This is a genomic window from Nostoc sp. DedQUE09, assembly GCF_034530915.1.
In the GTDB taxonomy this organism is placed as follows: Bacteria; Cyanobacteriota; Cyanobacteriia; order Cyanobacteriales; family Nostocaceae; genus Nostoc.
In genome coordinates this window covers 1-55,544 of sequence record NZ_JAVRCE010000052.1, presented here as the reverse complement: position 1 = coordinate 55,544, position 55,544 = coordinate 1, and the positions used below count along the sequence as shown (strand labels likewise).

The 55,544-nt window shown below is 41.6% G+C and carries 46 protein-coding genes, 2 tRNA genes and 2 pseudogenes; 27 read left to right on the top strand and 23 right to left on the bottom strand.

What is annotated here, in order from left to right; translation table 11 throughout:
* The first annotated feature begins 621 nt into the window (after positions 1-621).
* The 4 genes from RMY27_RS26065 to RMY27_RS26050 all read left to right on the top strand — a co-directional run bounded on the left by RMY27_RS26065 (position 622) and on the right by RMY27_RS26050 (position 7,183).
* Complete coding sequence (locus tag RMY27_RS26065) at positions 622-1,914, top strand: ATP-binding protein (RefSeq protein WP_322667766.1); 1,293 nt, start codon at positions 622-624, stop codon at positions 1,912-1,914.
* Entirely contained in the window at positions 1,904-3,667 is a 1,764-nt protein-coding gene (locus tag RMY27_RS26060; protein WP_322667765.1) for a tetratricopeptide repeat protein, read from the top strand. Before RMY27_RS26065 ends, RMY27_RS26060 begins: the two co-directional genes overlap by 11 nt.
* Before the next feature lie 151 nt (positions 3,668-3,818).
* Complete coding sequence (locus RMY27_RS26055; protein ID WP_322667764.1) at positions 3,819-6,488, top strand: GUN4 domain-containing protein; 2,670 nt, start codon at positions 3,819-3,821, stop codon at positions 6,486-6,488.
* A gap of 74 nt (positions 6,489-6,562) precedes the next feature.
* Positions 6,563-7,183 carry a Uma2 family endonuclease gene (locus RMY27_RS26050; protein ID WP_322667763.1) on the top strand — a complete coding sequence of 207 codons (621 nt, stop codon included), beginning with the start codon at positions 6,563-6,565 and terminating at the stop codon, positions 7,181-7,183.
* A 94-nt stretch (positions 7,184-7,277) separates the two neighbouring features.
* Here the strand turns inward: RMY27_RS26050 and RMY27_RS26045 are convergent, their stop codons facing one another.
* Together RMY27_RS26045 and RMY27_RS26040 are read right to left on the bottom strand one after the other, a co-directional pair.
* A complete protein-coding gene (locus tag RMY27_RS26045) occupies positions 7,278-8,354 on the bottom strand; it encodes a PstS family phosphate ABC transporter substrate-binding protein (protein WP_322667762.1) in 1,077 nt (358 codons plus the stop codon).
* A gap of 192 nt (positions 8,355-8,546) precedes the next feature.
* Entirely contained in the window at positions 8,547-9,761 is a 1,215-nt protein-coding gene (locus RMY27_RS26040; protein WP_322667761.1) for a serine/threonine-protein kinase, read from the bottom strand.
* Here RMY27_RS26040 and RMY27_RS26035 point away from each other — a divergent pair.
* Positions 9,760-9,900, top strand: coding sequence for a hypothetical protein (locus RMY27_RS26035; RefSeq protein ID WP_322667760.1), 141 nt, complete (start codon positions 9,760-9,762; stop codon positions 9,898-9,900). The genes RMY27_RS26040 and RMY27_RS26035 overlap by 2 nt on opposite strands.
* Positions 9,901-11,722: 1,822 nt before the next feature.
* On the opposite strand, the gene RMY27_RS26030 is transcribed toward RMY27_RS26035, so the two are convergent.
* The 3 genes from RMY27_RS26030 to RMY27_RS26020 form a co-directional block, all read right to left on the bottom strand.
* On the bottom strand, positions 11,723-12,349 hold the full coding sequence (locus RMY27_RS26030; RefSeq protein ID WP_322667759.1) for a heme-copper oxidase subunit III: 627 nt from the start codon (positions 12,347-12,349) through the stop codon (positions 11,723-11,725).
* A gap of 233 nt (positions 12,350-12,582) precedes the next feature.
* Complete coding sequence (gene ctaD / locus RMY27_RS26025) at positions 12,583-14,319, bottom strand: cytochrome c oxidase subunit I (protein ID WP_322667758.1); 1,737 nt, start codon at positions 14,317-14,319, stop codon at positions 12,583-12,585.
* A 116-nt stretch (positions 14,320-14,435) separates the two neighbouring features.
* Positions 14,436-15,524, bottom strand: a complete 1,089-nt coding sequence (locus tag RMY27_RS26020; RefSeq protein WP_322667757.1) for a cytochrome c oxidase subunit II — start codon at positions 15,522-15,524, stop codon at positions 14,436-14,438.
* Positions 15,525-15,929: 405 nt separating this feature from the next.
* Between RMY27_RS26020 and RMY27_RS26015 the strand changes: the two genes are divergently transcribed.
* Positions 15,930-16,865, top strand: a complete 936-nt coding sequence (locus RMY27_RS26015) for a heme A synthase (RefSeq protein WP_322667756.1) — start codon at positions 15,930-15,932, stop codon at positions 16,863-16,865.
* 285 nt (positions 16,866-17,150) lie between these two features.
* Complete coding sequence (locus tag RMY27_RS26010; RefSeq protein ID WP_322667755.1) at positions 17,151-18,104, top strand: heme o synthase; 954 nt, start codon at positions 17,151-17,153, stop codon at positions 18,102-18,104.
* A 238-nt stretch (positions 18,105-18,342) separates the two neighbouring features.
* Here the strand turns inward: RMY27_RS26010 and RMY27_RS26005 are convergent, their stop codons facing one another.
* The 6 genes and pseudogenes from RMY27_RS26005 to RMY27_RS25980 form a co-directional block, all read right to left on the bottom strand.
* Entirely contained in the window at positions 18,343-19,383 is a 1,041-nt protein-coding gene (locus RMY27_RS26005) for a translation initiation factor IF-2 N-terminal domain-containing protein (RefSeq protein WP_322667768.1), read from the bottom strand.
* Positions 19,360-19,773 (bottom strand): annotated as a pseudogene (locus RMY27_RS26000) (response regulator); the annotation flags it as partial. The gene RMY27_RS26005 and the pseudogene RMY27_RS26000, both read right to left, overlap by 24 nt.
* A 785-nt stretch (positions 19,774-20,558) precedes the next feature.
* Positions 20,559-21,692 (bottom strand): hypothetical protein, encoded by a 1,134-nt coding sequence (locus RMY27_RS25995; protein ID WP_322667754.1) that lies wholly within the window; start codon positions 21,690-21,692, stop codon positions 20,559-20,561.
* The gene (locus RMY27_RS25990) at positions 21,689-22,645 is read right to left on the bottom strand and encodes a MoxR family ATPase (protein ID WP_322667753.1); all 957 of its coding nucleotides are present in this window, start codon (positions 22,643-22,645) and stop codon (positions 21,689-21,691) included. Before RMY27_RS25990 ends, RMY27_RS25995 begins: the two co-directional genes overlap by 4 nt.
* Positions 22,630-23,610, bottom strand: coding sequence for a hypothetical protein (locus RMY27_RS25985; protein ID WP_322667752.1), 981 nt, complete (start codon positions 23,608-23,610; stop codon positions 22,630-22,632). Before RMY27_RS25985 ends, RMY27_RS25990 begins: the two co-directional genes overlap by 16 nt.
* Before the next feature lie 43 nt (positions 23,611-23,653).
* A complete protein-coding gene (locus RMY27_RS25980; protein ID WP_322667751.1) occupies positions 23,654-24,520 on the bottom strand; it encodes a CHAT domain-containing protein in 867 nt (288 codons plus the stop codon).
* A gap of 418 nt (positions 24,521-24,938) precedes the next feature.
* On the opposite strand from RMY27_RS25980, the gene RMY27_RS25975 reads away from it, so the two are divergent.
* The 3 genes from RMY27_RS25975 (at position 24,939) to dhaL (ending at position 27,759) form a co-directional block, all read left to right on the top strand.
* Positions 24,939-25,814, top strand: coding sequence for an MBL fold metallo-hydrolase (locus RMY27_RS25975; RefSeq protein ID WP_322667750.1), 876 nt, complete (start codon positions 24,939-24,941; stop codon positions 25,812-25,814).
* Between the two features lie 200 nt (positions 25,815-26,014).
* Positions 26,015-27,088 (top strand): dihydroxyacetone kinase subunit DhaK, encoded by a 1,074-nt coding sequence (gene dhaK, locus RMY27_RS25970; protein WP_322667749.1) that lies wholly within the window; start codon positions 26,015-26,017, stop codon positions 27,086-27,088.
* A gap of 41 nt (positions 27,089-27,129) precedes the next feature.
* Entirely contained in the window at positions 27,130-27,759 is a 630-nt protein-coding gene (gene dhaL, locus RMY27_RS25965) for a dihydroxyacetone kinase subunit DhaL (RefSeq protein ID WP_322667767.1), read from the top strand.
* A gap of 10 nt (positions 27,760-27,769) precedes the next feature.
* Here the strand turns inward: dhaL and RMY27_RS25960 are convergent, their stop codons facing one another.
* Entirely contained in the window at positions 27,770-30,061 is a 2,292-nt protein-coding gene (locus tag RMY27_RS25960; RefSeq protein WP_322667748.1) for an IMS domain-containing protein, read from the bottom strand.
* Positions 30,062-30,966: 905 nt separating this feature from the next.
* On the opposite strand from RMY27_RS25960, the gene pdhA reads away from it, so the two are divergent.
* The 5 genes from pdhA (at position 30,967) to fba (ending at position 35,289) form a co-directional block, all read left to right on the top strand.
* Positions 30,967-32,001 (top strand): pyruvate dehydrogenase (acetyl-transferring) E1 component subunit alpha, encoded by a 1,035-nt coding sequence (pdhA, locus tag RMY27_RS25955; protein ID WP_322667747.1) that lies wholly within the window; start codon positions 30,967-30,969, stop codon positions 31,999-32,001.
* Between the two features lie 101 nt (positions 32,002-32,102).
* Entirely contained in the window at positions 32,103-32,972 is an 870-nt protein-coding gene (locus RMY27_RS25950; RefSeq protein WP_322667746.1) for an aldose epimerase, read from the top strand.
* Positions 32,973-33,033: 61 nt separating this feature from the next.
* Positions 33,034-33,105, top strand: a tRNA-Lys gene (locus RMY27_RS25945).
* Between the two features lie 106 nt (positions 33,106-33,211).
* On the top strand, positions 33,212-33,904 hold the full coding sequence (locus tag RMY27_RS25940; protein WP_322667745.1) for a Uma2 family endonuclease: 693 nt from the start codon (positions 33,212-33,214) through the stop codon (positions 33,902-33,904).
* 305 nt (positions 33,905-34,209) lie between these two features.
* Positions 34,210-35,289, top strand: coding sequence for a class II fructose-bisphosphate aldolase (fba, locus tag RMY27_RS25935; protein WP_012411833.1), 1,080 nt, complete (start codon positions 34,210-34,212; stop codon positions 35,287-35,289).
* A gap of 210 nt (positions 35,290-35,499) precedes the next feature.
* On the opposite strand, the gene RMY27_RS25930 is transcribed toward fba, so the two are convergent.
* Positions 35,500-36,312 carry a carbon-nitrogen hydrolase family protein gene (locus RMY27_RS25930; protein ID WP_322667744.1) on the bottom strand — a complete coding sequence of 271 codons (813 nt, stop codon included), beginning with the start codon at positions 36,310-36,312 and terminating at the stop codon, positions 35,500-35,502.
* 210 nt (positions 36,313-36,522) lie between these two features.
* Between RMY27_RS25930 and RMY27_RS25925 the strand changes: the two genes are divergently transcribed.
* Positions 36,523-37,116, top strand: coding sequence for a MarC family protein (locus tag RMY27_RS25925; RefSeq protein ID WP_322667743.1), 594 nt, complete (start codon positions 36,523-36,525; stop codon positions 37,114-37,116).
* Positions 37,117-37,264: 148 nt separating this feature from the next.
* Here the strand turns inward: RMY27_RS25925 and trxA are convergent, their stop codons facing one another.
* From trxA to RMY27_RS25900, 5 genes are all read right to left on the bottom strand, one after another.
* Positions 37,265-37,588, bottom strand: a complete 324-nt coding sequence (trxA, locus tag RMY27_RS25920) for a thioredoxin (RefSeq protein WP_104909616.1) — start codon at positions 37,586-37,588, stop codon at positions 37,265-37,267.
* A gap of 312 nt (positions 37,589-37,900) precedes the next feature.
* A complete protein-coding gene (locus tag RMY27_RS25915) occupies positions 37,901-39,064 on the bottom strand; it encodes a GuaB3 family IMP dehydrogenase-related protein (RefSeq protein WP_322667742.1) in 1,164 nt (387 codons plus the stop codon).
* Positions 39,065-39,213: 149 nt separating this feature from the next.
* Positions 39,214-39,744: a YdcF family protein gene (locus RMY27_RS25910; RefSeq protein WP_099101842.1), complete on the bottom strand. Its 531-nt coding sequence runs from the start codon at positions 39,742-39,744 to the stop codon at positions 39,214-39,216.
* A 411-nt stretch (positions 39,745-40,155) separates the two neighbouring features.
* Positions 40,156-40,229, bottom strand: a tRNA-Arg gene (locus RMY27_RS25905).
* Between the two features lie 33 nt (positions 40,230-40,262).
* The gene (locus RMY27_RS25900; protein ID WP_322667741.1) at positions 40,263-41,360 is read right to left on the bottom strand and encodes a tocopherol cyclase family protein; all 1,098 of its coding nucleotides are present in this window, start codon (positions 41,358-41,360) and stop codon (positions 40,263-40,265) included.
* Positions 41,361-41,389: 29 nt separating this feature from the next.
* Between RMY27_RS25900 and RMY27_RS25895 the strand changes: the two genes are divergently transcribed.
* The 3 genes and pseudogenes from RMY27_RS25895 to RMY27_RS25885 all read left to right on the top strand — a co-directional run bounded on the left by RMY27_RS25895 (position 41,390) and on the right by RMY27_RS25885 (position 43,276).
* A complete protein-coding gene (locus RMY27_RS25895; protein ID WP_322667740.1) occupies positions 41,390-42,001 on the top strand; it encodes a J domain-containing protein in 612 nt (203 codons plus the stop codon).
* 126 nt (positions 42,002-42,127) lie between these two features.
* Positions 42,128-42,211: pseudogene (locus RMY27_RS25890) on the top strand (hypothetical protein); the annotation flags it as partial.
* Positions 42,212-42,526: 315 nt separating this feature from the next.
* Positions 42,527-43,276, top strand: a complete 750-nt coding sequence (locus tag RMY27_RS25885; RefSeq protein WP_322667739.1) for a hypothetical protein — start codon at positions 42,527-42,529, stop codon at positions 43,274-43,276.
* Between the two features lie 677 nt (positions 43,277-43,953).
* Here the strand turns inward: RMY27_RS25885 and RMY27_RS25880 are convergent.
* Together RMY27_RS25880 and RMY27_RS25875 are read right to left on the bottom strand one after the other, a co-directional pair.
* On the bottom strand, positions 43,954-44,787 hold the full coding sequence (locus RMY27_RS25880; protein WP_322667738.1) for a metallophosphoesterase: 834 nt from the start codon (positions 44,785-44,787) through the stop codon (positions 43,954-43,956).
* Between the two features lie 218 nt (positions 44,788-45,005).
* Positions 45,006-45,833: a metallophosphoesterase gene (locus tag RMY27_RS25875; protein ID WP_322667737.1), complete on the bottom strand. Its 828-nt coding sequence runs from the start codon at positions 45,831-45,833 to the stop codon at positions 45,006-45,008.
* A gap of 304 nt (positions 45,834-46,137) precedes the next feature.
* Here RMY27_RS25875 and RMY27_RS25870 point away from each other — a divergent pair, with 304 nt between their 5' ends.
* Positions 46,138-47,283: an AAA family ATPase gene (locus RMY27_RS25870; RefSeq protein WP_322667736.1), complete on the top strand. Its 1,146-nt coding sequence runs from the start codon at positions 46,138-46,140 to the stop codon at positions 47,281-47,283.
* 322 nt (positions 47,284-47,605) lie between these two features.
* Here the strand turns inward: RMY27_RS25870 and RMY27_RS25865 are convergent, their stop codons facing one another.
* Positions 47,606-47,878, bottom strand: coding sequence for a GlsB/YeaQ/YmgE family stress response membrane protein (locus RMY27_RS25865; protein ID WP_185584679.1), 273 nt, complete (start codon positions 47,876-47,878; stop codon positions 47,606-47,608).
* 472 nt (positions 47,879-48,350) lie between these two features.
* Complete coding sequence (locus RMY27_RS25860) at positions 48,351-48,620, bottom strand: hypothetical protein (protein WP_322667735.1); 270 nt, start codon at positions 48,618-48,620, stop codon at positions 48,351-48,353.
* A 266-nt stretch (positions 48,621-48,886) separates the two neighbouring features.
* On the opposite strand from RMY27_RS25860, the gene RMY27_RS25855 reads away from it, so the two are divergent.
* The 7 genes from RMY27_RS25855 to RMY27_RS25825 all read left to right on the top strand — a co-directional run bounded on the left by RMY27_RS25855 (position 48,887) and on the right by RMY27_RS25825 (position 53,734).
* On the top strand, positions 48,887-49,519 hold the full coding sequence (locus tag RMY27_RS25855; RefSeq protein ID WP_322667734.1) for a bifunctional 4-hydroxy-2-oxoglutarate aldolase/2-dehydro-3-deoxy-phosphogluconate aldolase: 633 nt from the start codon (positions 48,887-48,889) through the stop codon (positions 49,517-49,519).
* Positions 49,520-49,631: 112 nt separating this feature from the next.
* Complete coding sequence (locus tag RMY27_RS25850; protein WP_322667733.1) at positions 49,632-50,147, top strand: L,D-transpeptidase; 516 nt, start codon at positions 49,632-49,634, stop codon at positions 50,145-50,147.
* 510 nt (positions 50,148-50,657) lie between these two features.
* Positions 50,658-51,197 carry a L,D-transpeptidase gene (locus RMY27_RS25845; protein ID WP_322667732.1) on the top strand — a complete coding sequence of 180 codons (540 nt, stop codon included), beginning with the start codon at positions 50,658-50,660 and terminating at the stop codon, positions 51,195-51,197.
* A 180-nt stretch (positions 51,198-51,377) separates the two neighbouring features.
* Complete coding sequence (locus RMY27_RS25840) at positions 51,378-51,944, top strand: Uma2 family endonuclease (RefSeq protein ID WP_322667731.1); 567 nt, start codon at positions 51,378-51,380, stop codon at positions 51,942-51,944.
* Positions 51,945-52,025: 81 nt separating this feature from the next.
* Positions 52,026-52,589 (top strand): Uma2 family endonuclease, encoded by a 564-nt coding sequence (locus tag RMY27_RS25835; protein WP_322667730.1) that lies wholly within the window; start codon positions 52,026-52,028, stop codon positions 52,587-52,589.
* A gap of 119 nt (positions 52,590-52,708) precedes the next feature.
* Positions 52,709-52,999, top strand: a complete 291-nt coding sequence (locus RMY27_RS25830) for a type II toxin-antitoxin system prevent-host-death family antitoxin (protein WP_322667729.1) — start codon at positions 52,709-52,711, stop codon at positions 52,997-52,999.
* A 474-nt stretch (positions 53,000-53,473) separates the two neighbouring features.
* Positions 53,474-53,734, top strand: coding sequence for a PIN domain-containing protein (locus RMY27_RS25825; RefSeq protein ID WP_322667728.1), 261 nt, complete (start codon positions 53,474-53,476; stop codon positions 53,732-53,734).
* On the opposite strand, the gene RMY27_RS25820 is transcribed toward RMY27_RS25825, so the two are convergent.
* Positions 53,735-55,333 carry an Hsp70 family protein gene (locus RMY27_RS25820; protein ID WP_322667727.1) on the bottom strand — a complete coding sequence of 533 codons (1,599 nt, stop codon included), beginning with the start codon at positions 55,331-55,333 and terminating at the stop codon, positions 53,735-53,737.
* Between the last annotated feature and the right edge of the window lie 211 nt (positions 55,334-55,544).

Genomic DNA, 55,544 nt, shown 5'->3' with positions numbered 1-55,544 from the left:
ACAGAGAATATCTTCCACTATTTCCGACCCTTTTTTCCGGTGACTTGTACTAAGTATATTTGCAAAAGTGAGACACCCGCCTCAATACTTCTCGGGTTTTGGGGAAAAGGGGAAAGGGAAAAGGGAAAGAAAAAACCTTTAACCCTTACCCTTTACCCTTTACCCCAAACCCGATTCCGAGTTAAAAATGCACAAAGCGAGAAGTATTGACACCCGCCTAGTAAATCAATAGTAACAACAGCTACTTATCGCATTGGCTAGAAGCGGGTGAGACAAAGCACACTAAAAATTTATTTTTATAACTGAAAATTTTATTTTATTTATGTGTTAAGTAGCTTTCAGGATGTTATTTGTATAATCTATCATTCAGTCTGAATTATTGAATGTATAATCTATCATTCAGTCTTATTGATTATTGACCTCTGTTACTCATTGATAGGTTGAAGTTTGGGAATTAGAGTGTCTTTTTTTAAGATATAACATACCACTCACCTAGTAGTTATTTATTAACAAAATTTGATAAGTTATGTAGGCATACTCTATCCTAGACATTGCCTGAACTTGTGCTTCAAAAATCATGAGCCATTATATGAATAGTTAGCACGTTAACAGCACTATCCAATGTCTCAAGACTTATTAAACTCCTTTCAAGAAGCATACAGCAATCTCGAACTGTTTCCGTTGATGGAACGGAACGAAATGGAAAGGTTTCGAGTCGAATATGGTGATGATTTGATTGCAGACTTGAACCAATTAGTGGAAGATAGTCCGAATGGAGATGGCAAAATTGTCTTTACAGGACATCGGGGATGTGGTAAGTCTACTTTGTTAGCTGAATTTAGCCGACAAATTCAAGATAAATACTTTGTAGTTCTGTTTTCTATTGCCGATAAAATTGAAATGTCGGCAGTTAATCATATTAATATACTGTTTGCGATCGCAGTTAATTTAATGACAGAAGCAGAAGCACGCAAAGTTGATATTCCACAATCGACTAAAGAAGCTCTTTATAAGTGGTTTGCTACCCGCACTCGTACTGAAGAATCGAATTTGCAAGCAGAAGTAAGTATAGGTTTTGACCTTTTAAAATTGATTAGCTCTAAATTAAAAGCTGATGCTAGCGTTCGGGATGAAATTAAGCAAGAATTTGAACGCAAGTTATCAGATTTAGTTGCCAGGATTAACGAAATCGCTGCTCTAATTCAAGCTGCAACTAAACAAAACGTTTTAGTAATTATTGATGATTTAGATAAACTGGATTTAGGCAGAGTTAACGAAATTTATCGAGATAACATTAAAGCTCTTTGTCAACCTAACTTTCAAATTATTTATACCATCCCGATCGCAGTCCTTCGAGAAACATTTATTAGCACAATTATTGCCACTGAAACTAACGATCAAGTTGTGGCAATGCCTGTCTTAAAAATATTTGATAAAGGTAAAAATCGCTTATTGAATGCCCAACCTCGCCCAGAAGCAACAAAGATTCTCGGTGAAGTTTTGCAAAAGCGGATTCCTAGTGAATTAATTGCGGCAGAAACTGCTGAAAAAATCGTAATTTACAGTGGTGGCGTATTGCGAGAGTTAATTCGCATTTCTAAAGAATGTTGTCGTATATGTTTGAGAACTATCCGGCGAAATCCTTCAGCCAAAGTTATTATTGATGATAAAATTCTCCTGCAAGCAATCAATAAAATTCGCAATGATTTTTCAATACGCTTAGGAAAAACTGATATCGATATTTTGCAGAGTGTATATGAACAATTTATGCCCAATGACCCGAAACAAGCAGAGTTTTTAGATTTGTTACATGGGCTGTATGTTCTAGAGTATCGCACTGATGAAACTTGGTATGATGTTCATCCAATTATTATCGAAAGCTTAAAAAGACAGGGAGCTATTAATGTTAAATGAGGAATTATTAAATGATGAAGGAGAAAATAAAGATGCGTATGATGATTTAATTGTTTCTATTGAAGCTCAAAAGCGGGGATTAAATTTACTGATTGCGGTTTGCGATGATGCTAACTTTCGTGATCAGATTATTGCTCAATATGAAGCTGAACTACAACCCGCCTTCGGTGCATATCGAGTAACTTTAGCGCGTCAAGAACCTAGTCTCAAAGCTGCTCTTAACCAACTGGTACAACAAGAAGAATATCTACATCAGCAGAACCCGGCGGTAATCACTGTGACGGGTGCTGAACAATTGTATTTTCTCAGGTTGGGAAATGAGCAATCAGAACAGGAGAAATTTTTTGGTTACTTACAGTGGACAAGGGAAGGATTGCGCGAATTTCCATTTGCGATCGTGCTTTGGGTAACGAACCAAATTTTAGTCAACCTAATTAAAAAAGCTCCTGATTTTTGGAGTTGGCGCAATGGTGTATTTCGGTTTGAATCTCAAAAGACAAATGCTATTCCTGGTAAAGAACTAGAACATATCCGCTTTGTTTTTCGAGATACAGAATTAGCTAGCACAGATACTAATGAAACTAATCGCTTTTTCTTACCCATTCAAGATTTACAAAGGTTAATCGAAAAAGTAGAACAAGAACGGGGAACTAAAGATCCTACCTTAGCTACTTTATATTCAAGATTGGGCGATATTTACCACAGCAGATTAGCTCGGGGTGAATCTCAAAATTATCAAGAAGAACAGAAATTAGCAATTAAATATTGGCGTCAGGCGAGTGAGTTACAAAATGAATTGGGTTTGCAGATAGACTTAGCTAATAGCCTCGACAATTTAGCAGGAATATATCGTGCAACGGGAAACTACAGCGAAGCTGAACCATTATATAAACAAGCTTTAGAACTGAGAAAACGGCTGTTAGGAGAAAATCATCCTGCTTTTGCTACTAGCCTGAATAATTTGGCAGGACTTTACAAATCTACTGGACAATATAATAAAGCAGAACTTTTATATCAACAAGCTTTAGAACTGAGGAAAGGATTGTTAGGAGAACACCATGCCGATGTCGCTGCCAGTCTGAACAATTTGGCATTACTATATGATGAACAAGGACGTTATGACGAAGCAGAACCTTTGTATTTGCAATCATTAGAACTCGAAAAACGTCTGCTGGGTGAAAATCATCTTTCTTTTGCTCTTATACTGAATAATTTAGCGTTACTTTATTATCATCAAGGACGTTACAGTGAAGCTGAACCTTTGTCGAAACAAGCAATAGAATTAGATCAGCGATTTTTGGGAGAAGAAAATCCTGATGTTGCCACAGATTTGCACAATTTAGGTTTAATATACCGCGCTCAAGGACGCTACAGTGAAGCGGAATCTTTGTTTTTGGAATCATTAGAACTCAAGCAGCGTGTATTACAAAAAGCGCATCCGCTATTAGCAGATACGATCTATGCTCTTGGTTATATGTACAGAGAGCAGGGACGTTACAATGAAGCGGAACCCTTATGTATAAAAGCCTTAGAACTTGATAAGCACCTATTGGGAGAAAATCATCCCAATGTTGCCGAAAGTCTCAATAATCTAGCAGAAATTTATCGTGCAACAGGACGTTACGGTGAAGCTGAACCGCTTTATTTGCAAGCTTTAGATATTTGTGAACGAGTCTGGGGTGTAAATCATCACCGTAGTGTTACTGTTCGTCAAAATTTAGATAAACTTGCCGCAGCAATGCAGAATAATTGAAATTATGGTGTATTTTTTAGCTTACAAGTGATCGCCTTTTTCTCAAGCCACGTTTGACAATGCTGCAAGGTATTAGTTTTGCCGCTCATGTATGCTAAGTTTAATTACAATTTAGTTAAGTACTTTGTTGTTAAGCTAACTTAAAATTTTTATGGCGGACAGCAGTACAGATAAGCCTGATTTTCTACAAGAGTCTATTCTTAACGCTAGTGTTACCGATCAAGCAGCAGAGTTTGACTCTCTTGGTTTTGAACCTTATGTTAGTGCGATCGCTGAGTTTTTAACCAATCCTGTAACTCAACCTCCACTCACTATTTCTATAGAAGGTGCATGGGGTAGCGGAAAGTCTTCTTTTATGAAGCAACTTCAAAAAGCTATTGAAGAAAGTCAACAGAAAAAGTTTGAAAAGAGTTTACAAAATAATCTGGGAAAATTTGAAGGCAATGCAAGGGCAACTATTAGAAAGTTTAAGCGAAGCGAACGAAACAGGCTTGATAACAGTTTTGAATTTATTTGTATTCAAATTTTATCTATTTACATTAGTATATATAAATCGTTACGTTTAAACATCTACAAGCTTAAACCTAAGCCAAAAACAGTTTGGTTTAATGCTTGGAGACATGATAAAGCAGAAGCCTTGTGGGCAGCATTTGCACTCGAATTTCTGCGAAAAATATCTACATCTCGCTCTAGTTCTGATTACTTACCTACTGGGATTGGCCACATTAAACTATTCTTTTTTCGCTTCAATTTGAAAGAAGGTTGGCTAGATTTTCTTCGGACATTTGCTCAATTATTGATTGGCATCTCTGCTATTCTAATAATTGGTATTTTTTCTTTTTTTAAAGGGCCGACATGGGTTGAACAATTGTCTAAGGGCGTAAAAGATTTAAATATACGTATAGAGCAGACTGATAAAAATAAAAAAAAAGATAGTAATTCTCAGTTCAAAAATAGTAACGGTCAACAAAAGAACAAAAGCTCATCTCAGCAAAACAATAATTCTTATCAAAGTAATACTAATAATAATCAAGGTAATACAGAGAATTACCTTCCAGAAAATCCCTATTTTATACCTATTGGAGGCGCTGGTATTGGAGGTTCCACTTTAGCCGTTATATCACTATGGCAGCAACTTCGTAAATTTGTTGGAGACCTTAAAAAAGCACTGATTAAATATCTCCAATCACCTGATTATAAAAGTCAGATTTCTTTTGTAGAGAAGTTTCATGAAGACTTTAAAAAAATTGTTGATGCTTATGCAGGTAGAAACAATAAAGTCTATGTTTTTATTGATGATCTTGATCGTTGTGAGCTTCCTAAATCCGCTGACCTGATGCAGGCTTTGAACTTGATGATATCTAACGATCCTCATATAATTTTTATTCTTGGTATGGATAGAGAGAAGGTAGCAGCAGGTCTTGCAGTCAAGTACAAGGATATTCTCCCTTATCTGCCTTCATCCTCAATCACATCTAACACCGACAATAAAGATGACCGAAGCTCATTCTTGAGTGGCATAGAATACGGTTATGCTTTTCTGGAAAAGTTTATCCAAATTCCCTTTCAAGTACCACAACCAGCTCAGTCAAACTTTCAGTATTTTTTAGATAAAATCGCTCTTCCTGTTCAGCAAAAAAATAAACCCAGTTTTTGGGAGCTTATTAGGAATAATATTTCTACATTAAGAAAATTGATTAATAAGAAGAAGCAAGAAAAAGATACAAACATAAAACCTTTAGAACCGCAATCAAACCAACCACAAACTCCACAAGAAAAAAAATTAGAGCGTCGGGAAAAAATCAAATTTAATGTAACCCAAGATTCTCAAACAGTTCGGGATATTGTGTTAATGGTAGCCTCTGCTTTAGATTATAATCTGCGTCGTTTAAAGCAGTTTATTAATTTGTTCAGACTCAAAACCTATATTGCCAGCAATACAGGACTATTTGATGAAATAATTGATGAATCACAAGGTGCATTTATTAATCAACTTTTGACGCTAGAGCAATTAGGGAAGTTTACTGCTATTAGTGTGAAATGGCCTCAGCTACTTCTTGATTTAGATGTAGACCGTAAGTTACTCACAAATTTACAAAAGAAAGCGCTTAATCATGGTGGTGACTTTCATTTTAATCAGTGTAATGAGATTACAAAATATTGGGGTGGTAAACCAAAATTAATGGAACTACTCAGCTATCCTCCAGTGAAACTACTCCACTATCCTGATAAAATATATATAGAAGAGAAATATAGCCTGGAAAAAGTAAACGTAGGTAAACTCTTACAGGTGTCACCAGGAACACAAAATGATCTGAGTTCTGAAAGAGGCGTAGACTATAGTAAACTGCGCGATTTACTAGCAGCAAGGAACTGGAAAGAAGCCGATAATGAAACTTATTTGGTGATGTTGCAAGCTGTCGGAAGAGAGAAAAGCGACTGGTTGCGTCCAGATGAACTTTTAGACTTTCCCTGCGCTGACCTCCAAACAATTGACCGTCTGTGGGTGAAATATAGCAATGGGAGTTTTGGCTTCAGCGTTCAGAAGAACATTTACTTAGAAGTCGGCGGTAAGCTTAACAGAAACTATGATGAAGAAGCCTGGATCAAGTTTAGCGATCGCGTGGTATGGAGAGTGGAATCGGATTGGATTAAGTATGCTGACATAACTTTTGAGACTTCTGCCCCAGAGGGACATCTCCCTTTTATGCTGCTGCCGAGGAATGTTTTCGATCAGATAACGTCAAGAGATTCTGAAGAATTACACGCGAGGTTGATGTTGGATTGTGTGGTATTTATTCTCTCACATCCAAACCTGTAAACTTTAACATATAAGGCTTTCACAAGTTTGTAAACAAAAATGTTCGCAATATATAAGCTAAGGTAGGCTATTTTATGACTCAAGCTATACCCAAATTAGTAACCTTTGAAGATTTTGCAGTCTGGCGTCCTGAAGGTGGAAGGTATGAATTACATGATGGCGTGATTGTTGAAATGGCACAACCAGTAGGAGACCATGAAGATATTGTCGGGTTTTTGGTTGAAAAAATTGCAGTTGAGTACGTTCGCAATGGTCTACCTTATTTCATCCCAAAAACAGCATTAGTTAAATCTGCTATTAGTCAGTCCTGCTATTCTCCAGACTTGCTATTACTCAACCGTCCTGCTTTAAAATTAGAGCCACTTTGGCAGAAATATTCTACGGTTGAGTTTGCCGATTCTATCCCTTTAGTGATTGAAGTTATTAGTACTAACTGGCGGGATGATTATTATAAAAAGCTAGGTGAATATGAACAAATAGGGATAAAAGAATATTGGATTGTTGATTATTTAGCTATTGGTGGTAAAAAGTTTATCGGTAATCCTAAACAACCTACTATCTCTATCTACCAATTAGTTGACGGTGAATACCGAGTTACTCAATTTAGAGGCGATGACCGCATCGTATCACCTATTTTTCCCGAACTAAACCTGATTGCTCAACAGATTCTGCAAGCTGGTAGTTCCCAAGTATAGCCGCGATCGCACACAATTCTATACTTCTAGATACCCGACCTCTTAAACAAGTCGGGTATCTCTGGAAAGCTTGCTCAATTGTCCTTCAAATCTACTAACGAACGCCAACGAAACCAGCTTGCTCAATTGCTCTTTGCCCTTGGTCAGTTAATAAAAGATTGGCATAAGCATTTCCAATCTGCTGTTGTGAACCTTTGTTCTGCTTAATAATCACAAACAAATTAGCAATCATCGGATAGCTGCCATTTTTGATCGCCTGAGTATTTAGCTGGTTGCGCTGACGCGGACATTGTTCAGGCGAAACCATCGGCTCTTGATAGGGGGTAATTAGCCGATCGGAAGTCTGACCCAATGGCAAAGCCTTGACGCTACATTGAAAGACTACTGAACGGGCAGAAGCGTAATACACGCCACCAGGGGTTTTACTGAGTTGACGCACTGCTTCTGTAGCAGAGTAGACATATTGCACATTAGGGCCAAATGCTTGCCCTTTTAAGTCGCTATTGCTAGGGAATATCACTGTATCTGCGTCTTCTGGTCGTTGCGAAAAAGCTGTGATGGGTAAATTTGGCCCACCTACTTGATTCCAGTTAGTAATTTTCCCTAAATAAATTTGCTGCAATTGTTCAACAGTTAAACCAGGCACATTGAGTGATGGATTGACTACCACTGCTATCCCATCCATACCCACTTGACGTTGCTCAAGGGTGAAGCCTCGCTCTTTTGCCGTAGCTTGTTCTTTATCTGTGAGGGGACGGGAAGACTGAGCAAAGTCTAGTTTTCCATCAAGCAACATCCGAATGCCGGAGCTAGAACCAGGAGTACCATTAACAGGGTTTACATAGCGTAATTGTAGTTCCGGGCGATCGCTCTGGATCTGAGAATCTACCAATTGCCGAATAGATGCCCAAGCTGTACTACCTCCGTAGTTGAATGATGCAGGGGGAACATCAGCAACTGTCTGAAAAGTTGATTCATTATTAGAGACGCGGTTGAAATTTTGAGTAGAGGAAGAGTTAACATTGTTGCGGGACAATAAATTTGGCTTCAATAACCACCAAAGTAATCCACCAATAACCATAAGTGTGAGAACTTTACCAATAATCAAACCTCTAAGAAAGAGGGAGATTTCGCTGTTAATTAAAGCTTTTCTTTGATTTGTATTGTCCATATTTTTAAATTTTGTTTAGTTGTATTTATCTTACAGGAATATCTAAGTATTTATCCTATAGTAATCTTGAAATATTTAAATTCAAAGTAAATCTTTAATAGCCAGTCTGATGATTGCTGCTAAATGATTAACTTTTCTCAGGTAGTGGAATTAAATTTGCTATTTGATGTTTTTTGCAATGGTGCAATTGCTTTAACATATTCTTCTGTTAAGTGCTGATTTAGCTTGTAGACTATTCGTCTTAGCTGATGGAAACTCAACAAATCTTTCTAGAAAACTTTTTAGTGGAGTAGGTTGATTTGGAACAGATGTACCCGTATTCATAAAAGTGTAAATTAAAACTATTACTATCAAACTAGTGGTTGCGCCAAGACCGATACCCAGCAGCAAAATAAAGTTTCTATAAGTTAGCAAATAGGTATCATCAGCTTTGTGGTTGATGTCAGCAGATTGTGAAGGCTGTGACAACACTAGTACATCAGAATTGAGCGCTTGCAAAGCTTCTGTGCCAGACTGATACCGTTGGTGGTAGCGATCGCGAACCATTGTATCTAAAATATTTGCCAGAGCATCACTTACCTCTGCCTTGTCGCGCCAAATAACTTCTCCAGTACTGGGATCTTCTGGTAGTTGTTCAGGTATTAAACCTGTTAAAGCTTGAATCCCAATCATCCCAACTGCATAGATATCGCTGCAAAGTTTTGGCTTTCCCTTAGCCTGTTCGCTTGGCATATAGCCAGGAGTCCCAACAGCAATTGTTAAGCCTGCTCCCAAAGCACCAATTTTCTTAATACTGCCAAAGTCAATTAGCACAATTTTCCCATCGGAGTATCGCCGCATTAAGTTTTGAGGCTTAATATCTCGGTGAATAATATCGTGTTGGTGGACGAAAGCCAGCACTTCTAGGATGTCTTTTAATAAATTTAAAACTGTATTCTCGTTAAGACGTTGACCTGGTAAAATTTCTTGAGTCAAGGCATGACCGTCAATAAATTCCTGAACTAAATAAAAATCCCCATCTTCATTAAAATGGGCAAACAGTCTCGGAATTTGGTCGTGGTCGTTGCCTAGCTGGTATAAAACTTCCGCTTCCCGATCGAATAGCTTTTTAGCGATGGGTAGAACAGCAGGGTTGGAATCTTTCGGGTGGAAATGTTTGACGACACAATGGGGTTGTCCTGGTAAATCCAAGTCAATGGCCAAGTAGGTATCACCAGAACCTCCACTTCCTAATTGTTTGATAATCTCAAAGCGATTCCGAAGTGTTTTTCTGTTGAAAGAGTATCGATGTCTCTTACGTATAGCACCCCCTAATAAGTAAGTATTATCAGATTCTCCGCTTCCCATCACTTTGACAGTTTCAAAGCGACTTCGGAGTGTTTTTCTAACTAGAGGGTTATGGCTCATGTGGCGTATACTACTTCTTAATTTACTGACCATTCAGAGCTTGGGTGAGGTTATGAATAACTGCTTGCTGCTAAATTGGCTGGTATTTGCGGCAGTTAGCCATCGGGCAACCTATGTTTTGGATAAATTGGATACTTAGTTGATTGCTTTGTTTAATACCTTTATAGGTATTTTAGTAGAAAATTAATTTATGAAATACTTCTGTAATTTTATCACTTAAGTAAATTTAACACTAGCCTACAGTTTAAAGACTGTGGGTAGTAGAAAATGATATTCAAGAGTCAGGATATTTATTTATCGAACAGAATTCAGGAATCAGGAGTCAGAATGAATTCTGTACGACTGACAGATGAATAATCGGCGTTTTTGCACCCCCACTAAATTTTCAATTTAGTGGTCAACAAGACAGTCGCGGGTCTGAATCCCCGACTGTAAGCGACGTGGAAAGAGAGTCCTCTCCTTTGGCGCTAGCCTCTCCCTTTGGGAGAAGGGGAGACGCCAAGGACGATAGCGACGCGGAAAGCGAGTCTTGTCTGCGACACGCTACACGAACGAGCGTCACGAGCATCTTGATTCTGACTTCTGAATTCTTCTTCAATTATTTTAACTGTTAAGTCTAATTACTGACAAAACCTTAAACAGGAAAATTTCAAGGCACAAATACCTTTACAGTATTCGCCACAATTTTGTTACCAAATTTTAGTCATTACCAACCGCGATCGCGTTGTCAGATTAATGTAAGTTCAACGACAAAACTAAAAAAGATCGGGTAAGTTTTTGAGGTAAATATCGAGTGATGATTTTTGAGTTAAATAAAGTGTAACTTTTTAATCACTCACACATTTTACGATCTCGAGCTACTCATAATTCTGGCAAATCTGTAATGCGTATTCGCTTCTATGAAATACCACAATTAATATGTGATCTCAGGTTCGGTTAAATACTTATAATATTTGTAGGTTGTGGAGCCACTGCGCCCTTGCGGTTTCCCGACTTGTACCCTTACGGGGAAGCAAGCTACGCGTAGCGTCTCCCCTTCTCCCAAAGGGAGAGGCTAGCGCCAAGGCAGAAGCAAGTGGCGTTTGAGGAACGAAACCAAACATTTACTCCATGTTCATGTTGGGTTTCACTGTGGTTCAACCCAACCTATATAGACAGATTTTATTACAAGTAATTACCCGAACTTGATATGATCCCAATTGTTAAAATAGAATCTACTCTTACCTACCCTTAGCAAGGCAAGGGTGAGCGTCAGCATTGTCTATCGTCAACTTTTTTTGAATTGGTATGAGCTATTTAAATGAGAAAGCAAAATGGCGAATTACTTATAATAATTGCCATCTCTCGAATAACTTCAAGTTTCCACTTTTATGGCTAGAAAAAATATTAGGACTGCATTTCCTTAAATTAAATCCGCATAAATTTGCGGACTTTATTTATTGGTTTACTGAGTCCTTAGAATATCAATTTACACTATATTAACTGGTTGTTCAATACTTCATCTAAAACATCCTACTTTTCCGACTTTTCCCACCTTTTAATTTACTCGTATTTCTATCACTTGCAATAACTCAGTTGCATCTAGCAAAAGTAATAGTGGGAATGGTCTACGCTTATTTTAATATACTTTTTATTTAACTTTTCTGGTTAAAGGATAAATATGCATTATATCTAACCCTTGTAGAGACGTAGCACTACTATGTCTCTACAATAGACCTCTTGCAAAAATATATTTTTGCACTCTTAGGGAAAAGGGAAAAGGTTAAAGGGAAAGGATTTTGACTTTTTTACCCTTTTCCCCCGCCCCTTATCCCCAGAGGGGGCCCCACCTTCCCCTTTACCCCGACTTTTGCAAGAAGTCTAATCTTTTCACTCATATTTTTATGCTGTTAATTAAAAAAGCCCCCTAGTGGGGGCTTATTAAGTTGTCAGCGTGGATTGAACAACTAGTTAATTAATACTCACAAAAGATACAGTAATCCGAACAAAATAATCCAAATTACGTCAACGAAGTGCCAGTAGATTTCGGCTGCTTCAATACCAAAGTGCTTTTCGTTACTATAGTGACCCGGAACGCGCGATCGCCACAACACAGCAACAATTGCCAAAACGCCCAGAGTAACGTGCAATCCGTGGAAACCAGTCAAAACGTAAAATGCACTGGCAAACAAATTGGTAGTTAAACCAAATTCTAAATGGGTATATTCATATACTTGACCCACCAAGAAAATAGCACCCATTGCAGCAGTAATTGCTAACCAGATTTGCGCACCCCGTGTATCGTTCTTTTTAATAGCAGTGTCGGCATTGTGCATGACAAAACTACTAGAAATTAGATTGATGGTGTTAACTCCAGGTAGCAATAGTTCTAATTCTGGGGTACCGGCTGGGGGCCATGCAGGTAAGGTAGCACGGAAAGCCAAGTAGGCTCCGAACAGTCCCAAAAAAATCATTCCTTCAGCAATCAGGAAGACTATTAGCCCAAACAGGCGATGGTCTGGATGTTCTTCATGATGACCAATGGATGCTTCCGCCGCATGGTGATGATTCAGTTCCGTTTTAGCTGGGTCAATAGTTTGACTTTGCATGAATTTTTTAAAAGATAAATTGGGGAATGGGGAATGGGGAACTTGTACTGAGCTTGTCCTGAGCGTAGCCGTTGGCGTGGTCACTGAGCGTAGTCGTTCGCGCAGCGTCTCGTAGAGAAGTGCAGCCTCTCGTAGAGAAGGGCGCAGTCGAAGTATGGGGAATGGGGAATGGGGAATGGGGAGTGGAACAAGGCAGAAGCCCCATGCCCAATATCCAATGCCCCAGAACCTGTTTATTTACGATCTTCGGGATTAGCAGCAACGGCTGGATCGGGTTTTGCTCTTAATACTGAGTTTGGGCCGCCAGATAAGACTGGATCGGGATCAGATAAGGGTACACCTTCGTCAGCCTTTTCCAAACCGTAGTCATAGGGGCCTGTAGCCAGTACTGGGGTTTGATCGAAATTCTCGATCGCTGGTGGTGAAGTCGTCATCCACTCTAAGGTCAGTGCCTTCCAAGGATTATTACCAGCTTTCTCGCCGTATAACCAACTCCAAATGGCATTGATGATGAAGGGGAATGTCGAAACTGCTAGTATGTAAGCACCATAAGTGCAGATTTCGTTGAGAAAGGTAAATTTGGGGTCATACTGGGCGATACGGCGGTTCATGCCCATTAATCCCAGCTTATGCATTGGTAAGAAGGCCATATTCAGACCCACTATTGTTAAGGCAAAGTGAACCTTGCCCCAAAATTCGTTTACCATGCGTCCCGTCATTTTCGGGAACCAGTGGTAAATCGCCGCATAAATGCCGAGAACACTACCACCAAACAGGACGTAGTGCAAGTGTGCCACCACAAAATAGGTGTCGTGAACGTGAATGTCAAAGGGCACTGCTGCCAACATTACGCCACTGATCCCGCCGATCACAAAGGTGCCAACAAAACCCATTGCGAACAGCATGGCAGTGTTAAGCCGGATTTTTCCACCCCACATGGTTCCTAACCAGCTGAAAATTTTAATTCCTGTGGGTACGGCAATGATCATGGTGGTGATCATAAAGAACATCCGCAACCAACCGGGGATACCGCTGGTAAACATGTGGTGCGCCCAAACAATTAGCCCCAAAAAGCTAATGGCAAGAGACGAATAAGCGATCGCTTTATAGCCAAAAATCGGCTTGCGGGAATGCACGGGGATAATTTCTGAAATTGCGCCAAAAAAGGGCAAAATCATGATGTAAACCGCTGGGTGGGAGTAAAACCAGAACATGTGCTGGTAAACTACAGGGTCGCCACCGCCAGTTGGGTTAAAAAATGTTGTCCCGGCAATTAAGTCAAAAGCCAGCAGAATCAGACCTGCTGCTAACACTGGCGTAGATACCAAAGTCAGCGCCGAGGTAGCAAACATCGCCCAGCAAAATAAGGGCATTTGATGAACCCCCATACCGGGGATACGCATTCTGAGCAATGTGACGAGGAAATTGATTGCTCCTAAAATCGATGACGTACCTAGTAGGAGGACGCTCATAATCCAAATTCCCTCACCTACTTGACCTGTTACCAAGCTCAGGGGAGGGTAGGAAGTCCAACCCGCATCCGGTGCATCGCCTACCACTAAACTAGCGATCAACAATAAACCCGCTGGGGGAATCATCCAAAAGGCAACAGCATTCAAGCGCGGAAATGCCATATCCTTTGCCCCAATCATTAAAGGGATGAGGAAGTTAGCAAAACCCGCACCAGCTGGCACGATCCACAAGAAAATCATGATCGTGGCGTGCAGCGTAAATAAGCTGTTGTAGACTTCAGGGGTGACAAAATCGACTTCTGGGGTTCGCAGTTCTGTACGAACCAAGTCAGCCATCACCCCACCAATACAGTAGAAAATGAACGTAGTGACTAGGTATTGAATCCCAATCACCTTGTGGTCGGTGTTGAAACTAAAATAGTCTTGCCATTTTCTGATCCCTGCTTCCTCAACAAGAGCAGGGGCGTTGGCAGTTTCTTGCACTTGAGCTTGGGTCATTTGTCATTTGTCCTTTGTCCTTTGTAATTTGTCCTTTGTCACTTGTCCTTTATCACCTGTCATTTGTATGAGTACTAATGACCAGTGACTAATGACTAATGACTAATGACCAATGACTATTTGTGAACTTGATGCAGGATTTCTGGCTTAATTCCCATATCCTTGGTGTAAGGAGCGAGAAATTCATTTGGGGATAGATTCGCAGGGTTAACAGCAATGGCTTGATTTAGCGTTTCACGGCTAGCAACTAGCTGTTCTTGCATCCATTTATCAAAGGCTTCTTGTGGCTCAACAACTACTGGCGCTCTCATTGCACCGTGGTAGGGGCCACAAAGTTCTGCACAGATCAGGGTATAGTCTCCTGCTTTTTGAGGGGTGAAGCGAATCTCGCTTTGCCTACCGGGGATCGCATCTTGTTTCAGGCGGAACTCTGGCACCCAGAAGGCATGAATGACATCGTTGGCGGTCATACTGATTTGCACTTCTCGCCCGATGGGGACGTGCATTTCACCTGTAGTTATACCAGTTTCAGGATAGGTGAAAATCCAGGCATATTGTAGACCAGTGACGTTGACTTGTAATTCAGCTGGTTTACCTGCTTTATCAGGAGTTCCCCCAATTGTCGGAGCAACACTACCTACACCTGGGGCATTCCGCAGTTGGGGAATTTGGTCAGCATTACGAACTGCTGCCGTAGCTGGGTCTTGCATTGCCTCATCAGATTTTTCTTGATTGAGGTTGGGTTCGGTGCTAGGAGGAGTATCGCTTAAAGTTGCAGCCATTGCACTCCCATGCCCTGGCATTTTCATTGACTCCTGACTCATCGGTGCTTCATGGATAGCATGGGGATCAAACCCACCGATTTCGTTGTAAACATCAAAGCTGTAAACAGAAATGCCAATAACGATAATTGCTGGGATCGCCGTCCAGAGAATTTCTAGAGGTATATTGCCTTCAACTGGTGGGCCGTCTTCATTGTCACCTGCACGCCGACGATATCTAAATGCAGAGTAAATTAAAATACCTTCAACGAGCAGAAATATCCCTGTAGAAACGATCATCATCGCGTTGAACAGACCATCCACCAAGACGGCTTCATCAGTGGCGGCTGCTGGCAACAGACCGTGATTTTGACCGTACCAAAGGCTGGCTAGCGTTAGCACGATGCCAATGAGTAATGTCCAGATGGAAGTTGGAATCTTCACGTGCTTACTTAATTGAATTTACTATGTTATCTCGAAGCTACTCACTTACTAAGGTAGTCTAGGCTGTTAGACATGGGGGAGAAAGGTCTGAAATTTTTATTAATTTCTTTGGCTATTTTAGTAATTTTGAGTATGAGTTTACTATCATACAACGCCAAAAATAGATGAAAATCAGTGAAAAAGTTTAAGGAAAAATTTAGAATGCTTAAATTAATTGTGATTAATCCATTTCTGACATCTTGAAAAATACCTAAAGCTTCAGGCAAAACCTTGCTGGAGTGATTCAAAGTATAAGTGAGTGCTAATCTATAAACCCATAGCCTATACGCTAGGGTGGAGATAGGACGCTAAAAGAAAATTGAAAATTTTAACAGATCCACCAAGAGCGGGCAGAAGGTATCGTTAATGAGCGAATTTGTCCTACAACAACAAAATGAAGCGGCTCTTCAGCAGCAAAAGCCCAAGGAAATGATTCGGCGCTTGGTGTGGAAAATATGCATAGCCACCTTAATTTTGATGGCAATAGGCAGTGCCACCCGCGTGATGAATGCTGGACTTGCTTGCCCAGACTGGCCCTTATGCTATGGCGAACTGGTGCCAGCCAAGCAAATGAATCTCCAAGTGTTTTTGGAGTGGTTTCACAGATTGGATGCGGCTTTAATTGGTTTAAGCGCGATCGCACTCTTTGGTTTGTCCTGGTGGCATCGTCGTTTCTTACCCTCTTGGCTGCCTTGGGCATCTACATTCGCCCTATTTCTAATCGTCTTCCAAGGCATCTTGGGGGGACTCACCGTCACCGAACTGTTGCGGTTTGATATCGTTACCGCCCACTTAGGAACGGCGCTGTTATTTTTTAGCACCCTCCTGATTATCGGCACGGCACTTACTCCCTATCAGGGAACCGGAACCGTTGGTAAGTTGCCTTGGATCGGTTTAACTGCCGCTGTTCTGGTTTACCTGCAAAGTCTGCTAGGTGCTTTGGTAGGCTCTCGCTGGGCGCTACACCAATGCCTGGGCGGTTCTCAACTTTGTACTGTAATGTACAGCCATATTGCTGGTTTGGTGCCGCCAACAGTGGCAACTTTGGCAATGGTATTTATCTGTTGGCGGACACCAGCACTACATCCAGCCTTACGGCGACTGGCAAATATGGCTGGTGGGTTGTTAATCTTACAAATCTTGTTGGGATTCGCCACTTTCAAATTACATCTCCAAGTCGAGCCTCTCACCGTCTCTCACCAAGCTATAGGAGCTACTTTGCTGGGTACTTTGGTGGTTTTCACAGTTCTCGCACTGCGTGACTCTGTGAGTGCTGAGTCACGAGTACTGAGTGCTGAGTAGGGAGTGGAGGAGATGAGGGAGCAGGAAAAGAACTCCTAACTCTTGTACAGACAAGGGTTAACCCTTGTCTGTACTCTTAACTCAGCCCTGATGATGCGTCTGTGTTTTCATTTGCCTGAAAGAGCCAGCTAGAGCGGGGGCTGCATATACAGCAGATTTCAAGGAAAGTGTTGTACACAAGCTAAGTCTCAAAGCCAGGTATAAAACCTGTTTTACTTCTGAATTCTGAATCCTGACTCCTGAATTCTGCTGTAAGTTGTTGAAAAATAAGGAACCAGAGCCAAAATGATTGAGACTAATGTCTCTCGCCACCACGGAACATTTTTACAGGTAATTCAAAGTTACTACCAGCTAACGAAGCCTCGGATTATTCCGTTGCTTTTGATTACCACGGCTGGAAGTATGTGGATTGCTGCTAAGGGTGAAGTAGATCCATTGCTGTTGCTAGTAACTCTCACTGGTGGCACATTGGCTGCTGCAAGCGCCCAGACGATTAACTGTGTCTATGACCGGGATATTGATTATGACATGGAGCGGACGCGCCATCGTCCGATGCCTTCGGGTAAAGTGCAGCCGCGCGATGCTCTAATTTTTGCGATCGCACTGGCGACGATTTCCTTTACACTCTTGGCAGTATTTGCCAACCTGTTAGCCGCGCTGCTAGCCTTCTCTGGTATCGTCTTTTATATTTTGGTTTATACCCACTGGCTAAAACGCCACAGCACTCAGAATATCGTTATCGGTGGAGCTGCTGGGGCAATTCCGGCGTTAGTGGGTTGGGCTGCTGTCACAGGCACATTAAGCTGGTCAGCATGGTTAATTTTTGCCATCGTCTTTTTGTGGACACCACCCCATTTCTGGGCTTTAGCTCTGATGATTCGGGATGATTACGCAAAGGTGGGGATACCAATGCTACCCGTGATTGAAGGTGATACGGCAACCGTGAAGCAGATTTGGTACTACACGCTAGTAACAGTATTTGCAACCGTGTTATTGGTTTATCCTTTGGGCGCAAGTGGAATTCTTTATGCTGCGATCGCCTTAATTCTGGGAGGATTATTTATCCACAAATCTTGGCGGTTGTTGCAAAATCCAGAGGATCGCGCTGTAGCTAAAGAGTTGTTTCTCTATTCCATCTCCTACATGATGCTGTTGTGTCTGGGGATGGTAGTTGATAGTCTTCCCGTTACCCATAATTTAATTAGTGCGGTGAGTAATCATCTGCATTTTATTGGATAGGGGATGGAAAATTTAGCGATCGCGTTTGGTAAAGGGGCGCGATCGCATTTTCAGAGATTCAAAATTAAAAAACTTTTATTTTTTTGGAAATTATGGGTTTAAAAAAGTTGTTATACAGTTAGTTTTAGCGCTAGCTGTATTTTGCAATTTAATATTAATCCCTTATAAAAACGCGACAAATTAGTTTAATACAGTTTCACAACTAAAGTATAAATATTATATTTAGCAATAATATTAATTATTCTTGAGTAAGATTGCAAGATCCACACCTATACATAAAAGCATGAAAACGATTTACTTGATGCATTGAATATACAAGCCCTGTTTTTCTCATTCCTATCCATGCTCTAAAAAATGGTAGATGCCCTTTGGGAGCTTGAAATGTAAATTTTATTCGTTCATAAGGAAGCCATCTATCTTTTACACGCCATCCTACACTATTACCAAAACTCCACCATATATTATAGTCTCTAATATTGTTAGTAAATCCAAAACTTTCCCATATCTTTTTCTGCACACTAAAGCCAAAATGTCCATTACTGTATTCCACCCAAAGCCGATCAATTACTCGTAAATCATGACATGAAAGATTTTTGAGTTCTTCTACACCAAGCAAACCTTGTCTCTCAGCGTCAGCAATCTGAATAATTAACTGCTCAGTTTCTTGATCAGCTTCTTGCCATCTTCCTACTGCAAGTAAATCCTGTAACCGAGAGGGGTCTAATCTTTTGTGAGAGATAATCTCATCTTTCAGAGTCTCTGTTTTTGGAATAAATTCACTACTAAAATCAAAAGATTGACCAGAAGTTGCATAGTCTCTAAAAGCAGTATGGATACGTTGAACATCTGAGGTAGAAATCATGTTGAGATGGCTTGCTACTTCAATTCCAAGCGACTTACATATTGCTAGAACATGTTGGTTGTCTACATTTAGTTCTTTTGCTAGCTCGTAGATTCTTACATTTGGTTCAGTTTCTTTGCTCTGATTATTAAAAGGTGGGACAGGAGTTGTATAGTCTCGAAAAGCAGCATGGATACGCTGAACATCTGAGTTAGAAATCATATTGAAATGACTTGTTACTTCAATTCCAAGTGAGTTACAGACTGCTAGGACATGTTGGTTGTCTACATTTAGCCCTTTTGCTAACTCGTAGATTCTTACATTTGGTTCAGTTTCTTTGCTCTGATTATTAAAAGGTGAGACAGAACTAAAATTGCTTAAGTTTTCTGAAGAGGACTGATTTAAATGATTGTCTATTCGGTCACGCCTGTCAATCATGTCTTTCAGCCGCAACAGCGATCGCACCCTTGCTAATAGCTCATCTACATCAATTGGTTTACGAATAAAATCATCGGCTCCAGTGTCTAAGCCTTCTACAACATTAGATTCAACAAACGATGAAATTAGTAGGATCGGAATGTAGGGAAGATTATGGTTATTGCGGATGCGGCGTGTAACCTCATAACCGTCGATTTCTGGCATTTTAACATCTAAAATAATTAAATCAGGTGGAGATTGTTCAACTTGTACCAAAGCAGTTTTGCCATCTGATACTAAATTTATTTCATATCCCTCGCCTTCTAAAATTGTATGAATTAGCAAGAGATTATCAGGTACATCATCTACAGCCAAAATGCGAGTAGTGGTATATTTTTGTGAAGAATTAATATTAGTTTGGGGTTTAATAATATAGCTAGGTTCTTCAAGAGAATCAGCTATCTCTTTAGGAATTAGCAGGTTTACTCCAGCAATGTTTAGTTGAGGCTCTTGGTTTGCTAATAATCCTGTAATCTGGGTTGTTGCGTGTTCTTGCTTACCACGGACAAAGTTTGCCATCCCACGAGCATAAATTAGAAGCGGCTGGAATTCTGATAATGGCTCTGCAAAAGTTTCTACTAGCGATGTTATACGAACCCACTCTGCCTTTTCCTCTAACTTTAAGCCTCCAAGGATAGATGCTAATTCACGCGCCGCCTGACTTGGGCGCGTATAGGCTAACGCTGTCCACTTCTGAGCCTGAGCAAAATCACGAATATCTGGGTCGTGACTTTCAATTTGTTGCTGCACATAGGTGAGCAAAAAATCAGACAATTCATTAATCCGCTTTTCGCCAAAACGAATATTCTCTCTCAACTCTCTCAACAGGTCATTTCGTATTGCTGTATCCATCTCGTAGAGTTCATGTCCCACCTCATCGCAAAGGCTAGAAAGTAGTAAATCAGCCACAGCCATCCAAGGGATACTTAGTACTTCACGATTAATATCTCGTTGAAAATTCGCCCATAAGCGGTAAAGTAAGTCTGGGGTAAGGGCTAACGGAAAAGCAGCATGATAAGCAAAATAGAGATGCGCTTCCCCGAAGCGTTGACCAAAAGACTCAATTCGACGACTAGCGACTTCTGCCTTCATGCTTTCTACCCTTAAAATACTCCCAGTTAGATTGATTACAGCCCCTACCTTAATTGTGCATTGATTCCCCGGCCGCGTAACACATCGATCGCACCATCAAAACCGTGTCGGCTAACTTCAAACATCGGCACTAAATGGGCAATTTCTCCTGCTGTTGTGCCAAACCAGCGCTCTGTTGCCATTGGATTCAGCCATGCAATATAACGCGATCGCTGTTTCAACTGGTCTAAAATTTTTTGGGTTAACTCTAGCCGTTCCAGACTAAAACCGCCCCGTGCTGCTCCCCCATCACTAAAAATTAATACAGAGGAACGCTCTGGGCGCAACTGAGCTAGAAAATCTGTGACAGGTTCGGCTTTTTGGCGCGTCTGGTCATGGTAAAGATACTTAGTTGGGCAATTGTGAAAGTAGTAAATACTAGCTTTTCCTAAGCGTCCGCCTCGTAATGCTGTCTGGGCTAATCGCTGGGATAGTCCGTGAAAGGGAACCATTGATCCCTTATGGTCAATAAGCAACAGCAGTTCAGTTCTATTCACCCGATTGGGCATCAGTACAGGCTCTAGCAAAACCCCCTGCCGTACCACTTGCTCAATAGTTGCCTCTATGTCTAACTCTGTAGGCAAACCTTCGCGTACCATTCGGCGTAAATGCCGCCAGCTTTGTTTCATCTGCCGCCGCGTCACTGGAAAATACTCATCGGTTTCGGTAAAGCGATTAACAGTAATTTCCTCATTATTTTGAGTAGTAATCTGTACTGCTTCAGCCACTTGCATCTCATCCTGTACTTCCATTAATTCCGATGAAACGGGTATAGTGGCAGGTGTTGTATTGGGTGGCTCAGGTGAATAATTACCCTGACTTTCTAACGCTTGTTGTACTTCGGGAGATGGGGAGAAAGTAGTTTTCTCTTCTTGCCTTGTAACAGAAGGTTTTAGAGGATAAGGTTCTGTTATTACCTGCTGAAAGTGATAATTGAACAGATGTTCTTCATCCTGGGATTTCACCCACAAGGTACGGCACAGTTCTGCTAACGCTTCTTGGTCAGTCGTGCCAAAGCCTTCCTGTAAAGCTGTCAGAGCAAGGCGGTATTCATCGATACCCAAAGGCAAACCTGCCTCGCGCAGTTGTGTAAAAAGCTCAAGCAGTGGTAGTTCTTTGTGGAGAGCTTCTATCTTCATGCTTCTGGCTGCGATCGCATTTGTTCACCATAACGGCGATAATCATCCCAACTCTTCAGCAACACCCCAGGATACAGAAGTTCTGTTTTTAACTTGCTGAGAATTTCATCATCTTGATGATGACTAAGAATCCGCACCCAATCCATCAGTTCGCTGGTACTGACCTTTTTTCCTGCTTCGCCCTTGTCCCGTCGCATCTCTTCACGCAGTTCTAAAAAGCGGTCAATAATTGCGTCCACTAATTCCAAAGGCGAAGTTGTAAAACGAGTTTTAACAATTTCGATTAACTGCTGACGTTCAGGGAATTTTACATAGTGAAATAAACAACGACGTAAGAAGGCATCAGGCAAGTCTTTCTCATCGTTACTGGTGATAAAAACAATTGGTGTTCCTTTAGCCTGAATTTTCTTGAGAGGACTGTTTTGTTTTACTTCTGTGACTTCAAACCTTTGCTCATCAAGCTCTAACAGCAGATCGTTAGGAAAGTCAATGTCAGCTTTATCTATTTCATCAATCAAAACCACAGTTGGCTGCTCGTTGCGAAAGGCACGTCCTAACGGCCCCCACTCTACATAGGCATCAGCATTTTTTGCTTGGACTGCGGCTTCTTCATCTATTTTGGAAGCAGCAAGTTGAGCATCCCGCAACCTGCCAACTGCATCATAAGTATAAAGACCATCCCGCGCTCGACTAGTAGATTTGATGTACCAAGCTTCATAAGGTAAACCCAACTCATAAGCCACTGCACGAGCCAATTTTGTCTTGCCGCATCCTGGTTCTCCCTTTAATAGTAAGGGGCGTTCGAGGGCGATCGCTAAATTCACAGCCTCTACTAATTTCTCACTAGGCAAGTAGGGATACAAAATTTGCCCCGTCTCCGGGTCTTGCTCTCCTGGCTGGGGTTGAACTTTACCTATGTATTTCAGCCGCTTTCCGTCTAAAGTTCTAACCACCGAGTTTCTTCCTCCTGCCAGTTACAGCCACACAAACCAAAAATTTCAGCAAACACACGCTCTGGAATGCCTTCACTCTTCTCTAGAATCACCTGAACTGTATAGTTAATTTTTTTAGTCATCTGGATTGGTAGAATATCAATTGCATTTTCCATCCAGTTAACCAAGACTTCCTCAGATAAGGGGTCAATCATCGGTAGCCTAATAGGAATATGGGGTTTCCATACCAGATCGAGCTGATCTGCAAACTCAAGATTCCAAGTGTTGACACAACCATCTTGGTCAAGCAAAAACATCAGTAGAAAAAATTCGTTGCTTGAGCAAATTGTCTGTGGGGTTGAGTTTACCAGGGGCAACCAAAAATCACGGATTAATTCGTGCAGATAGGTTTCATCAATGCAATCGAGATCGTGAAATACTAGGATGATATGTTGAGTTTTCAATTGAGCAACTACATTCCTGGCAATCTCCTCATGGGATGAAAAATCTTGTACTCCGATCTGACGACCCAACTCTCTCCATAGGGCTGCAATATCGCTCCTAAGTACCCTGCGTTTGAGATGAAATGGGATTGGGGAAGTCACTGTACTTTCAGGAATTTTCTGTAACAAACGCTTCAGTAACCAGATTTGACCATATTCTGGAGAGCCATGAACTAAGAAAGCTCCTATACGTTTTTCTGTAATAAATTCTCGGAATAACTGTACCTGTGCTATGTAGTTGAGGCGAAACAGTTCACTGTGTATTGGCTCACTCTTGCAAGACCTCTCAATAATCTGAATCTGCTTCAGGAGGCGATCGCGCTCTCCTTCAACCCGCTTAATCTCCTTGTCTAGCTGAAAAGCTACTGAAGCCCCCGCTTCAATGGCGTGTTGATTCCGCAACAACCTGATCTTCTCGCTAAACGCATCGTAGTGTTGTTGAAGTTCTTCCCGTTTTTGCTGTAAATGCCGAACTGAAGACATCTGTGAGTTTTAATACCCAACTATTGAGATATTACTATTTTTATTACAGGCTGTTTTCTAGCTGCTCAATCCGTTGAGTAAGTTGTGTTCTTTCAGCTTCAGCATTTTCAATCTGCTTTTCTAACTGAAACTTGACGACAGTGCCAGATTCTATTACTAAATCCAAGCGTAAACGGCTCAACTTCTGACTTAATAAATCGTACTGTCCCTGGAGGCTTTCGATTTCCTGTAAAATTCGCTGCCTTTGCCCCAGATTTAAACTAGTTGACTGTGCATTTGCTACTCCAGTTGATTTATTTAAGGCTATCTCCTGTACCTCTGAGGCTGGAGACACTGAGTTTTGTTTGGTGTACAGAACTGGAGTCAAATGTTCTGCAATGCCTTGCAATCTAATTTCGACACAACCGAACTTGTAAGCCTGATCTATCGTCCGCCTTGCTCCCAATGCTTTGTAAAAACCAACAGCAAAAGCGATCGCGGCTTGATCTCCAATTGCTTTATTCATGCCAATGACAAAAGGAATATGTTCTGCGATCGCTTTTGCTTGAGCTTCGGAATAGCACGCATTCAACATCACACAATTTATTTGATCGGCTACTAGTTCAAATAACGCCGCTAGGGCATCGGGTTGTACAGGTTGGTATTTTCCGAGTAAATCTTCAAGACAAAGCTCACCCGTACTGGTTCCATGTCCAGAGAAATGCACAATCTGTGGCTCAAAATCGAATATTGCTTGGCTGATATCTCCCGGACGTACAGATTCACGGGAGTCTAGAATAAATCTATCTCGCTCTTTTGCTAGTTGTAGTCTCTCACGAATATCACGCAACTCTTGTCCCAAGCGTAATCGTGCAGCATCACTGGGATCTGCTGCCAGAAACAGAATTTTGATTTGACCATTACTACTCATTTAGATGAGCAACCCAGAGCATGATTTTTGACTAAGTTCATTTTTACATAAGTCAAGACCATAATTGTTGTACTTTTGCCGCTGTTCCTATTAAAAACAAAAAAATCTGGCATTTAAGTTGAGAAATACTCAGGAAACAACCAAATAATTAATCTAGTTTCCAGGAGATAAACAATTTGTCATTAGGTTAAAGGGATTTGAATAATTGGAATTAGAACAGTAAAGCATATTTGGGAATATATCAGCAGATAGTGTCTGTGTTCAGTTTTCCCAATTTATGCTTACTGGGTTTCACGAGTCTTTATATTTTTGAGCAGATTTACTTCTAGTGGCGGCTACAGTCTCAAGTTACTTTTGCTAGCGTAGCGATATAAGGTTTATCGCTCCCCAGTATGCGGCTGGAAGCAAAAGGATTAATATGGCTCATTTAAATCAGCGTCGTCCCCAAAATGTCAACGGCGATTTTTATGTAGATACTACTTGTATTGATTGTGATACCTGTCGCTGGATGGCTCCTGAAGTATTTTATGATGTTGATGACCAATCGGCTGTTTATCATCAACCAACAAATGAAGCGGAAAGATTAGCCGCACTGCAAGCACTTTTAGCTTGTCCTACTAGTTCTATTGGTACAGTTGAAAAGCCAAAAGATATCAAAGCTGTTCAACAAAGTTTTCCAATATTAGTAACAGAAAATATTTACCACTGCGGCTATCATTCTGAAAAATCTTATGGTGCTGCTAGCTATTTAATTCGGCTTCCAGAAGGTAACATTTTGGTAGATTCTCCCCGGTTTACGCCGCCTTTAGTTAAGCGTTTAGAAGAACTGGGGCCAATTCGTTATATGTACCTAACTCATAAGGATGATGTGGCAGATCATCAAAAGTTTGCCGAGCATTTTCAGTGCGATCGCATCCTCCACACTGATGATATTACTGCTGATACTCGCAATGTTGAAATACAGCTAACTGGTTCTGAACCATTTACCTTAACTCCAGATTTATTAATTATCCCAGTTCCCGGTCACACGAAAGGACAAACTGTTTTACTCTACAAAAATAAGTTTCTCTTCACTGGCGATCATCTCGCTTGGTCAGAAAGCTTGCACCAACTGACTGCATTCCACAATGCCTGCTGGTATTCTTGGTCAGAACAGATTAAATCGATGCGTAACTTGGCTAATTACTCTTTTGAGTGGGTGCTACCAGGTCATGGACGAAGGTTTCATGCTGATCGGGAAACCATGCGCCAGCAGATGCACAAGTGTATTGAGTTAATGGAATCTTTGGATTGACCAAATAATTTATAATTATTCGGTTATATGGCAAAACCCACGAAAAACGTAACCCCCTAACCCCTTCCCGACGCAGGAAGGGGGAAATTTCAAAGTCTCTCCTTTTAAGAGAGAGATTTAGAGAGAGGTCACACTATATTGCATACAAACCATAAGCGCTATAACCTGAGTTTTAGCACCCTTTTAACCAAACACGGATTATGAAAAAGCTGATCAACAAGCCAGAAGACTTTGTGCGCGAAAGTCTAGAAGGTATGGCGGCGGCTCATTCCGATTTAATTAAACTGAACTACGATCCGACTTTTGTCTATCGAGCCAATGCACCTATTCCGGGTAAAGTAGCAATTATTTCAGGTGGTGGCAGTGGCCATGAACCAATGCACTCTGGCTTCGTGGGTAAAGGAATGCTTGACGCAGCTTGTCCTGGTGAGGTTTTCACTTCACCAACTCCTGACCAAATGCTAGAAGCAGCCAAACAAGTAGATGGAGGCTCTGGTATCCTTTATATCGTCAAAAATTACAGTGGCGATGTGATGAACTTTGAAATGGCAACTGAGTTAGCCCGTAGTGAGGGCATTCGATCGCTAAATATTTTGATTGATGACGATGTAGCAGTCAAGGATAGTCTCTATACCCAAGGACGGCGAGGTGTAGGAACAACAATCCTGGCAGAAAAAATTTGTGGTGCGGCGGCTGAGGCTGGGTATGATTTGCCACAAATAGCAAATTTGTGTCGCCGAGTAAATTTGAATGGGCGAAGTATGGGAATTGCTCTAACATCTTGTACAGCCCCCGCTAATGGAACGCCGACATTTGAATTGAGCGATCGCGAAATTGAATTAGGTATCGGTATCCACGGTGAGCCAGGAACAGAACGTACAGCGATAAAATCAGTAGATGAGATTACCGAAATTTTAACGCGATCGCTCATTGAAGATGCAGCATACACCCGCACGCTCCGCGAATGGGACGAAGACAAAGGAGAATGGGTAGATGTAGAGCTAACAAGTCTACCATTTGCCAAAGGCGATCGCTTATTAGCTTTCGTCAATAGTATGGGTGGAACTCCGATTTCCGAACTGTATATTGTTTACCGCAAACTCGCCCAAATCTGCGAACAGCAAGGATTGCAAATTGTGCGAAACTTGATAGGCCCTTACATCACATCTCTAGAAATGCAAGGTTGCTCCATTACCCTGCTGAAATTAGATGACGAGATGATCCGCCTATGGGATGCACCAGTCAAAACACCAAGTTGGCGCTGGGAAATTTAACTAATTACGAATTACGAATTACGAATTACGAATTACGAATTATGTTGAGTCAGCCGCAGATATTGCAATGGTTGCAGGCTTATGCAACCGAGATAGAGCAGAATAAAGCATATTTGACAGAATTAGATGCTGCGATCGGAGATGCTGATCACGGGATCAATATGGATCGCGGCTTCAAAAAGGTAAGCGCTCAGTTACCAACTCTTACAGACAAGGATATCAGCAGCATTCTCAAAGCCGTGAGTATGACCTTAATTTCTTCTATTGGCGGTGCTAGTGGCCCTCTTTATGGCACTTGGTTTTTAAGAGCCAGTACAGCAGTAGTTGGTAAGCAAGAATTAACAGAACAAGATGTTTTAGGAATACTGCAAGCAGGCTTAGACGGCGTGCTGCAACGTGGCAAAGCGCAACTAGGAGACAAAACAATGGTGGATGTGCTATCTCCGGCTGTAGACGCTTTTGGGCAAGCTATAGGAGAAAGTAAGGGAACGCTGGAAGCTATGCAACAGGCTGTAGTAGCAGCTCAAAAAGGGTTGCAGGAAACTATACCAATGCAAGCGAAAAAGGGACGGGCTAGCTACCTGGGGGAACGGAGTATCGGACATCCAGACCCAGGAGGGACTTCTACTTATTTGATGTTGAAAAGTTTGTTAGGGGTATTGGAAACCTAAAAATTCCAACTTATCTAATTATCTGATTCACAACAGATGCACTCTGAATACGCCATTTACTTCGTTGTCGAATCAAATCATACCGAACCCGCAAATTCTCGTTAGAAGAGTTTTTAAACTGACCATTTTCATATAACTGCGTCGCTTCCTTCACCGTAGCTACCACTGCGGCACGATCTGCAAATAAATCAATTTTCTCTACAGATTCCACCTTTACACTATGCTCGTACTTGCGGTAGCGGTTGTCAGACCTAGCCTGTTGAGCAATCACCCGCCATTGAGACAAAGCTGAACCAGTTAAAATCTGCTCTAAATTATTAATCTCATGATTCGGCCCTAAAGCTTCGGCTTTAGTAGATAGCCAAGTGCGAATGATTTCCTCTGCCGCTGCATCTGTTAAAGGGCCATCTAATCCTTGTGGTGGACTATTTGGATCGGGAATAGATATTGGTGGTTGATTTATTTGTACAAACAAATGTGAAGGAGGTACAGATCGTGTAGGAAAAAACAGATTTTTTAACCATCCAAAAGTTGTTGTGGCTAACACCCAGAAAACTAAAATACTCACTAAAGAAATAAACACTCTCCATACCAGCCGTGTTTTCCCTTCAATGGTGTTAGCAAAAGTTCGCCGCCGCCGAGGACGACGAGAATGGGGACGATTATCCGGTACACGCTCCCGGATATTAGATGGAGTAGGTTTTCTCCGCCGACGCTTTTGGTTCTGACCGGGTGTAGGACTTTTAGCTGAACCGTTCAAATTCTGATTAGTGCCTCTGCTCGTTCGTTCAGCAGCAGGAACCTCTGATTTTACACTTCCAGATGAATTCCACATTGGTGGTGAGAAGTTGGAATATTCTGGTGTGTCTGGCAAATCTAGGTCAGGTGTTCTGCTGTGGTTAAATTGCTTTGGAGTCCTAGTTGAATTTTTAGGGAAAGGCGAATTATTTGTCTGTGGCTGAGGAAAATTTTGGGGGTTAATTACAGCCCACTCATTAGTTGTTTCTGCATCCGTTGGCAGTGCTTCTAAATAAGCTTGTACCTGTTGGTTAGCAAAGTAATCTTTTAGAAAAGCTTGCTGGTTTGCTAAATCTCGAAAATGGGGAAATACTTCGTGTTGCAACCACTGTTCTGCATATAGACACAGCCCTGGTAATAAATCTGGAGAGTCTTGAGATTTTTCTCGAATAAAAGCTAAAGCTTCGTACTCCTGACTAAGTTCTAAAACCCGAGTTGCTTCTTCAGTTTGTCCCAAAAGTAACGCACATAAAGACTGTTCTAAATGTACATCTTGGCGCTTGCCGAGACGTATGAGCATTTGTCTTGCTTGACGAATTAAAGCAGGTTGCCGTTGAGCAAATCCCCGCGCTATCAACGCATAAACAGCTAAGTAAGTGGCAACAGCAGAATTGCGTTTGCTTTGGGCTTCAAATAACTTGTGCTGTTCGGCGACTGTTAAGTGGTTGCGTAACTGCTGAATAAACCGCAGAAAGTCATCTATGTTTAGACCAGAATCATCATTGTTCGTGCCATCAATCCCGCCACGATCTTCTAAGAGGTTTTGCAATAATTCCAAACCTTGGCTTCGTTCGGCAGTCTTTTCTTGAGGTAGTGCCAGCAACTCCAAAATTCGATATGGTCGCAATTTATAAAGATCCGCTTGAATTTCTGCCTGGACGCTGGCAAACAACCCTTCGCGTACTAGCAGTTCTTGACCAGTTTCTAAAGATATGGCGGCATTTTCATAATGACCTTGTTGCCACTGTTCACGACCTAATTCTAGACAAGCAAGGGCGACAGTGAGAACGACATCAGGATGTTCAGCACTTTCGTGTATTTCTTCGTCTGCTAAATTATTGCCTTTTCTTGCACTTGTAGCACCATTTTTATTTACCAGGTACGGACGACCTAATTTCAGTACAAGTTCGTATTCCCCCAACTCTTGCAAAATCAATAAAGCGCCCACTAATTCGTCTTGGCTAATTTCGATACCCAGACTCTGGGTATCACTACCCCTTTTGGTGCTTTCTGGAGGATTTTCCAGTGCTACTGTGGCAGCAGCAAGGTTATCAGGATCATAGGCGTGGGCAAGATAGAGATGATCGTAGGTACTGCGTTGTTTTGGATCTGATAAAACCACGTAAGCTTCTTCTATGAGTTGTTTACGAGAAGAAATTGCTGCCTGAGAATACTCACGTCGCGGCAATTGTACAATGCGATCGCTGTATGCTTGTCGCAATTGTTCTTCACTTGCCGCTAACGGTAGTCCTAAAATTCGGTAGTAATCTAGCGGAATTCGCACAGCCTACTTCCCCTGCACCGTGATCAACATAATTCACCTAGAGCTTTCCAGGCCTGTAAAACCGTGCCATAAAAATGCCGTATAGAATTTACTCTACAAGTGTATATTGCAACAACTTGTTTTGTACCTTCCCGAAATTTTGAGTCACATTCTAGTACTAATTTTTTGCTTTCGCCTAGAAAGCCTCAATTGTTTGTTTTAATTCTTAGTATTTTTGTTTAACACAACTATTATCAGCCTTCGATACCACAAACCACAACTACCGCTTTTAATTACGGCATAATTGTTGTGGTTGGAAGAATCTATTGATGATTGATTTTTTTGGGGCTTTCCCACTATGCAGTAACAAAAATACCACTATTGGGGATTTACCCTGATAACAGGAGACAAAAATCATATCATAATTTACCCTTTATTACAATTACCTATTTAGGTATTATAGATTTTTGCCTGCTTTTTTTTTAAATTGTTAATAGATATGCAGAAAGCAGTCTATCTTGATTGCTAGTCTGTAAAGGGGAATATTTAGGAGTGCTGAGTGCTGAGTTCTGAGTAAGAAGTAATGAGTAAGACGTAGTAATTGTGAATCTTTTCATTCAGTACTCGCTAATCGCAACTGATTTGATTCCTAGTCGAACACTCGTTACTGGGAACTGTTTCAGTGAGAGAGAAAAACCCAAAGCGGTAGATGTTGCCGTTAGCGCCAAATCCTCACGGGGCATAAGCTGAAAAGTTAAAAATCAAAAATTAAAAATTCAGCTATTCCCTAAGACCCTTTTTTGGTGCATAAATAAAGTTTGATCGTTGGGTCTTACAAACGCTAGCCTGTTAAAAGCCGAGGTGTTATCAGACCAACTTATTTAAGACCGTAACTTTAAGTTGTACAACAGGGATACTCAAAAATAATGGTTCAAGAGCGTACTTTACCCACTTTTAATCCTGCTACTACGCATATTACAAAAGAAGAAGGGTTACGGTTGTATGAGGATATGGTATTAGGGCGCTTGTTTGAAGACAAGTGCGCTGAAATGTACTACAGGGGCAAAATGTTTGGTTTTGTCCATTTGTACAACGGTCAAGAAGCCGTTTGCAGCGGTGTTGTGCAGTCGATGCGACCGGGTGAAGATTACGTTTGTAGTACTTACCGCGACCACGTTCATGCTCTGAGTGCGGGAGTACCAGCAAGAGAGGTAATGGCAGAATTATTTGGCAAAGCCACAGGTTGCAGCAAAGGGCGCGGTGGTTCCATGCACATGTTTTCTGCCGAACATCGCTTGCTGGGTGGCTATGCTTTTGTGGCTGAGGGAATCCCTGTAGCAGCTGGAGCGGCTTTCACGAGCAAATACCGCCGCGAAGTGTTGGGAGATAAAAATGCTGACCAAGTGACAGCTTGCTTTTTTGGCGACGGTGCAGCTAATAACGGTCAGTTTTTCGAGACGCTAAATATGGCAGCTCTATGGAAACTGCCAATTCTGTTTGTGGTCGAAAACAATAAGTGGGCTATTGGAATGTCTCACGAACGAGCCACTTCCCAGCCAGAGATTTATAAAAAAGCCAGTGTATTTAACATGGTGGGTGTAGAAGTAGATGGCATGGATGTACTAGCAGTCCGAGCCGTGGCTCAAGAAGCTGTAGCCCGTGCCCGTGCAGGTGAAGGCCCAACATTAATTGAGGCGCTTACCTACCGCTTCCGGGGTCACTCTTTGGCTGACCCTGATGAAATGCGAAGCAAAGCGGAGAAAGAATTTTGGTTCGCCCGTGACCCAATTAAGAAGTTGGCAACTTATTTGGTTGAGCAAAATCTGGCAGATGAGGGAGAAATCAAAGCCATTGACCGTAAAATTCAGGATGTAATCGACGATGCAGTTAAGTTCGCCGAAAGCAGCCCTGAGCCAGACCCTAGCGAGTTATATCGTTTCGTGTTTGCAGAAGACGAATAAACAGTGCTGAGTTATGAGTGCTGAGTGCTGAGTACTTTTGTATTCTGCTCAGGACTCAGCACTAAGTACTCAGCACTCCATCTTACCCAGGACTAAAATTTGTGTTTAGCATTGCAGTTCGACAGCAACAATACAAGACCTATATTCTTTCTGACGAAGCCGCTGGTTCTCAATTGGAAGTCGTACCCGAACGCGGCGGTATCATCACCCGTTGGCGCATTCAAGGGCAAGAAATTTTCTACCTGGATACTGAACGCTTTACTCATCCTGAGTTGAGTGTCAGAGGTGGAAATCCAATTTTGTTTCCTATTTGTGGCAATCTACCAGATAATACTTACACTCATAACGGTCAGAAATATACTCTCAAACAACATGGTTTTGCCCGTGAATTGCCGTGGAAAGTAACAGAACAAGAAACTGGAGATAAAGCTAGTCTCACTGTCGTTCTGAATAGCAATGAGCAAACCAAAGCAGTTTATCCTTTTGATTTTCAACTGGCTTTCACCTACGAACTTCAAGGTAATACTCTAGAAGTCCGCCAGCAGTATAAAAACTTGTCATCCACACCAATGCCTTTTTCGGCTGGTTTCCATCCCTACTTTCTGTGTGGTGATAAAACTCAGTTAGAGCTTGAAATTCCCTCTAAGCAGTATCAAGACAATCTAACTAAAGAAATTCACTCTTTTGACGGCAATTTTGACTTTAGCCGTGATGAAATTGATTTTGCCTTTGGACAGCTAACAAGTCAATCGGCCACTGCGATAGATCGCAGCCGGAAGTTAAAACTCACCTTGGATTATGATGATTTCTCTACCTACCTGGTATTTTGGACAGTCAAGGGCAAAGAATTCTACTGTCTAGAACCGTGGAGTGCCACCCGTAACTCTCTCAATACTGGTGATAACCTGACTGTGTTAGCACCAGGAGCTAGCCATACAGCATCTATAAGGTTGACTGCCAATTTTTTCTAAACCCCTTTACAAATCTACAGATGTCTGTGCTATGATGGCAAAGTTGCGAAATGCAGCGAAAGGGTCGCTAACTCAACGGTAGAGTACTCGGCTTTTAACCGATTAGTTCCGGGTTCGAATCCCGGGCGACCCATAAAATTAACATAGTATTAATTACATTAAAAGAAGGCGATCGCACCATCCAAGAAATTTCTGCAATTCGGTAGGATAGGCATAGACTAATCCCAAAGACCATTGTCATGGTAAAAACACTTCCACAGCATTGGACAATTCCCCTTCTGGAAAATGGCGACAAACTCAGCCTTTATGAATTTGAACGTCGCTACAATGCCATGCCTAACTTGAAAAAAGCCGAATTGATTGAGGGAATTGTCTACATCATGCCTGCTGCTTTACGTTTTAGAAGTCACGGTCAACCGCATGGTTGGATTCTTGCATGGCTCGGTACTTATGAAGCCGCGACACCTGGTGTAGCTTTGGGAGTAGAACCCACTGTGCGCTTAGATTTAGATAACGAACCTCAACCAGATGCTGTACTTCTGATCAACCCAGAAGCGGGTGGTCAAGCAAGGCTGAGTGAAGATGATTATATTGAAGGCGCACCAGAGTTAATTGTCGAAATTGCTGCTAGTAGTGTCGCCATCGACCTCCATGCAAAAAAACAAGCTTATCGTCGCAATGGAGTCAAAGAATATATCGTCTGGCAAGTACTCGATCAGAAATTGACCTGGTTCTATTTGGAACAGGGTGAGTATCTAGAGTTGGCTACTGATAGTAATGGTATTCTGCGAAGTCAAGTTTTTCCAGGGTTGTGGTTAGGGGTTGCAGAGTTATTAGCGGGGAATATGCAGTCCGTATTGACTGTTTTACAAACAGGCTTGCAATCTCCTGAACACGAAGCATTTGTCCAGATACTAGAGCCTTTTGCCTGATGCGATCGCTTGTAGATTTGCCAAAATAGTTAGGAGTGCGATCGCTTTGAGATGACCATTTTGGATAGTGGGCTACCAGAGCTACTAACTGTAGGGTAACTAAATGTACAGCAACACAGAGTAACTATGGCGCATAGTACAGGAGTATAGAACATATTTATAGTAACGATGGCGTAAACTTTTTCAACATATATACACCACACTAGTTATAATTTCCTATAAGTTGAAAAAACTCTTAAGATTTAGCGTAATGATTACGCTTCTCTCAGACCGACTAGCTGACAACCACATTAGGAGGACTATCTATGGCGCTTGTACCACTGCGGCTGCTGTTGGATCACGCAGCTGAAAACGGTTACGGCATCCCAGCTTTCAACGTTAACAATTTGGAGCAGATTCAGGCGATCCTGAAAGCTGCTGTCGAGACAGATAGCCCCGTAATTTTACAAGCTTCACGCGGCGCTCGTAATTATGCAGGAGAAAACTTCCTCCGCCACCTGATTTTGGCAGCGGTAGAAACCTATCCTCACATTCCCATTGTCATGCACCAAGATCATGGTAATGCCCCTGCTACTTGCTACTCAGCAATTAAGAACAACTTCACCAGCGTGATGATGGATGGTTCTTTAGAAGCTGATGCTAAAACTCCCGCTAGCTTTGAATACAACGTCAATGTTACCCGCGAAGTTGTAAATGTAGCTCATGCTTTGGGTGTCAGTGTTGAAGGTGAACTCGGTTGTTTGGGTTCTCTAGAAACTGGTGCTGGTGAAGCTGAAGATGGTCACGGGTTTGAAGGTACACTCGACCACTCACAACTGCTAACCGACCCCGATGAAGCTGTTGACTTCGTAGAAGCAACCCAAGTAGATGCTTTGGCTGTTGCCATTGGCACAAGCCACGGTGCTTACAAGTTTACCCGCAAGCCGACTGGTGAAATTTTGGCCATCAGCCGCATTGAAGAAATTCACCGCCGTCTGCCTAACACCCACTTGGTAATGCACGGTTCTTCTTCTGTACCTGAAGATTTGCTTGCACTGATTAACCAGTATGGTGGTGCAATTCCTGAAACCTACGGTGTACCTGTAGAAGAAATCCAAAAAGGTATTAAGAGTGGTGTACGTAAAGTAAACATCGACACCGACAACCGTTTGGCTATTACTGCTGCTGTACGTGAAGCTTTGGCTAAAAAACCAGAGGAGTTTGACCCCCGTCACTTCCTCAAGCCTTCTATTACATATATGCAGAAGGTTTGTGCTGAACGCTATCAGCAATTTGGCACAGCTGGCAATGCAAGCAAGATTAAGCAAATTTCTTTGGAAGATTTTGCTGCTAAGTATGCTAAAGGTGAACTTAACGTTGTTACCAAATCAGCTGCTAAAGTTTAATTTTGACAGCAAATAAATAGGAGCATAGTCTTGCTATGCTCTTAAAAAACTAATGATTTTAATGTTGTCAGAAACCGGGTGTTTACCCGGTTTTTTGTTTTATTCAAAAAGGGTGGGAATGGGAAATGGGGAATTGGGAATTGGGCATTATTTATTACCTTCTTCGCTTCCTGCCCCCTGCTTCCTGCTCCCTTGCTTCTTCCCCAGTCCCTAGAACACCCGATGCTGTAAAGAGGGCATTTGACGACGGACTTGTTCGAGCCTAGTAGGTTTGATTTCTGCGATCGCAATTCCCGGTTTTTCTCCAGCATCGGCTAAAATTACACCCCAAGGGTCGATAATGACCGCGTGACCGTGGGTTAGACGACGGGCGTAGTTATTCCCTGTTTGGGCGGGAGCAATGACGTAGGCGGTATTTTCGATGGCTCTGGCTTGTAGTAGTACTTGCCAGTGGTCTTTACCTGTAAAGGCGGTAAAAGCGGCGGGAATAAAGATAATATCGGCTCCCTTATCTGCCAGATGACGATACAGTTCTGGAAATCGTACATCATAACAAATAGAAAGCCCTAAATTACCGAGCTTTTCTGAGAAATGGACGGGGGGTAATTGCGTACCAGCCACAACCGTGCTGGATTCGCGGTAGGTGTTGCCGTCAGGGACATTAACATCAAATAGGTGGACTTTGTAGTAGCGGGCAAGCTCTTGACCGCTGGGGTCGATGAGTAGAGTAGTGTTATAAACTTTGCCTGTATTATCTACAGGAAGTGGAAAGCTGCCGCCCAAGATGGTAATTTGAAAGCGTTGAGCCATTTTTTTGAGAAATTTTTCACTTTCAAGAGCGATCGCATCACCTTGTGCGAGTTTATCTTTTTCTTCTCCCATATAGGAAAAGTTTTCTGGCAAACCCACCAATTCAGCACCTTGACGCACGGCAAGCTCTATTAATTCTTCTGCCTGTGCCAAATTTTTGTGTAGATCGGGCACACTGGTCAATTGAATAGCGGCGGCTAAATAAGACTTCATAGATTCAACAACGAACAGTTGATTTATGGAAAAGAGATTATCAAAATATATCGCTACTTCAACATTTGTGGAACTTAATTAGAAATGCGTCAGCATTGCTTTTCTTTAACACACTGGTTTTATTACCGATCTTAATCTTCCTCTAGGTTCTAGCAAACTGAGCAAGATAAAGATTAGGTTGTGATCAAACCTTGATAAAAACTGTCTACTATGGATATTTCTATTCTCATTCAAACATTTATCGCTGTGTTTGTCTTGGCGGATGCTGTGGGCAATATACCGATTGTTTTAGTTTTGACTAAGGGCATGATGCCAGACCAAAGAAACAAAGTTATAGATAAAGCAATTATCATTGCGATCGCAGTTCTTTTGTTATTTGCCTTTGCAGGGCAAATAATTTTAAATTACTTGGAAATCAGTATCGGCTCTTTGCGAGTAGCAGGAGGAATATTGTTGCTGTTAATTGCTTTGCAAATGCTGCGGGGAGAATTAGATCAGCCAATTATTGAAGAAGGACGCGATGTTGCAATTACTCCACTAGCTTTACCACTGCTAGCAGGGCCGGGGACTTTGACGACGGTGATGTTGCTGATGTCGAAATCACAGAGTCCGCATATTGCTGTGGCGGTAGGTATTTTAGGGGCGATGTTTAGCACTTGGTTGATTTTGCGTTTAGCAAATCTGATTGACCAGTGGATTGGTGCAGAAGGTGGAGTAATTGTGACTCAACTTTTGGGTTTTCTGTTGGCGGCGCTAGCAGTAGAAATTGGTAGTACCGGAATTAGGGAGTTGTTTTTGAGCTAGAAAACTCCTAAAAATATTCTGAAAGTGTATACAAATGTAAACAAGTTTGATCGACGGCAAATTTGCGCCTCTCAAACTTGTTTATGAAAATTAACTTTAAGTTAGAACACAATGGATAACTCAAGAGGATTTTATTGCCGATTGAGTTTCAAAGATGCTTTTCGAGAGTGGAAGCTAATGTAGTTTTAGGCACGGCGCCAACCACCATATCGACTTTTTGTCCACCCTTAAAAATCATTAATGTAGGAATGCTGCGGATGCCATATTGACTAGCAACATTAGGATTTTCATCTGTGTTGACTTTTACGACCTTTATTTGACCTTTGTACTGTTCGGAGATTTCATCGACAACAGGAGCTACCATACGGCATGGTCCGCACCAGGGTGCCCAAAAGTCAACTAAAACTGGTACATCGCTGTCGAGTACTTCTTGCTTGAAACTAGAATCGGTAACTTGTGCGGCTGTTGACATGCCTAAAACCTTCGCCAATAATATCTGAACTTGGTGAAAATTCTACCATAGCAAAAACCTCAGCTTGGGAGTGCGAGGATGTACATTTGCAAAGAAGCTCTAGAATTTATTTACAAACATAAGGAACCGCCCGAACAGTAGTCCGGGCGGAGTGTGGTGTGAGGAGTGAACGGAAACATGCGTCTCCGCTATATCTATTGTAAGCGACATATCGGATTTTTCCAGCAATTGTTTAGGCGACCAGAAAAATTTATTGAAGGATTAGGGATTACGATTAAAATAAATCTTTCCCAGTCCCCATTCCCTATTGCCTTATTTCCCCATACCTAATTGTTGAGCTTTTTGGTAAACTTTGCCCTCGGTTAATAAAGAAGGTGCAATCACAACTTCCACTTGCTGCATTTCTTTAATATTTTTCGCTCCCAAAGTACCCATGCTGGTCTTTAAGGCTCCTAAAAGATTGTGAGTGCCATCATCTAGTCCTGCTGGGCCAATGAGTATTTGCTCTAGGCTACCAGTGGTGGCAACGCGAATGCGAGTGCCACGGGGCAAAACTGGGCTAGGAGTCGCCATACCCCAATGATAACCTCTTCCAGGGGCTTCTGCGGCTCTGGCAAAGGGGGAGCCAATCATCACACCATCTGCACCACAGGCGATGCATTTACAAATGTCGCCACCAGTGATTAAACCGCCATCAGCAATAATGGGAATATAGTTGCCAGTTTCTTTGTAGTAATCATCTCGTGCTGCGGCACAATCTGCGATCGCAGTTGCCTGTGGCACACCCACACCCAATACGCCACGAGAAGTACAAGCCGCACCAGGCCCAATTCCCACCAATACCCCAGCCGCCCCAGCTTTCAACAAATTCAACGTGACTTCGTAAGTCACGCAATTCCCCAACACCACGGGGATGGGCATGGAACGACAAAACTCTGCTAAATCGAGTGGTACTAAAGACTCTGGTGACAGATGTGCAGTAGAAACTACCGTAGCTTGAACAAAAAATAAATCTGCCCCAGCTTTTGCCACTACCTCACCGTATTTACTTGCACCGGCTGGAGTTGCACTCACCGCTGCAATGCCACCTTGTTGTTTAATTTCCTGAATACGTTGTTCAATTAATTCCGGCTTTATTGGTTCGGCATAGAGTTCTTGCATGAGGGCAACAAATTCATCTTTCCCCACAGAGGCAATCCGATCTAATATTGGCTCAGGGTCGGCATAGCGAGTTTGAATACCCTCTAAATTGAGGACACCTAATGCTCCTAACTGTGACAAACGTACAGCCATACGAACATCTACTACACCATCCATAGCACTAGCAATTATCGGGATTTCTCGCTCAATATTGCCAATACGCCACTTAGTATCTGCCAAACTGGGGTCTAGTGTTCTATTACCAGGGGCTAGAGCAATTTCATCTATTCCGTAAGCTCTGCGAGCTGTTTTTCCCCGCCCAAGTTGAATTTCCACGCTTTAACTTTACTCAAATCTGTTTAAGCTAGGGTATCAAATTGTGGGGAAATTTGGGGCGTTTTTTTCCCGAACCATATAAGTGACTAGTGACAGATGTCATTAGTCATTTGGATTTTGACCAATTCCAAAATCTAAAATTAGATTGATTACCGTTTATTTTTAGCGGCATCCACACCAGTGTAACCAGTTGCTAACCAAATTATCGCTCTAGCTCCATCACGAACAGATTTTTCGATAGATTCAGGGGGTTTTTCGGAAGGAACTGGCACTGGTTTTAAATAAATACCCCGACTGCCCAAAATAATTTCGCCGATGACACAAGCCCGACGCATGTGGAAGTCGGAAGTAATCAAATAAACGCTCTTAATGCCGCGAGCTTGCAAATCATCTACCAAAGTAGTAAAATTAGTAACTGTATCTACTGCTTCATAATCCAAGTGTAAACGTTGAGGATCAACACCAGCTTTGGTAAACACTCTTTGGGTGAATGTACGTGGGCTGCCGCCTGTAATCCAAATTGGTATATTTGGATGCTCGCGAACGAATTTTGCTGTAAATTTTTCGCGCTCTAAATGTCTCGTTGAACCACCTAACACTACAACTGCTTGCGGCTGCACAAATTGGTTTTGTACTTCTTTATATCCCCACCACATAAATATTGGTAGGACAAAAGCCATAAAGCGAAAAGATTTATTTGTAAAAAGTAGCTTATTCAAGGCTCAATAACTTAATTTACTTAATGCACAATTTTCTCTGGCTATAAGAAAAAACAATTGATAAGTAGAGTAGCAAACTTCCAAAGAATCTGCCCAAATTCTGCCCAAATATAAATTTGGTCGTTTTTCGTGCAACAGCGCGATTAAGCGTGCCTGGAGTTTTTCCTCTAATTGATGGATTATCCTAACCGATATCGGACAATTCATCAAAGGGTTCTAACCACTTTATATAGTAGTTCTCAATTGCACGGAATACAGGAGGCAGTCGCGTGGACGGATATCCCGACTTGGGCGAACTGGCATACCACTGTTAGGGGCGCAGCAATGCTCTTACCATATTAATTGCTGTCTATATGAATTGTCTGAACATAACGGGACTGGTGCGACTTGAACGCACGACCTGACGCTTAGGAGGCGTCCGCTCTATCCAACTGAGCTACAACCCCAACTGCGAAGCATATATAATTATAGCAGTAGTTTTAGGGAGAATGCCAAAAATTATCCCATGAGCCGCCGCCTACTTCTAAACCACAAAGAAAACTTTCAGCTTTTAGAATTATTTTAGATTTTCTCCCATTTAGTTCTCGTAACTCTAAATTTAGTTTTCCTTGCATGGTGTCCCGGCAACAGTATCTTAAACCTTCTGCTGTGGGCGCACGTAGAGGTGTACCAGGTAAATCCGTGGTTCCTGTCAATTCAATTTCATAACTAGAGTTGCTAGCTTTCATTTGCCATCTGCCCCAAGGCTGAATTTCCCACTCTACTTGTGAATTCCAGGGAACGAATTCATAAAACTTGCCTTGATAATGCAGTCCAATCATTGCTACAGATTCCATCCACCACAGCACACCCCGCCGTCCACCGCCAGCAGTTAATGCTAAGTCGGGTTCACCCTCGAAATAATTACAATTTATCCAAAACCATTTTTGAGGAAAAGCACCACCCCAATTTTTCTCGCCATAGGCTGGGGCGTTAGTGAATTCGTAGATTTTGCCATTCCAGTCAATCTTCCCACTGGCTAAACCGTGAGCCATCAAAATTTGCCATCCAGGTTCAAAAATCTGTAAGAATGACAGCCAGCCTGCGGTTGATTGCTGAATGCCATTTTGATTGCCCCAACCGTATACTGGTTGAATTTCATACTGCCAACGGCAATAATTATTGGTGGCGCGATCGCGAATTATTCCCTGATTCAAAGTAGCTGTGGCTTGATATCCCTCTTGAACGTGATACTCAAACTCTGCTGGCAGGAGGTATAGGGGAGAAACTTGCAAATTATTTTTACCCCAATGACCTAAACCTAAAACATCCCGACTACCCCAAAATTTGTTGACATCAGGAAAAGTACGGCAGAGGTATTCATCATCTGGGCCAAGGATTTGGGCTGCACCGCCGCTGTGAGGTTTACCGCCGATGGGATCTTCAATGGAGTACATAAAAGCGAATGTTTGCCCAATTTCCGGCAACGTGACGCGGTAATACCAGCCTTCAAAGAAGCGACGGCTACTGCCATCCCAGTGATAACCAGAATGGGGCGTTTGGGTTGATTGGAGAGGATTTTTGGGAATAGTTAACATAGGTTTAGATAGTTGCCGATTTTTTCAGTATGCGCGATCGCTTCGATATCAATGATGCTTATGAAATTCTTGGGCTGAAACCCGGTGCGTCTCAAGCACAGGTGAAGCGAACTTACCGTAAACTGGTGAAAATTTGGCATCCTGATCGCTTTGCCGATCAAAGGCAAAAACAGGAAGCTGAGGAAAAAATTAAATTAATCAACGCAGCTTACAACAGGCTCAAATCTGAAATTCCATCTGAGCCTCCCATTCCTGAAAATCCATCTTCATCTTCGCCTAAAAATCCCCCAAAAATATCTGTCAATCGTTGGGATGCAGAAACTTTCTATACTTTAGGAGTAGAAAATGCTACACAAGGAAGATATGAGGATGCGATCGCAGATTTTACTCACGCAATTCGTCTCAATCCTCATTATGTTGACGCATATAAATATCGTGGGCTAGTTTGCTCACAATTGGGATACGAATATAGAGCCGCTTCAGATTTAAATAAAGCTGCACAAATAGAAGAAGAGTTAAAAAATCCGGGGAGTACGCGTAGATCGCGATCGCCTAGATATGTATCAAAACCTAAACCTCTGGTAGAAAGATTTTGTCAGAGGATAAAAAGTTTACTGCGGCTAAATCGGCGTTGGAGATAAAGAGCGAATATAGTTTAAGACACTTCAGGCGGCGACACCAGACCTGGAGGGAGTTACTCTTGCGGAACATCGCAGCTATGTTGGTTCGATCGCTTTTAGTCCCGATGGTCATATTGTTGGGTTAACTCTGTCGCTTTCAGTCCCGATGGCAAAACTTTAGTTAGCGGTAGTCGAAATATGACCCTCAAGCTTTGGCGATGCAACATCTAACAACAAATTAAAAATTTAGAGAATTGAAGCAAATTACTAGATTTTTTGATCGATGCATTAATTGACAGTTTAATAACATCTATCTTTGGGATACTCTTTCTCTTGATTAAGTATTAACTCTCTAAAGATTAAGTATTAACTCCCTGGAGATAGAGCCAGTTGTTTAATCGCAGAGGTTATTCTGAGATTACCAACAGTTGAGTAGCAAATAAGACTCAATCTTTATCAGCAACATATATTTTCAGTTCATTAAAATCCTTGTTTTCACAAAGCTTTAGTTTGTCAATATCGTATCTGAGGAGTTAAATCAAAGCTATGTCTATTCCCAATGAACGCGAAAGCAAAAACAGTGAAGTTAGGCAAGAATCTTACACTGATATTAATGGCAATACTCAGACCCATTTTACACAAACCACTGAAACAGTTAAGAACAATACAACTAATCCCAACTCTTACACTAACGGTTACGTACATGGTCGAAATGTTGAGCGTAGCTACCAGCAAGCAGATTTAGCCCAGCGTGATGAAAACAATGCTAGTGGTGGTTTGTTGTTGGGTATTATTATTACTTCCCTGCTTGGTTTGGTTATAGGTGGGGTTTGGTACTTCAACCAGCAGAATAACGCAGCGGTTAACAATGCTGTGCCGGTTGTGGTTCCTGTACCGAGTAAGAGTGATCCAACTCCCAGTGCATCTCCTCAACCACAAACGAAGATAATCGAAAGCATTAAGGAAGTCCCTGTACCTTTTGCTGTTCCTGTTCCTCAACAGCAAGTTACACCTCCGTCTCCACCTCGCCAACCGGATATTAACATTACTATTCCACCCCAGCAGCCTGCGGCAGAAAAAGCACCTTCTGTAACCCAGCCAGCTCCTAAAGCGGCACAAAGTCCGGCGACGAGTCCAACTACTAATACTCCGGCTTCGCAGAACGATAGTTCTACTAATACTGTTGCTCCTGGTACAAAAAGTGACACCTCTAAAAGTACTACACCTCAAGGAGTAGACCAGTCAAACAGTACATCTAATAGCGATTCTTCTACCGCAGGCGCTTCTGGTCAATAAAGGCTTCTGAACTTTCAGTCCACTTGGTAATGTTGGCGTGAATGCCAACATTACCAAGTGGGACAAATTTTAAGCAATATTTCGGAATTGTTGCGATAAATTAATGGTATTCAAGTTTAGTAAACGTGTCTTGTAGCTAAACAAACACAATGCTAGATTAAGACCAAGGTACAAACAGGTTAAAAGTTAAACAAAAACTTTCAAGTTAGAGCCTGTGCCTCCTGCTCTAATCTTATCGCGATCGCTCTGAAGTTGTGACATCCATTGAATGTGTTTTTGCCTTAAGTTCAATGAGTTCGTTTTGGAGGTTTTAAGACGCACAGCCAGAAAATGCCTGCCTAGTTGGAATATTAAGGATGTGCAATTCTGAGTAAAGCGATCGCGAATACTGTCCAACTTAGTTGAGTTACTTACTTCTGAATTTTCCAATCTTCAAGGAACCGCCCTAAGCTGCTGATATTTATCCATCGTAGCTTCAGGCGGTTTCTGCTTTGAATTTTATGCATTTTAAATTACACTCTGATCGGTTAGGTTTGTCATTTGTCCTTTGTCCTTTATTTAGACCAATGACCAATACTTCGACTACGCTCAGTACAAGTGACCAATGACCAATACTTCGACTACGCTCAGTACAAGTGACTAATGACCAATACTTCGACTACGCTCAGTACAAGTGACTAATGACCAATTAAAGTAATTACAGTCACTTCAGGCGGACAAAATAAGCGTCCTGGTTTATAAGTTCCTAAACCACGATTGACATATAGTTGATTTTCTTCCACCTGATGAAACCCTTGCGCCCACTCCCAATATCGGACTACTTTCGAGCAGTCTCCTAAGAAAAATGTTACCCAACGCCGTAATTTTTTGGGAATTTGTTTGAGGAGCTTTTTGTAATAAAGTACTAGAGGGCCAATGCCCGGAATGACGATATGACCACCGTGGGTATGACCAGATAGTTGCAAATCTACGCGCCATTGTTGCAATATCTTAGCTGTATCTGGGTTATGAGATAAAACGATGCGCGGTGTAAGCGAATCTAGTTGATTCATCACTGGTGCGGGGTAAAATTCCCGTGACCAATAATCAGCTAGTCCTACCAATGGTAATTCTTTTCCCAATGGATAGGCAATTTCATTCCAAAGCACATGCACCCCAATGCTGGTTAGCGCTTGTGTAACTTCTGCTTTGGAGTGGCTGTAATAGATATCGTGGTTCCCAAGTACTGCGTAGATACCACAGCGACTTTGCAGATGCTTGAGTCGAAGCACCAATTGATGAATTGGTGTGGGATCGTCAGTTACGTAGTCACCAGTTAATAGAATTAAATCTGGTTCAGCTTCATTAGTAAGTGCGATCGCTTTTTCTAACATCTCTTCCGACAGTCGCAAACCATCATAGTGAAAATCCGACAACTGTACTAATGTTGTACCTTGTAAAGATGCAGGAAGTTCCGCAATCTTAACCGTTATTTTATCTACTCTTAAATGTCCCGTAAACAACCAATGCATAAGTTAACCGATACTCCTCATACCAGCGTTTACAGCTTACCAAAAATAAAAATGTAACTTGATAAAATGCAATAATTTATGTCATCTACTTCAGATACAATTAATTCATTGATTTAAATTTTGGCGATGAAAGTAGCAGGTTCTGCCTGAATTTGCAGACACTCATTAGCCAAAGTACCTGCTGAAATTGCGTTCTTTTTTGTTAAATTTGAAATTACCTACTCACCTTGTAGGGTGATTATAGTAACTTCTGGGCGGCAAAATAAGCGTCCTGGGAGGTAAGTTCCCAAACCACGATTGATATATAACTGATTTTTACCTAGCCGATGCAAACCCTGCACCCATTCCCAATGGTTGACTACAGAAACATTTACTTCTAGAAATGGGAATCGACGCCTCACTTTTCTGGGTATTTTTTTTACAAGCTTTTCGTAAAGCAACGCCGCAGGGCCAATTCCGGGAATCACGATTTGACCACCGTGAGTATGACCAGATAATTGTAAATCAACTCGCCATGTTTGTAATATCTCCGCAGTATCTGGGTTGTGGGATAAAACAATGCAGGGTGTATCGGGGTTTAGCTGGTTCATAATTGGTGCGGGGTGAAACTCCCGTGACCAATAATCAGCCAGTCCAACAAGTGGGAATTCTTTTCCTAGTGGATAGGCAATTTCGTTCCAAAGTACGTGAATGCCAATGCTAGTAAGGGCTTCTGTTACTTCTGCTTTTGCCTGTTTATATATATCGTGATTGCCAAGGATAGCATAGATACCACTGCGACTTTGCAAATGTTTGAGTCGAAGTACCAGTTGGTGAATTGGTGTCGGATCGTCAGTTACGTAGTCCCCAGTTAATAAAATTAAATCTGGTTTTGCTTCGTTAGTAAGTGCGATCGCTTTTTCTAACATCTCTTCCGACAGCCGCAAACCATCGTAGTGAAAATCTGACAACTGCACCAGCTTTTTACCTTGTAACGATGCAGGCAACCCTGCAATGTTAACCGTCAATGCTTCTGTACTCAACGGCCCAGATAACAACCAATGCATAAGACGTTCAATAAACTTCAATCATAGCGCTTACAGCTTAACGAAACATTGTCAGTTCGTGTACAGCGACCAGTGCAAGTTGTTGAAAATTTTATGAAATCTGTGGATTTTAGCTTATTTATACTTATTTAAATCAGACGTAAGTTTGGTGTTAATTTATGTCAGAGTATAGTGCATTTCTGTGAAAATCAGGGGGATAGTAATTCATGTTACGTATATAAATCAACTATACGGTCAAAGTTTATTTATTTGGGTATACTATGTTACGTACTCCTGCATTGAAGCAAAACACCTAAAGTTGTTTATGTCATCATCATTAGAGCCACAATTCATCCAGGATTTTACCCACTTTGAGCAGCACGTAGCAAAACTAATCCATAAAGCAGATTGGACAGTTGAAACTGCAAAGACCAATCAACCTGGCTACGATCTAGTAGTTAAAAAAGGAAACCTAGTTGGTGTTGTTCAGGTTAAATGGCTAAAAAGTAACGTAACAGCGCCACAGCTTTTAAAGTTTGCTGACTTTTTAGATTCTGACGAAGGCAAAAAATTTAATTTTGGTTGGTTTATAACTACAAAAGGATTTGGCGGCCCAGCATTGGCGTTAATGAGAACCTGGGGTAAAGATACTAAAGTTCGCTGTGGGATTGCCGATGAAGATAAACTGGTTGCCATTAATGGCCCTAATCCTCCTGAGCCTCCGCGAGAACCTCAAAAAAAAGTTTATTTTGGAGTTTTTACCTGTAAAGGCGGAGTAGGAAAAACAACTGTAGCAGGTCATTTAGCAGGAGCATTAGCGCTGCAAGGATTTAATGTAGCACTTGTGGATTTAGACCCAGAACAAAATCTGCAAAAATTAGTAGGTGATGGGGTTTTTGTTCCCAATCCTAAAGGGGTAGGTACAACTATTCAAGTTTTTGATGGAAATGATTGGCATGAAGATGCTGCCCGTGACTGTCAAATAGTAATTTGCGATTGCTCGCCAGCATTAGAGCGTAATCCCTCAGAGCTAGTTAAGCGATTAGATTATTGTATTATCCCAACAACCTTCAATCCACTGGGAATAAGCAAGCACGGTAAAGTTATTCAAGATACTGTTAGAGAAATACGTGAAATCAATAATTTAGCTCATTTATTTGTACTAGTTAACAACTTTAAAGATCCTGGTATTAAACGCTTAAGGCTTCTTAAAGAAGTCTATTCTAATGCTTATAAAGAAATTAGTAAAATAGATAAAAAATTTCATTGTATAGATCCAGAAGAAGTTTGCATTCGGACTAGCGACCTACTTTACTACTGGGGTATACATATACTCGAAAATCCAGAAAATCCTGCCAGTAGATTAGCTTTTGATCTAGTTGGTGGAAGATGCTACCCGCGTGAAGATTTTATCAACTTAGCAGATTACATTGAAAGAGAAGCTGGTATAGGAATTCTTAGAGCTAGTTAAAACTGTTAAGATAATTTTACACTTAGCGATCGCTAATCTTCTTATAAAATTTTTACCAATATCTGTCCCAAAATCGAGCCTAATACAGAAATTCCCCTCTAACCTGACGGTGTAGAGAGGGTAGAAGGAAGGTCCTAATGCACTTAACAATGGAGGGAGCCTGGGGTTCGGTCTGTATTGGACTCTACTGATATGAGAACCTCTATGATTACAAAACAGCGCCAGACTTATCACAGACTGGCGCTATTTTTTTAATTTAATTCACAGTTAAAAATAGTTAAAAGAATTTGCTAAATCTTTGTCATTCATTCACCGCATTTTTTTATACAGCACTGCGGTTGGTTAATAAGTTCCACAAGAAAACTGCGACAATTGCACCAAGAACTGCTACTGCAATACCTGGAATGCTGAGACTAGGAGCTGCTAGAGATAAAGTTCCCGTACTGAAAAATACACCTAAACTACCGCCAACAAAAGCACCGATGATTCCTAACAATATGGTTCCTAGAATTCCGCCACCTTGATGACCAGGGTAGATAGCTTTCGCGATCGCACCAGCAATTAGACCTAAAACAATCCAAGCAAGAATATTCATTGTTGTTAAGTTGGTAAACGTTTTTGACTTACAAGTACATATTAACGATCTTCATTTCTAACTTAATCTACCATCAGAATTAATTATGAATATCCATTAGGAATAGTTTAATTGCTACTAGATTTTTTAATATATTGCGGCTACTATCCTGGTTAAGACAAGTCGGCTAAGGATAGGTGGACAGAGACAGCCGCTCTCTTAGGATTTGCCAATGTCCTAAGCTGTCTGATCGCTTCTATATCACCAATTTGAGGTAGATAGTCAATTAAAAAAAAGCTCCTAGTAGGTCTTTAACTAGGAGCTTATATAAACTATTGCTTGGTAATTGCAGTATATGCATTTTCAATTAGCTCTCTCCTCTACTAGAAGAATTAAGCTGAGTTTTTAGAGACTGCCTCTAAAGTAATGTAAAGGAAGCAAAATCAGGCGATTGAGACGATCGCCTATCCCTTTGCAAGTTTATGTCTAGTTTTTAATTTTTAATTGCTGCACGCTCGCTGCCAATGACTTGATGGCTGATAAATGGCAACAGTCTGCGGTAAGACCAATGCATACTTAGAAAAATCAGACTTACTAAGGTTAGCAGCATAACGCCCAGAATCGTTGTATATGACTTAGTGCGCCACCAAAAGTCATTTGCTCCTAGTCGCACAAGCTTCCCTAAGTTAGCTATATCAGCGCTTTCAGAAGCGTGAATGTTGATTGGTAAGGATGCTGCTGTGTTTTGTTGTGCAATTGTCATTTTAATTACTCCTTTAGACCCAAATGCTGAGACACTAACTTAAACTACGGTAACACTATAGGTTTTATGTTATTTATATGTAATATCTCATAGCTTGATGCAATAAGCAAGTTTTAAGGGCATTGGGTATAGGGCAAAACAGTTGGGCTAACATTACTAGCACTCTTGAGGGGCATTGGGCATTAGTATTAAAAATTAGTATTTATTAGATTGAAAACTATTCTTTAGTCTCAATCCCTACTCCCAGTCCAGAATCTCTAGTCAAAATGCCTAATCAAATTTGGTTCTCACAGTTGGAAAAACACCGAGCGATCGCAGTCATCCGCGCTGCTCAAATGGAACTGGGACAACAAATGGCAATGGCTGTAGCATCTGGGGGAATGCAGCTAATTGAGATTACCTGGAATAGCGATCGCGCTGGGGAATTAATCAGTCAACTACGTTCGGAATTACCAGCCTGTATTATTGGCACTGGTACGCTATTTAATGTGCAGCAGTTACAAGATGCGATCGCATCTGGGGCGCAATTCCTCTTCACACCCCATGTTGATTCGGCAATGATTCAAGCAGCACAAGAAAAAAATGTGCCGATCATACCAGGAGCTATGACTCCCACAGAAATTGTTACCGCCTGGAGTCAGGGCGCTAGTTGTGTAAAAGTGTTTCCCGTGCAAGCAGTGGGAGGGGCTGATTATATCAAAAGTTTGCAAGGGCCACTAGGTCATATTCCCTTAATTCCTACTGGTGGTGTGACTCTCGAAAATGCCAAAGAATTTTTGCAAGCCGGAGCGATCGCTGTCGGTTTGAGCGGGGAATTATTTCCCAAAAAGCTTGTCATAGAGAGAAATTGGTCAGCGATCGCATCTGGGGCAAGAAAGCTGATACAACAGTTAGGTTAACTTAGAATCAAATCATCAAAATTCACGTCTATTAAAGTAATAGATAGGGAAATAAAGGTGAAAGCTGATAAGTTTCTCAAGACCCCATGATTTGAGTGTGAGTGTATCTAAAATGAAAAAACTAATTAATCCTGACTGGGTGCGTCGTTTACAAATACTCCTCACTGGTACAGCACTGTCCGTAAGTGTTTTTACTACTACTGGAACTAGTGAAGTTTGGGCTAATTCCAAAAATCAAGTGATTGCGCAAAGAATCCAGACATTACAAAAATCGGATAAGCGCTGGATTCAAATTGATCTTTCAAAGCAACGGTTAATAGCTTGGGAAGGTGACAGAGTGGTTTATGGAAGTGCTATTTCCTCTGGCAAAAAATCCACTCCCACTCTTATTGGTACTTTTAATATTCAATCCAAGTTCAAAACTACACGGATGCGGGGAAGCGGCTACGACGTTCCCAACGTTCCTCATGCGATGTTTTACCAAGGCAACTACGGTATTCACGGGGCTTACTGGCATAAAAGGTTTGGCACGCCAGTCAGCCACGGCTGTGTGAATCTCGCACCTAAACATGCTAAATGGCTATTTGAGTGGGCATCGGTAGGAACACCAGTAGTTATCCAGAAATAGTAGGTGAAGCAACCAAAAAGCAATTTAGGTAAAATCATTAATAACAACGAATCAAGACAATTGAGTGATTCCCAGCAATATTTGATGCTGGGAATCTTCGGAGTCGGAATTACCAAATTTGAAATAAAATATAGAAGAGGGTATTTAGCGATTTACCTGAAAAATAAGCGAAAATCCTGACAATCGCTGTGTGAAATTAAAAATGCAAATATAACTTTGGGGAAAGTTTGTATTTAGGCATTTAAATAACAGTTTTTTTGTAAAAATGTCCTTTGTAATTAGTCATTAGTCATTAGTCATTGATCATTAGTTAGAACTCATCATTTAATCAAGGACAAATGACAAATGTGCAAATTAGATGCAGATCAGCTTAGGACTTGTTTTAAAAAGTATTAGCGGATGAATTGCGTAAATCCTCAACAGGAAGCGAGTAGTCGATCTGGAAATTTGTAGTTTTCCAGAAAGTTACTTCACTTCATAATTTTTGCGTAGTTTATAAGGCAAGGCATAATGCAATTTTGGATTCGCAGTGGTAGGATTCGTTCTTCAGGAACTTTTTGTACAGGCGTGGCGCTGATGATGACAACTTTATTCTCTTGGTCATCACCTTTAGCTGGTACACCCAACTTTACTACAGCAACAGCCGCGTCAGCGAATGAAAAGAGCTTCACTGCATCTAATATCAGGCAAACATCCCAACCTCGCTGGATTGAAATTGACTTGTCAGAGCAACGCTTACGTGCATGGGAAGGTAAAAGGCTTGTTTATTCATACCGCATTTCTGGAGGCAAGCGATCAACTCCCACACCCATAGGTAGATTTCGGATTAATTCTAAGTATCGCACTCACCGCATGCGAGGCAGAGGCTACAATATTCCTGATGTTCCTTACACAATGTATTTCTACAGAGGCTACGCCATCCACGGCGCTTACTGGCATAATCGTTTTGGCACTCCAGTCAGCCACGGTTGCGTAAATTTACCTGTTAAACAAGCTCGCAATCTTTACAACTGGGCTAGGAATGGAACTTTAGTAGTGGTGCGGAAATAATTCGTAATGACGCTCGATAGCGTAGCGTTAGCGACGTAGGAGCGTCTGACTCGCTAACGCTGCGCTAACGTAATTAAGGGTTGCAATTCTGTCTTTGATGTATGGACAGGTGCGTTTACCAAGTGTAACGCACCCTATCACTGCTAGACTAAAAACACATCTTCGAGGGATTTAGGAGCTATGAGCTACTCAACTACTCAACTACTTACCCTGGAGGAATTTCTGAAGCTCCCAGAAACAAAGCCTGTAAGCGAATATATTAACGGTGAGATTATTTCTAAGCCAATGCCAAAAGGGAAGCATAGTCGATTGCAACTAAGACTCTGCAATAGCATCAACGAAGTAGCAGAAAGCCAAAAAATTGCTTATGCATTCCCAGAGTTGCGCTGTAGCTTTGGTATCCGCTCAATTGTCCCTGATGTATCGGTTTTTAACTGGTCACGAATTCCCTTTGATGCTGATGGAGAAGTCCCCAACGATTTTTTGCTCTGGCCAGATTGGACAATTGAAATTCTCTCCCCAGAACAGAGTTCAAACCGAATAATTGGTAATATTCTTTACTGCTTACAGCATGGTTGTCGATTAGGATGGTTAATTGATCCAACGGATCGCTCAATTTTGGTTTTCCGTCCGGGCCAACAACCAGAGTTATTACAAAAGAGCGATCGCTTAGAAGTTTTAGAAGAAATTAACCTAGAAATAACAGTAGAGCAAGTTTTTAGTTGGCTGAAGATGGAAAATAGCTAGCAAAAGAATTAGTTTAGTCTGCGGCAATAAAAGCGATCGTTTTACTAAAGTGAGAGCACATTCCATTAGGATTTAGGAGCTATGAGCGCTACAACTACTCAACCTCTGACCCTGGAGGAATTTCTGAAGCTTCCAGAAACAAAGCCTGCGAGTGAATATATTAACGGTGAGATTATTCCTAAGCCAATGCCAAAAGGGAGACACAGCCGCTTGCAAGGCAAACTTGGTGCTGTTGTTAATGAAGTCACAGAAAATCAGAAGATTGCTTATGCATTTCCCGAATTACGTTGTAGTTTTGGCGATCGCTCGATTATACCTGATGTAGCTGTATTTCAATGGGGACGCATACCGTTCACCGTTAATAATGAAGTACCTGATAATTTTGAACTTCCACCAGACTGGACGATTGAGATTCTTTCGCCAGAACAAAAACCCAACAAAGTAATTGGGAACATTCTCCACTGTCTAAAGTATGGTAGCCGCCTTGGATGGTTTCTTGATCCTGATGATTTCAGTATTTTGGTATTTCTACCAGAGCAACAACCAGTATTACTCCAAGGAGAAGATTTTTTGCCTGTATTACCAGAAATTCAACTTGCACTAACCGTCAATCAAGTTTTTGGATGGTTAAAGATGGGCGGTTAGAAATAACTTTTAAAGTGCGCAGGCGTAGACCATCGTAGACATTGCTTTCTGGCGAAAAACAAATTATAGATATAAATCATGTCTATTATAGATATGATTATGAATAAAAAAGGTTTTAGATGAACTGGAGAATTGCAGAAGCGAAACAGAGGTTCTCCGAACTAATTCATGCTGTAACTAAAGAACCGCAACTCATCTACAACCCAAATGAACTGGTGGCTGTTGTTGTCGAAGCTGAAATGTTTGAAGAATTCTTGACGTGGCGCAAGCAACGTGAAAAGTTTTCTTTAGCTGATGCCTTCAAAGAACTACGTCAGATAGCTGCTGAAGAAAATTATATTCTCGAAGTACCCTGCCGCCAAGACCGTCTTAACCCTTTCGCTGATACCATTGATGAATTTTCTGTGTGACATTAACATTATCAGCGAATTAGTAAGACTACAACCTAACTCTGGTGTAGTTAAATAAGCAGAAAAAGTTTCCTCAATAGTTCTGAGTGCAATCACCGTTGAATAAATATTTTACGGACTGATATCATGTCCGCTTGATTGCTTATTAAATCCGAAGAACCCCACCCCGCCAAAGCTGTGCTTTGTCTCCCCTCCCCGCCTGCGGCAGGGCTGTTTCATTCCCCAAAGAGCTTTAAAAATCAAGGGTTATAGCAATTAAAAATTAGTTATTTTGTTACTAGCGTGCCGATGAAACCAACTATTTTACTGATATTTCAGTGCTTAAATATTCATCTCTTCGTCACGCTTACTTACAATTTTCTTGCTAACCATCTTGACAAATCCTGTTTGAAATGGAATGAATCAGCCCTGCCCGCCTGCGGGGAGGGGTTGGGGGTGGGGTTATTTTATTATGGGTAATTTGGCGGACATGATATGACATCCAAGCCTAACCCCAGGATTCAAATATGGTTCGAGAGCTTTTTGGAAAATAACTGTCAAGTATTGCCCATCACCATTGAAATTGCCAAGCGCTCTGGGGAATTGCGAGGTCAACTAAGATTAAGTGGGAAAACACACACCCAAGCAGATATGATGATTGCTGCTACTGCTCAAATTCATCAATTGACTCTAGTAACGCGCAACATCCGGGATTTCGACGGCTGCGGTATCCCACTTTTAAATCCTTTTAATTAATTAACTCAACTGTGCCACAAGTTGATTTTCCAACAACGTATCATTCGTTAACAAGTCTTCAACGGTGATTCGCAAAAAGCGTTGATCATCAACTTGAAAGAGGATTTTAATACGATCGCTTCCAGGATATCCGGCTGGTGTTAGTTGAGCAATTGTCCTCGCACCTTCTTGATCGTTGAGAGGTTTGACGCTAGTTTCATTATTGTCCATACGGCGCGTAATTAAGCGATCGCCATCAAAATAAACTTCAGTACTACCCGTATCTGCTCCCAATTCTCCCATAATTAGTTCAATGCTGGGCTGATTTTCCACTGAAGCACCTAAGACTAATTCCACTGGCTGAGTCATCGGGTATGCTTGTCCAGCTTTAATTAAAGAATGCCATTTGTGACGCTGATTGCGACGATCCCAGTAGCGGATACCATAACTATGGTAGAGAAAGTCTTTGATTTGTACGCCTTGAGCTAACTGTAATGCACCTTGAGCGATCGCTTCAAAGGGACGTTCGCAACGGATTTTTTCTGGCTCAAAATACTGTTTAATCCATGTCTGCACTGCTGGCAATTGCACCGTGCCACCAACTAACAAAACTGCATTAATATCTGGAAGTTCTATCCCTTGCCGTCTAGCTTGCTGCAACAGTGTGGTCATCGACTCATCGAGTAACTCAAAAAATGCGTGTTCTTTGAGGATATTTTCAAAAGTGTCCCGGTTTAGTTCCAGTTCATAACTTTCAAATGTCTCATCGTCAAAATAAACTTCACTAGCTTGGTTTTGAGTTGATAGCTGAATTTTTACCCGTTCTGCCAATCTCGTTGTCAACGGACTTATCACCAACTCTTGAGTTTTGGCAAAATAATCTACTAACCAATTATCAATATCAGTACCGCCCAAATTTTGACCAGCTTTCGCCAGAACACGGGCAGTTTTGACTTTTTGTTTTGAATCTTCAGCCAAAGATTTATTACCCCATTTGAGGAGAAATCCCAAGGGCTTTGTGCTTGCTTGCACGCCTTGATCCAACCGGACAAGGGATAAATCCAAAGTGCCGCCACCAAAGTCAATCACTAAGAGAATTTCTTGATTTGCTAAACCATAACCCAAGGCGGCGGCTGTGGGTTCATCCAGCATCCGCACTTGTTCCACGGGGAGGGCTTGACAAACTGTCCCCAACCAGTGACGATAGGCTTCAAAACTGTCTACGGGTACAGTTAAGACTAGAGAATCTAAGCCACCTTCCAGAGGCGCTAATTGTTCAATTACTTGGGTGAGGAACCATTGCCCTACTTGCTCAAAGGTGACAATTTGCCCATCTAGTTCGGGTAAGAAACCTTGAATATCTGCACCAATACCGCGTTTGAAGCTGCGGAAAAATCGAGTTTCGCCTTTGAGGTCAAGACCGCGATCGCGTACTTGTTGCCCGACTAAGACTTTATTTTGAGCTGCGTCTTCAACATAAACCAAGCTAGGAATCAGTGGCGGATTGAGACTTTGTTTAATTGATAAACCTGGTAGAGTCAGGGTTTCTGGCTGCTGGGTTACAGGGTTCCAACGAGCAATGACTGTGTTGCTAGTACCAAAATCGATTGCGATCGCCATATTTTATATTTATTCTCTCGCACGAAGATGCCAAAGCTGCTTTATTTGTGATTATTCTCTATAAGCTACCAAGAAAGCAAATGCACCGACATGCTTACTTCTTTGCATCCCAACCCAGATATCGATTCAGCCTGTTGCAGCAAAGTGTTAGCTGTAGTGACAACTCTCACCGCTAATTGCAAGCAATGTAGCGGGAGCATCTCAAATTCAC

What these genes read in the sequence shown, in the direction of transcription:
- RMY27_RS25860 (WP_322667735.1), bottom strand. Translation starts at nt 48,620, where the DNA reads ATGACAATTGCACAACAAAACACAGCAGCATCCTTACCAATCAACATT.
- RMY27_RS25985 (WP_322667752.1), bottom strand. Translation starts at nt 23,610, where the DNA reads ATGTCTTCAGTTCGGCATTTACAGCAAAAACGGGAAGAACTTCAACAA.
- RMY27_RS25910 (WP_099101842.1), bottom strand. Translation starts at nt 39,744, where the DNA reads ATGGCTTTTGTCCTACCAATATTTATGTGGTGGGGATATAAAGAAGTA.
- RMY27_RS25835 (WP_322667730.1), top strand. Translation starts at nt 52,026, where the DNA reads ATGAGCGCTACAACTACTCAACCTCTGACCCTGGAGGAATTTCTGAAG.
- RMY27_RS25825 (WP_322667728.1), top strand. Translation starts at nt 53,474, where the DNA reads ATGACATCCAAGCCTAACCCCAGGATTCAAATATGGTTCGAGAGCTTT.
- RMY27_RS26065 (WP_322667766.1), top strand. Translation starts at nt 622, where the DNA reads ATGTCTCAAGACTTATTAAACTCCTTTCAAGAAGCATACAGCAATCTC.
- RMY27_RS25995 (WP_322667754.1), bottom strand. Translation starts at nt 21,692, where the DNA reads ATGAAGATAGAAGCTCTCCACAAAGAACTACCACTGCTTGAGCTTTTT.
- RMY27_RS26050 (WP_322667763.1), top strand. Translation starts at nt 6,563, where the DNA reads ATGACTCAAGCTATACCCAAATTAGTAACCTTTGAAGATTTTGCAGTC.
- RMY27_RS26060 (WP_322667765.1), top strand. Translation starts at nt 1,904, where the DNA reads ATGTTAAATGAGGAATTATTAAATGATGAAGGAGAAAATAAAGATGCG.
- RMY27_RS25895 (WP_322667740.1), top strand. Translation starts at nt 41,390, where the DNA reads ATGCGCGATCGCTTCGATATCAATGATGCTTATGAAATTCTTGGGCTG.
- RMY27_RS25870 (WP_322667736.1), top strand. Translation starts at nt 46,138, where the DNA reads ATGTCATCATCATTAGAGCCACAATTCATCCAGGATTTTACCCACTTT.
- trxA (WP_104909616.1), bottom strand. Translation starts at nt 37,588, where the DNA reads ATGTCAACAGCCGCACAAGTTACCGATTCTAGTTTCAAGCAAGAAGTA.
- RMY27_RS25925 (WP_322667743.1), top strand. Translation starts at nt 36,523, where the DNA reads ATGGATATTTCTATTCTCATTCAAACATTTATCGCTGTGTTTGTCTTG.
- RMY27_RS25845 (WP_322667732.1), top strand. Translation starts at nt 50,658, where the DNA reads ATGCAATTTTGGATTCGCAGTGGTAGGATTCGTTCTTCAGGAACTTTT.
- dhaL (WP_322667767.1), top strand. Translation starts at nt 27,130, where the DNA reads ATGTTGAGTCAGCCGCAGATATTGCAATGGTTGCAGGCTTATGCAACC.
- RMY27_RS25980 (WP_322667751.1), bottom strand. Translation starts at nt 24,520, where the DNA reads ATGAGTAGTAATGGTCAAATCAAAATTCTGTTTCTGGCAGCAGATCCC.
- RMY27_RS25865 (WP_185584679.1), bottom strand. Translation starts at nt 47,878, where the DNA reads ATGAATATTCTTGCTTGGATTGTTTTAGGTCTAATTGCTGGTGCGATC.
- RMY27_RS26045 (WP_322667762.1), bottom strand. Translation starts at nt 8,354, where the DNA reads ATGGACAATACAAATCAAAGAAAAGCTTTAATTAACAGCGAAATCTCC.
- RMY27_RS26015 (WP_322667756.1), top strand. Translation starts at nt 15,930, where the DNA reads ATGAGCGAATTTGTCCTACAACAACAAAATGAAGCGGCTCTTCAGCAG.
- RMY27_RS26055 (WP_322667764.1), top strand. Translation starts at nt 3,819, where the DNA reads ATGGCGGACAGCAGTACAGATAAGCCTGATTTTCTACAAGAGTCTATT.
- RMY27_RS25880 (WP_322667738.1), bottom strand. Translation starts at nt 44,787, where the DNA reads ATGCATTGGTTGTTTACGGGACATTTAAGAGTAGATAAAATAACGGTT.
- RMY27_RS25820 (WP_322667727.1), bottom strand. Translation starts at nt 55,333, where the DNA reads ATGGCGATCGCAATCGATTTTGGTACTAGCAACACAGTCATTGCTCGT.
- fba (WP_012411833.1), top strand. Translation starts at nt 34,210, where the DNA reads ATGGCGCTTGTACCACTGCGGCTGCTGTTGGATCACGCAGCTGAAAAC.
- pdhA (WP_322667747.1), top strand. Translation starts at nt 30,967, where the DNA reads ATGGTTCAAGAGCGTACTTTACCCACTTTTAATCCTGCTACTACGCAT.
- RMY27_RS26005 (WP_322667768.1), bottom strand. Translation starts at nt 19,383, where the DNA reads ATGATTGACAGGCGTGACCGAATAGACAATCATTTAAATCAGTCCTCT.
- RMY27_RS26040 (WP_322667761.1), bottom strand. Translation starts at nt 9,761, where the DNA reads ATGAGCCATAACCCTCTAGTTAGAAAAACACTCCGAAGTCGCTTTGAA.
- RMY27_RS25940 (WP_322667745.1), top strand. Translation starts at nt 33,212, where the DNA reads ATGGTAAAAACACTTCCACAGCATTGGACAATTCCCCTTCTGGAAAAT.
- RMY27_RS25840 (WP_322667731.1), top strand. Translation starts at nt 51,378, where the DNA reads ATGAGCTACTCAACTACTCAACTACTTACCCTGGAGGAATTTCTGAAG.
- RMY27_RS25900 (WP_322667741.1), bottom strand. Translation starts at nt 41,360, where the DNA reads ATGTTAACTATTCCCAAAAATCCTCTCCAATCAACCCAAACGCCCCAT.
- RMY27_RS25930 (WP_322667744.1), bottom strand. Translation starts at nt 36,312, where the DNA reads ATGAAGTCTTATTTAGCCGCCGCTATTCAATTGACCAGTGTGCCCGAT.
- dhaK (WP_322667749.1), top strand. Translation starts at nt 26,015, where the DNA reads ATGAAAAAGCTGATCAACAAGCCAGAAGACTTTGTGCGCGAAAGTCTA.
- RMY27_RS25855 (WP_322667734.1), top strand. Translation starts at nt 48,887, where the DNA reads ATGCCTAATCAAATTTGGTTCTCACAGTTGGAAAAACACCGAGCGATC.
- RMY27_RS25850 (WP_322667733.1), top strand. Translation starts at nt 49,632, where the DNA reads ATGAAAAAACTAATTAATCCTGACTGGGTGCGTCGTTTACAAATACTC.
- RMY27_RS25885 (WP_322667739.1), top strand. Translation starts at nt 42,527, where the DNA reads ATGTCTATTCCCAATGAACGCGAAAGCAAAAACAGTGAAGTTAGGCAA.
- RMY27_RS25975 (WP_322667750.1), top strand. Translation starts at nt 24,939, where the DNA reads ATGGCTCATTTAAATCAGCGTCGTCCCCAAAATGTCAACGGCGATTTT.
- RMY27_RS26030 (WP_322667759.1), bottom strand. Translation starts at nt 12,349, where the DNA reads ATGCAAAGTCAAACTATTGACCCAGCTAAAACGGAACTGAATCATCAC.
- RMY27_RS25875 (WP_322667737.1), bottom strand. Translation starts at nt 45,833, where the DNA reads ATGCATTGGTTGTTATCTGGGCCGTTGAGTACAGAAGCATTGACGGTT.
- RMY27_RS25830 (WP_322667729.1), top strand. Translation starts at nt 52,709, where the DNA reads ATGAACTGGAGAATTGCAGAAGCGAAACAGAGGTTCTCCGAACTAATT.
- RMY27_RS26010 (WP_322667755.1), top strand. Translation starts at nt 17,151, where the DNA reads ATGATTGAGACTAATGTCTCTCGCCACCACGGAACATTTTTACAGGTA.
- RMY27_RS26035 (WP_322667760.1), top strand. Translation starts at nt 9,760, where the DNA reads ATGTGGCGTATACTACTTCTTAATTTACTGACCATTCAGAGCTTGGGT.
- ctaD (WP_322667758.1), bottom strand. Translation starts at nt 14,319, where the DNA reads ATGACCCAAGCTCAAGTGCAAGAAACTGCCAACGCCCCTGCTCTTGTT.